Genomic DNA, 51108 nt, shown 5'->3' on the forward strand with positions numbered 1-51108 from the left:
GATTGGTATAATAATTCGCGACGCCAACCAACACTAAACGGCATGACCCCAGTAGAATACCGGAATCATGCCGTTAAAAATACTGCATAATGATTTTAATTATTTAGCTGTCTACTTGACAAGGAGCCGCGCCCAACTGGTAAAAATACCGGTTGGCTTCTTTGTTACCTCTTTAGACAGGGCCGGAATCCGTGTTGGAATCGGTGCCTTCCTTTAGTTTGCTAGCCTTGACCAGCATGTCAAAATTGGTACTTCCCGGATTAAACGGCTTAAGATTGCCAGCAGCAATCAAGTTGCCAACTTTATCAATAAAAGTTTCGATGTCGTCATCGGGCGCGACACCATGGAAATCGCCAAAGCCATACTGCCACCACTGGAGGGCCATTAATTTTTCAACGACGTCACTGGGGAAGCGAAACTTGATAATGTGTGCTGGAACGCCACCAACGACCGCGTAGGGGGGGACGTCCTTGGTGACTAGCGCGCCACCAGCAATAATGGCACCATCCCCGACAGTAATGCCCGTGGGCGCAAAACGAACGTCCTGGCCGATCCAAACGTCGTTACCAATCACGATAGGGCCACCGTTGGGAATGGGGTTAGCGACGCGCTCAAAGGTATTGTCAGTGATCTTAAGGTAGTCATTGAAAGCACTGACCCGAGAATCGTAAGTCAACATGGACGTGGTAAAGCGATTGGTCGGGTGACTCCCCTGCATGCGGCTAACATTGCTGGCAATAGATGAGTAGCGCCCAACGATACTGTTAACGGGCAAGGAACTATTAGAGGAGCTAAAGGCCCCCATGCTAAAGAACTGATGACCGACTAAAAACATACTGTAAGCTTCCATTTGGAGGTTGAGTGGGGCTCGAACGAGTGAGCCAAATGGAATTCGGTTGTCAGCTTTTTTTCGGGCTAACGTGTAAATATGACGAGCTGTTAGTAAGTCATCAAAATTTTTATTAAAGGTCAATAAACGGTTACGGTGTGAAGGGGTTGCCACTAAATTATCCTGGAGGAAGGTAACCCCGTTGATGGTAGTAGACATATTTTCACTCCTCTTTTTCCTATATCATACTATACATCAACGGTATAAATCACCTACTTGATATTAGATGTTGTCATTTAATCTTTTTGAGAGACGATCATCGGCCGTGTTTTAGCAGTAATTAAGGCTGAGTTCTAGTCGACTAGAAGCAGTAGCGTCAGAGGAGGGTACCATTGATCTGGTTCGCAGTTTTAGTGACAGGAAAACGATTTAAAATGAGAAGATTTTTCCGGCGCGTCACATAAGTTATTGTGAGTATGAGAGTGACCAGTCAGTAAAGAAAACGTAGCCAATACTAATTGGCTAGGGTAGCAACAGAACTATTTGAAAATCAAGGCTTTATTTAGCCCGGCCTTTGCCGGATAATGGGGAAGTTCAGCGTTTCCAATTTCACGGTTGCTAACTGCTGTAATTGTGGTAATGTTTAACTAGTTGTAGTAGAATTACGTCTGCACTTAAACTTGAATTAAATCAAGCAACTTTCACGGCGGGCCTCGACCCGTCTTCATTATTTATGGAGATAAGGAGTAACTAGTCATGTGGCATTATTTAAAGCGGGTTTTAATTGGGAAGCCCCTCAAGACCATGGACGAAGGCGGTCAAGCAATCACGAAGTTTAAGGCATTAGCCTTACTTTCATCTGACGCGCTATCTTCCGTGGCTTATGGTACTGAGCAAATTACCACAGTCTTAATCACCTTATCCGCCGCTGCCCTGTTGTATCAATTGTGGGTAGCCGCGCTGGTCTTAATTCTGTTATTTGCGATCACGCTTTCTTACCAGCAGATCATCCACGCCTATCCTTCAGGTGGGGGCGCCTACGTGGTGGCCAGCACCAATTGGGGCCAATCGGCTGGATTAGTCGCTGGGGGCTCTCTACTGGTTGATTACATGCTGACCGTGGCGGTATCAACGACATCTGGGACCGAAGCAATCACGTCGGCGATTCCAGCGTTGTATCCGTACTCGGTTTTGGTGTCTGTCGTCATCGTTATTGGTATTATGCTCTTGAACCTGCGGGGGATGCGCGAATCAGCGGCATTTCTGACGGTACCGGTCTATCTGTTTATCGGCATCATGGTCGTGATGATTGGTATTGGTTTGTATAACATCATGAGCGGACAGATTACGTATCACGCTGCAGCACCTTTAGGCGGTCCCGTACAGGGGATGACGCTGGTCCTGTTTCTCCGGGCGTTCTCGTCTGGTTCATCTTCACTAACTGGGGTCGAAGCCATCAGTAATGCGGTGCCAAACTTCAAGGAACCAAAGCGGCACAATGCTGCGGCAACGCTGGCCATTATGGCTGGTATCCTGGCAGTCTTCTTCGCTGGGATTACGTTCTTGAGTTACTACATGGGAATTCGGCCACAGAGTAGTCAAACTGTACTGTCCCAAATTGGAACGGGCGTCTTCGGCCACGGCATTATGTATTATATTTTCCAACTGTCGACGGCGATGATTTTGGCGGTGGCTGCGAACACGGGATTTTCAGCCTTTCCAATCTTGGCGTACAACTTGGCGAAGGATAAATTCCTGCCACACGCGTACCTTGACCGGGGGGACCGATTAGGGTACTCCAACGGTATCATTTCGTTAGCCGTTGGGGCCATCGTGTTGATCATTATCTTCCATGGTCAAACGACACTCTTAATTCCACTATATGCGATTGGGGTTTTCGTGCCATTTACGCTGTCCCAATCGGGAATGATTATTCACTGGTTCAGAACTCGTGAAGGTTGGTGGATCGGTAAGTCGCTGATCAACTTTTTAGGAGCCCTGATTTCACTGGTGTTGGTCGTTGTCTTACTGTGGCAACACTTTGGTAACGTTTGGCCATACCTGATCATCATGCCATTGATTCTGTTGCTGTTTTACCGGATCAATGGTCACTACCATAACGTAGCCAAGCAGCTGCGGGTAGCGGAAAAGGAACGGGCGGACATCCACGAGTATGACGGCGCAACGGTTATCGTCCTGGTCAGCAACATTACGCGAGTGACATCCGGTGCCATCAACTATGCGCGGTCCATTGGGGATTACGTTATTGCGATGCATGTGTCCTTCGATGAAAATCCAGAGAAGGAGCATAAGACGGCGCAAGAGTTCAAAGAGGAATTTCCGGACATTCGGTTCGTGGATATTCACTCATCTTACCGCTCAATTGCGACACCGACGTTGCGGTTCTGTGACGTTATTGCGAAGCGTGCGGTAGAACGGAACTTCACGACGACCGTCTTAGTGCCGCAATTCGTGCCACGGCATCCTTGGCAAAATGTTCTGCATAACCAAACGGCGTTACGCTTACGGACCATCCTGAACTCACGGGAAAACATCATTGTTTCGACTTATAATTATCATTTGAAAGAGTAGTTGCACAAGCCTCCTTGTCGGTTGACGAGGGGGCTTTTTGATTTCGTTCAGGGATAAATAGGACAGAGTGATGGATAGGTGTCACACTATAGCGGCCAGAATCAATATGGCGCTTGCTGTAGGAGGCGGTTTAACCTGTATTTGTGGCGCATAATCTGCGACGGAGCGTGGTTGTTTTAATCAAGCCATACGTTCTTGATACGACCCCAGATACGAATAAAAAGGACCACATTCCAAGCGAATGTGGTCCTTAAAGTAGTCAATTATGTGGTAAAGCCTGTAAGTGATCTGAAGCTATGTTCGCGGCTGGCCGAGCCACAAAGCTGAAGGCCAGTAGTTAACTTACATGAGACCCATTAATTTCGCGAATGAAGGCACCACAATGTCGACAACGATGGAGATCACGACGACGGCAATGGAGGCCATGGATCCTTGAATCGATCCAAGTTGAACGGCCTTAGCAGAACCAACCGTGTGCCCGGCAGTCCCTAGACCAAGTCCGGCTCCGACGGGATCGTGGTTGATTCGGAAGAACTTAACCAGCCAGTCACCCAATGCGTAGATAATAACGGCATTCAGGATGCAGGCCATAGCAGTAACGGCGGAGTTCCCACCGATAGCCGTGGCAATTGGCATGGCTATCGCGGTTGTGGCAGCCTGTGGTAACATGGAGGCAATTCCGACTTTGTCCAAACCAATCAGTTTAGCGGCAAAGTAGATGACGAAGAGGGAAACGAACAAACCAACGATTAACGACAGTACGATTTCCAGCCAGAACTTTTTAACCACATCGTTCCGACGATATAGTGGAATAGCAAACGCAATCGTTGCTGGGTTCAAGAACCAGAAGATAATATTTCCTCCGGGCAGATAAGCTGATTTGTAGAAGGTCGCAGTGTCCGTGCCGAAGGCCTTAGCCATGAGATAGAGAATGAAGATTCCCAAGACCATCCCAACGAAGAGGGGTTGAAATAAGAAGAAGCCCTTTCCAATCTTAAACAGCCATTGACCGATCAAGTAAACCAGCAGTGAAAGAAAGATACCAAACAAAGCGTTACCGGCAGAAGCCCCAGCGGCGTTGGTGCCTAAAGCATCACCAAGCCATTTGCCCCAAACTGCCATATGGGGGGTGGTTTCAGTTAGAATAATCATAAATTTTCATCCTTTTCTGTGAAAGTAGCGCGCAGTTGCGCGAATCTAATCGTCGATGTTGACGTCTCGATGGAAGACGTTCTTTCGGATCCAGATGAAGCCAGCAGTCGTGTAAGCCACGACAACCAGTAAGACGATCGTTGCAATCAGCACAACGATAACGATTTGAACCCCTTGAGCCTTTAAGATATCCAAACTTGCTGCCAACTGGATCCCAGATGGAACGAACAAGAAGGCAATCAAGCTGATCATGAAGTCACCGAACTTTTCGACGTTCCGTAGCTTAACGATGTGCGTTGCGAGTAAAACATACAATAGAATCAGACCGATAACGGGCGTCGGTACTGGGAAACTAGCAGGGAACAACGGCGAAATCAAGCTTGAAACAAACAGAATCGCAGCGAAAATTCCCATTTGAATTAGGATTGGTGACGCTGGTTCTTCTTTAGCTGTTTCTGCTTTATTAACCTTATCATTAGCAGCCAATAGAAAAATCTCCTTTCAAAAAACAAGCGCTGAGTGACCATCAACTAGAAAAATTTCACAAGGAATCGGGATAGATAGCAGGTGCAAAAATAAATGTGAAACCCTTCTCAATAGCACAATATGATTATATGGCTTTTAGTTGATTTGCACAAGTTAAATCTCCTATATTTGGGCATTTGCATGTATGATTGTGCACGTAAACTAATCTGAAAAGGTGCTGAAAGCGGTTGCTTTAAAGGTTAGAAATAACTTTTAATTCACAATGTTAACCAGGCCGACTTTGTGAACTTGAAAAGGTCAATGAACTAACAATTAAGTTTTAAATCAAAAATTAAATCGCGGTTGTGTTTGAATTAGGAGATTTGTATAATTAGCAAAAGAACCAATAGAAAAGAAAGAGGACTCTTTAATGAAATTTGAGATTATTGTTAGCTTGTTTGCTACCATGATTATCTCCGCAGTCCTAACCCCGTTTGTGCGCCGCTTTGCGTTTCAAATTGGTGCGGTGGATAAACCTAATCAGCGGCGGGTCAATAAAATACCTATGCCGACTATTGGTGGCCTAGCCATCTTCATTGCCTTTACATTTTCAACCATGTTCCTTTTAAGAGATCAAATGCCGACACAACAGCTGTGGGGACTGTTTGGCGGCGAATGTATCATCGTGGCTGAAGGGATGATCGATGATATTTTTGAATTGAAACCTAGACAAAAAGTTTTAGGGCAATTACTAGCGGCCCTAGAAGTTTACTTTGTGGCGGGAGTTCGCATGCGTTATTTGACGCTACCATTCTTTGGCGTCTGGCACTTTGGTTGGCTATCGTTGCCGATCACATTGCTGTGGATCGTTGCTATCGTCAATGCCATTAACCTGATTGATGGGTTGGATGGTTTGGCAACAGGGGTGTCGATCATTGCCCTGACCACGACTGGGATTACTGGATTGTTTTTCTTAAACGTTGCCAATACTTGGGTCGCCATCATGATTTTTGCGTTGGTTGCCGCAATGGTTGGTTTCTTACCCTATAACTTTTTTCCAGCACGAATCTATTTGGGAGATACTGGGGCGCAATTCATTGGGTTTATGATTGCCTGTTTCTCACTGTATGGTTTGAAGAATGTTACGTTCATTTCCGTTATCATTCCTGTCATCATCTTAGGAGTGCCAATCACGGATACCGTCTACGCTATGATTCGGCGGATTCTAAATAAACAGCCGATTTCCCACGCCGACAAGCACCATTTGCATCATCGGTTAATGCAGTTAGGCTTGACTCACCGGCAAACGGTACTGGTCATTTATGGCATCGCGTTGATCTTTTCGTTCATTTCACTGTTATATCCGTTGTCCACGATTTGGGGTTCGGTTCTCCTGACGATTGCTATCCTGATTGGTCTTGAACTCTTCGTTGAAGCTATCGGGTTAGTCGGATCGGACCGCCAGCCACTGCTCCATTGGATCAACCACATTGTCAAAAAATTAACATCGAAGAATTCAGATTAAATTAGCTAATGAAAGAGAGGGAAACGAAAAACGGTTTGCTACTGAGTCTTAAGATTGATGGTCGAACGATTCTGGGTTTGGATGGTTGGGGTATCAGTTTTAAGCGGGGTAGGCTAGCTGTTGTTGCCCGTTTCAGCAATATAGATTTGGCGATACTAAAAGAGCCTGGGGGCATCCCAGACTCTTTTTTGGTACAAACTAAGGTGAAAGTCAAAATGTTTACGTTACGCTTGCGACAGTAGAAATTATCACGGCTAATTAGTGAAAACAGCCGCACTCTGACCGCCAGGGATTCCGCTTGCTGTGAGAAATTAAACCTAATCTTCACGGGTGCTGGCATGAATCTCGACGGGAACCTCATGGTAGTCGATGTTGCCGGATTTTACAGTTAGCTGGTTGCTTAACAAATCAACGATGGCTTGCTGCGTGTCGTCCACGGCGTCGAGATCCACCGCGATTGTGACGACTACGACCGTGGCGTAGGAAGTGTCCAGCACGCTGATTTCATTTTCCGTGAGGTAGTGGGTGAGCTTGTCGTAGTTGGCGTAGTCAACAGTCAGTTCAAGGGCCCGCTGTCGCACGCGTTTGACGACGCCGACCGTTTCGATTCCTGTCGAGGTTGCGTTGCTGTATGCCCGAATCAGCCCGCCGGCCCCTAACTTGATGCCGCCAAAATAGCGCGTCACGACGGCAATCGTGTTGTGCAGTTGATTACGCTGGAGAACGGTCAAAATGGGAACGCCGGCCGTACCCGAAGGTTCACCGTTGTCACTTTCTCGTTGAATTTCATCGTGCTCGCCTAGAACGTACGCCCAGCAGTGGTGATTAGCCTTGGGTTCTCGTGCAGTAACGGTGGCGATAAAGGCTTTGGCCTCATCTTCAGTTGTAACACGGCCAAGGTCGGCAATAAAACGGGATTTTTTGATTTCCAGTGCGTGGTTACCGGTTTGCTGAATAGTAAGATAATCTGTTTCCATAAAAAACACCTTTCCCACAAAATTTTCGTTAGTTTTTACGGAGTTAAGCTGTATAGGGGGACGTGAAATGAGTGATGAACAGAATCTATTTGGTCGCCAGCTCCCATTAACAAGGGGTCCAGCCAACAGCAGCTCGCGGCCAGCCATTGTACTGAATGGCCAGCGGCGACAGTGCCAACGGTGTCATCAGTGGCTTTTACCGACGGACCAGCTGCCCAATCAAGCGTGGTATTGTCGGCAATGTTTACAGCTGGGCCGTTTAACATCTCAGGATAAATTATACACTATTCCCGAACCGAATCGGTTTGATCCAGTGGGAGTGCCCATTTTGACCTGGCCCGGCAAGCTAAGCCCTATGCAAGGAACGGCAGCAACCGCTATTCTGAATCTGACCCGACGAAAGCGAGATCAGTTACTTTGGGCGGTTACTGGTGCAGGAAAAACGGAGATTGTATATCCGGCACTAGCGTGGGCGTTGGCGCAGAATTGGCGGGTGGCTTGGGTCTCACCCCGTGTCGATGTTTGCCTGGAGTTAGCACCACGCTTACAAGCAGCATTTCATCATGTGCCACAGACGCTACGACATGGCAAACAGACGACACCGTATCGGTACTGTCAGTTGACACTCTGCACGACGCACCAGTTACTACGATTTCACGCGGCATTTGACTGGATAATTGTGGACGAGGTCGACGCCTTCCCGCTGGCAACCAGTCCGTTGTTGCAAACAGCAATTATGACGGCGCAAAAGCCCACGGGCAGTCATCTTTATCTGACTGCGACACCGGGAGAGCAGATGCAACGGCAGGTTCACCAAAAGAAATTGGCGGTGACTTACTTGCCACTGCGTTATCATGGCGTTTTGTTGCCGCAGATTGCGGTGTGCCTGATTTGGCGGTGGCGGGAACGCTTAGCTAAAGGAAAGTTGGCCGCAAAATTAGTTCGTCAACTGCAAGCTTACCAGCAACGCGGTCAACGCTTCTTGTTGTTTGTCCCGCACGTGGTCGATTTGAAGCCAATTGCCCAGGCTTTACAACAGGCCGGGGTGACAGGGGGGATGACCGTTCATGCCGGCGATAATGACCGGGCAGCGAAGGTTCAAGCAATGCGTGACCATACGATTCCATTCTTGATCACAACAACGATCCTGGAGCGCGGTGTGACCTTCCCGGATATTGCTGTGGTTGTCTTGGGCGGGGATGATCCAGTCTTCTCGACGGCCGCGCTGGTCCAGATTGCCGGTCGGGTCGGTCGGCATCAAAACTTTCCTACGGGTGAGGTGACGGTCTATTGTCATAGTCAAAGTCGCCGGATTCGACTAGCGCAGGGGATGATTAGTCAATTGAACCGACAAGGAAAACGGTTAGGGGGGCGATACAAATGACCCACTGTTTACTGTGTCACCAGGTGCTTCATCCACAAATGACTCTGACTCAATTTTGGCGGTGGCAACCGCTGCCCGTGCCGGTCGTGTGTCAGCGTTGCGAGCAACAGTTTGAGCGGATTACCGAGATGCACTGTCCCCAGTGTGGCCGGCAGCAAACGAATATGACGGTGTGCCATGATTGTGAGCGGTGGGGGGAACAGAACTTGCGGAATCATGCCGTGTATACCTACAATGACGCCATGAAGGCCTATATGCAGCAGTACAAGTTTCAGGGAGACTATGCATTGCGGCAGGTTATGAGGGAACCGCTGAGACAAGCGTTGGCACAGCAAACTTACGATGTGCTGGTACCAATCCCGGTAAACCAGGAGACGTGGCAAACGCGCGGGTTCAACCAAGTGACCGGGTGGTTGCAGAATCAACCGTTTCATCAGGCATTACTGGTGACGATTGATCATAAGGACCAACCGCAATCGGCGAAGACCCGGCAACAGCGATTGCGCACACAACAGCCTTTTTCCTTAGCCCCTAATGCCGCAACAGTTTTAAAAAACAAACGTGTTTTACTCCTCGATGATGTCTATACGACCGGACGAACCCTCCGCCATGCAACTGCCCAAATTTATTTAGGAGGTGCGAAAGCGGTTACTAGCCTGACTTTAGCGCGTTAAGAACCGTTTAAAATCACGTAGAATAATTGTTTATGACAGGGCTTTCTATTATAATATTAGTAAGCAAAGCATATTAGAAGAGTGGTCCTTCTAATGCTAAGCAAGCCAAGCAATTTCTTGGTTGAAGGGAGAGAAGTTTTATGCTCACATTTAATATTCGTGGTGAAAACATCGAAGTTACTGACGCAATACGGGATTACGTTGAAAAGCGTATCAGCAAGTTGGAGAAATATTTCGACAACAAAGTTGAGGCAATTGCGCATATCAACCTGAAGGTCTACCAAAACAAGACGTCGAAGGTTGAAGTAACAATCCCACTCCCATACTTGACATTACGGGCAGAGGAAACCTCTCCAGACTTATATGCAAGTGTTGACTTAGTTACGGACAAGCTGGAGCGTCAAATTCGCAAGTACAAGACTAAGGTCAACCGTAAGTCACGGGAGAAGGGTTACAAAAATCTCGACTTCGCACCTGAATCAGCGGAACCAGAGTCGAGTGAAGGTAGCGAATTAGAGGTTGTCCGGACTAAGCGGGTTTCATTAAAACCAATGGATAACGAAGAGGCCGTTCTGCAAATGGACATGTTAGGTCATGACTTCTTTATCTACGAAGATTCTGAGACTAACGGTATCAGTATCGTCTATCGCCGGAATGACGGTCGGTATGGTTTGATTGAAGCCAACGAAGACTAATGTTAATTAAGCTAATAAAGCACTGCGATGCCGTGGTGCTTTTTAGTTTGGCCACAGGTTTGAAAGCTAGAATGGTCGCGTCCCTCTTGTGACAGTGAGAACTGTCGGGGGGGCACACCGGCTGTCAGGGATGGAAAATGGGAACGTCTCCAGCCAAAGGACGGGCTTCTGGCTCGGTCTGACAGCCGCCAAAATCGTACGTTTCTAGACCGACTAACGATGCAAACGTCCCACGGCCAGGGACATCCTTGATCGATTGGGCATGTCAATTTTACCCCCAAGGTAAGACACATCGGATTGTTGGGCCGTTATGTCTCAAGTTGGTCAATCTAACAGGCTTGGTATCCCGTGTTTAGAAAATAAATTCAATCCTGAACCGATTAACCATTAAGTCATCCTGATAGTAGTTGCGATAATTTTCTAATCGTTGCGTAGGTATGGTATAATGACGAATCACGTCTGTTAAGTTAACTTAACAACGATTCACCCGAAATGATGGTTTAACGTCTGGCACGGGGCCTGAAAGTGGCGGATTCAAATTTTGCCATTTAAAATAAATATGGCGGCGCGAGATTAGGTGTCCGTGTGTCAGGTTACAGGCGGATTACTTTTAGAACTAGAAAACGCTTTAAAATGACCGAACCGCGGGTAAAAGTTTCATCTTAACCTGGATAGTGGTAAAATGTAGGTTGATTTATCGCAAATAAATGGGTAACTTTAAATAGACTTATTAAATGTACTGAAGGGAATTCTCACATGGCAAATATTTTGAAACGATGGGTCGAAAGTGATCGAAGAACTTTACGACGCCTCAGTAAATTAGCGGATGAAGTTGGCGCTTACGCTGATGAATACGGACAACTTTCAGATGAAGACCTGAAGGCTAAAACGCCAGAATTTAAGCAACGTTATCAAGACGGCGAAACCCTGGACGATTTATTGCCAGAAGCTTTCGCCGCTATTCGTGAAGGCGCTAAGCGGGTTCTCGGCCTCTATCCATTCCATGTTCAAATCATGGGGGGAATTGTGCTTCATGAAGGTAACATTGCCGAAATGAAGACTGGTGAAGGGAAAACCTTGACCGCAACGATGCCGGTTTATTTGAATGCCCTCTCCGGCGAAGGGGTGCACGTGGTTACGGTCAACGAATACTTGTCCGCACGTGACGCCACTGAAATGGGTGAGCTTTACAATTGGATGGGCCTGACAGTTGGCTTGAATTCGGCTGCTAAGTCTCCTGAAGAAAAGCGGGAAGCTTACCAAGCCGATATCACGTACTCAACTAACGGGGAAATCGGGTTCGATTACCTGCGTGACAACATGGTTGTGTACAAAGAAGACATGGTTCAACGTCCCCTGAACTTCGCGATTGTCGATGAAGTGGACTCCATCTTAATTGATGAGGCCCGGACGCCACTGATCATTTCTGGTCAGTCTGAAGGAACGAGCGCCCTCTACCAACGGGTGGACCGGTTCGCAAAGACTTTACATGAAAAAGAAGATTTTAAGATCGACTTGGAATCCAAGACGGTTGCTTTGACCGATACTGGGATTGAAAAGGCCGAAAAGTACTTCAATTTGAAGAACTTGTATGACACCGACAACACGGCTTTGACCCACCATATGGATCAAGCGTTGCGCGCAAACTTCATTATGCTGCGTGATAAAGATTATGTGGTTCAAGATGGTGAAGTCTTGATCGTTGATTCCTTTACTGGACGGGTTATGGATGGTCGTCGGTACTCCGACGGTTTGCACCAAGCCATTGAAGCCAAGGAAGGCGTTGAGATTCAAGAAGAAACGAAGACGATGGCCAACATCACCTACCAAAACTTATTCCGGATGTATGCTAAGTTAGCCGGGATGACTGGGACGGCGAAGACCGAAGCCGAAGAATTCCGAGAAATTTACAACATGGAAGTTATCTCCGTGCCAACCAACAAACCGGTTGTCCGGGTCGATGAACCTGACCTGTTGTACCCGACTCTGGAATCCAAGTTTAATGCCGTTGTTAAGGAAATTAAGATGTTACACGAAAAGGGCCAACCGATGTTAATCGGGACCGTTGCCGTGGAAACCTCTGAATACCTATCGCAACGTTTGGATGATGAAAAGATTCCGCACGTAGTCTTGAACGCCAAGAACCATGCGAAGGAAGCCGATATCATTCAAAACGCTGGTCAACGGGGCGCTGTTACCATTGCCACCAACATGGCTGGGCGGGGGACTGATATTAAATTGGGACCCGGCGTGGTTGAGATTGGCGGATTAGCCGTTATCGGGACTGAACGTCACGAATCACGGCGGATTGATAACCAACTTCGTGGACGTTCCGGTCGTCAAGGGGATCCTGGTATGACGCAGTTCTACCTTTCCCTGGAAGATGATTTGATGCGGCGATTCGGTTCCGACCGTGTTAAAGCTTTCTTGGAACGGATGAACGTTGACGGTGAAGATGCCGTTATCCGTAGTCGAATGATTACGAAGCAAGTGGAATCTGCCCAAAAGCGGGTTGAAGGGAACAACTACGATTCTCGGAAAAACGTGCTGCAATACGATGACGTTATGCGTCAACAACGGGACGTTATCTATGGCGAACGTAATCAAATCATTAACCAAGACAAGTCTTTGAAGTGGGTCTTAATGCCAATGATCAAACGGACCGTCGACCGAGTGGTTAACTTACACACACAGGGCGATCAGGCCGATTGGGATTTGGATACGTTACTCGACTTTGGGATTTCCGCAATGGTTTCACCAGACAAAATTAGTCTGAGTGACCTGAAGGATAAGAGTGGCGATGAGATTAAGGCTTACTTCATGGATTTGGCAACTAACGTCTACGAAGAGAAGCAAAAACAACTCTACGATCCAGCACAAATGTTGGAATTCGAAAAGGTTGTGCTCCTGCGGGTCGTGGACTCACACTGGACCGATCATATCGATACCATGGACCAATTACGTCAATCCATTGGGTTGCGGGGCTATGGTCAATTGAACCCACTGGTTGAATATCAACAGGATGGGTTCCGGATGTTTGAAGAAATGATTTCTGACATCGACTATGACACCACGCGGTTGTTCATGAAGTCTGAAATTCGACAAAACATTACCCGTTAATGGGTGAGTGGACGAGGCGGGAGATAATTCCAGCCTCGTTTTTGCTTAAGCGGCTAACCGTGGCAGACTGTCGAAAAATTGTACGTGGGGTGCTGAAGCTAGTCGTGACGTGAGCCTTGGTTTGCTAATTGTCATGATTAGCAAATGGTTTTGTAGAAGTGTATGGGCCTAGCTGAATACTCATGCGGGTTGACATGTAGGCTCTGCTGCGGAAGAGCTCAGTCATCGCCGCAGCGTGGCCAACTAAACTAGACGTAAATGATAAAATAACTTAAAAGGAGCCAAACAACATGGAATTAAGTGATGCGAAACGTGAAATTGCGACCATGCGTGAACAACTAACCGGCTTTAGGGGGTCGCTTTGACTTTGATGCACTGAACGAAAGCATCAGTGTTAACGAAGCACAAATGGCCCAGCCGGATTTTTGGGACAACGCGCAGACGGCACAGAAGTTAATTGATGAAACTAACGAAATGAAAAAAAAGGTGGATGAATTTCAACACCTCGCTGACCAGGTCGACGATCTTGAAGTTGCCGTTGAGTTGCTACAAGAGGAACCTGATGCAGACATGCAAGCAGAATTTGAGCAAAACTTTGCGACGGTCCAGTCGGCTTTACGTCAGTATAGTCTGAATATGTTGCTGAATCAGCGGTATGATCATAACAACGCTATCTTAGAAATTCATCCCGGTGCTGGGGGCACGGAATCCCAAGACTGGGGTGATATGCTGATGCGAATGTACACGCGCTGGGCCGAACAGCACGATTTTAAAGTTACCGTATTGGACTATCAACCTGGCGATGTTGCTGGGCTAAGTAGTGCAACGTTACTGATTGCCGGGCATAATGCGTACGGGTATTTGCGCTCGGAAAAAGGGGTTCACCGGTTGGTTCGAATTTCACCATTTGATTCGGCTGGACGACGCCACACGTCATTTGCATCGGTCGACGTCTTACCCGAACTGGACGATTCCGTTGATGTTGAGATCAATCCAGCAGATTTAAAGGTGGACGTTTATCGGGCATCTGGTGCCGGTGGCCAACATGTTAACAAGACATCTTCGGCTGTTCGGATCACCCACTTACCAACTGGTATTGTGACGCAAAGTCAAGCACAACGGTCGCAACTTCAAAACCGACAGACGGCCATGGCGATGTTGCGGGCGAAGTTATACGAACGTGAAGAGGAAAAGAAGGCCGCTGAAAAGGCTAAACTCGAGGGTGACCAGATGGACATTGGTTGGGGCTCACAGATTCGCTCCTATGTTTTCCATCCCTACACAATGGTTAAGGATCACCGAACAAACTATGAAACTGGGAATGGGCAAGCTGTGATGGATGGGGATCTTGATCCCTTTATCGATGCTTACTTGCAATGGCAACTCAGTCAAAAGAATCCAGATTAAAAAGTGACCGGTTTAACAGTCAAATGATTGCAAGGGTAACACGAATGTCGTGTTGCCCTTTTTTGTTTCATGCTATACTGGGGATAACTATCTTTTCAGGAAAGGTGTCGATGACATGCGGACTTTTATTGCTTGTGGTAGTTTCTTACTACAACCATTAGTTTGGCTAGCTATTTTGCGAATCTGGCTAACCAGTCGTTCTCGAATTAAAGGAGAACGACATGATTTTGGTAGTGCGGTCTTTAGCGACCATTTTGAATTACGGCATTTACTGACACAAGGAATTGTTTTGGGATTAGGTCTATCCGTGATCAACTTGGTGATGGGGTTTAGCCTACCCTTGCTGTGGATCATGGTTTATGAGGCATTAGCGTTTGCGACGCTTCTCTTAATTCCAACCACCGTGTTACCTGTGCTCTTGATTGTGGTCACGACATTGATTACGGTTCTAGGCGGTTCTTACATAACGGATAAGCCGGATTTAACGGCGGTGGGGCTCCATTGGGGGAGTGTCCCGGTTCAAAACTATTTCTGGTTAGCAGCGATGTTCTTCCTTCTGTTGGGTCATTGGCTGGCCAATTACGGTGGCCGGTTCGTTAGTCCTAAAATTTATGCAAAACAACGCGGCAAACGGATCGCGGGCTATCCGTGGCGAGAATTCTTAGTCTTGCCGATGGTGACGTTAGTTCCTGGAGACTGGTTTACCAGCCACTTGGCATTTTGGCCCGTCTTTCACATTCAGGGGCAATCCTTTGCCGTGTTGGTGATTCCATTACTTGTGGGACTGCGATTTACGGTCTTTCGGCAAGTGCCACACGAAGTTTACCAACGGTTGGGTAAGCGGATGATTTGGTTAGCCGTGATTGCCATGGCCTTCTTAGGCTGGTCAACGGCCCAACCAGAAATTTTATCGGTCGGATTAATCGTCCTGTTAGTTGGTTATGGGTTTATCCTTTGGCGAGCAAAACGTTATGATGATCGGCAACAATTCTGGTATTCTCAGGTAGATGACGGGGTTCGTGTTTTGGGGATTCGGCCCCGGACGCCAGCAGTTAAATTAGATTTGAACGCTGGTGATATTATTTTAGAGTGCAATCATCAATCTGTGAATAGTGAAACGGCCTTCTATGAAGCCTTATTGACCAATCCCACGTATTGTCATTTGCGGGTGCGGAACATGGTTGGTGAGTTGAAAGTCACCGAAACCGCCATTTATTCTGGGGCACCACACGAGATTGGTATCGTTCTATTCAGAGATCAGGAGGGGTAAACCTATGAGTAGAGTCCTAGTCGTCGACGATGAACCGGCCATCGTCACCTTACTGCAGTACAATCTGGAACAAGCGGATTATCAAGTTGTGACGGCAATCGATGGTGAGCAGGCACTGAATCTAGCCCTGCATGAGAAATTCGACGTTATTTTATTAGATTTAATGTTGCCCAAAATGGATGGCGTTGAAGTGACAAAAAGGCTGCGCCAGGAGAAAATCAGTACGCCAATTATTATGATTACTGCGAAAACGAGTGAGTTTGATACAGTTTTTGGACTTGAGCTTGGTGCGGATGACTACATCACGAAGCCATTCAGTCCGCGAGAGGTCATTGCGCGGATGAAGGCCGTGATGCGACGATACCATGACGATGATGGGCCGACGAGTATGGCGGCTAAGATGGATCATCGCTTACAGGTGGCCGATTTGACGATCGATCAGGACAAGTTCCAAGTAAAGCGTGGCAATCAGTCAATTGATTTAACGCCTAAGGAATTTGAGCTGTTGCTCTTTTTTGCTAAACGGCCTGGAAAGGTATGGAGTCGTGAACAGTTGCTGGAGGGTGTCTGGGGATTCGATTACAGTGGTCAGACCCGTATGGTGGATATTCATGTGTCCCATTTACGAGAAAAAATTGAACTGGATCCGAAACATCCGGTATTATTGAAAACGGTGCGGGGCTTTGGCTACACGTTTGAGGGCCAACCATGATTGCGGCACTCAGACGCGTGGCGGTTGCCTGGACCGTAATTGGGTTGAGTAATACGGTGCTTGTGTGGGTCGTCCGGCCGCAACATTTGGGCTTGGCGACCCTTATCGCATGGTCGTGGGCGCTGGTCGAGGTGGCCGGTGTCAGTTTGCTCTTTCACTGGGCAGATCAACGCATTAGCATTTTAACCAAAAAGGTTGAGGGCATTCGTCATGAAGAAACGCCAGCACATGTCTTGTTATCGCCACATGATCCATTTTACCAGCTGGCGCTACAGATCAATTACCTTCAGACCCATCAACGTAAAGTTCAACGGCAAATAGCCGGGCAAAACCAAGAATTTGCGACGTTACTGGACTACTTACCGATTGGCGTCATGGTAATCGATCGCTATCGTAAAGTGGAATTAGCAAATCCAGCAATGGAACAGTTCTTACAACATCGCATCTCACCGCGTCGCCATCCATTTACGCAGGATGTCCGGCAATTCGAGTTGGCTAGTCTGATCAACTCGGCGTTAAATGAACGGCAGACACAACACCACACGTTGAAGTTGCCGGGCGCGCCTAACGAGCGAACGGTCGACGCACGAGCCATTTATACGGCGACCTCTCAGGATTACTTTCAAGTGCTGGTCTTACTCTATGACGTGACTGAGGTCTACGCGGTCGAGCAGATGCAGATGGACTTTGTGTCCAACGCTTCACACGAGTTGAAGACACCGGTGACGGCCATTTCTGGTTTTGCGAAGACCCTGTTAGGCGGTGCCAAAAATGATCCAGAAAAGTTGGTTGAGTTTTTGGAAATCATTGATCAGCAGAGTGAACGACTTGTTGAACTGATCAATGATGTGCTGACAATTTCACACATCGAGTCGGGTAATTCAGTTGAGGTCAGTGAGGTTCCGGTGGGGCAAGTGATTGCGAACCAGGTTCACTTGCTGACACCACTAGCGTCCGTTAACCAGGTGACTTTGGATAACCAGGTACCTGCAGATCTGATGGCCGTGACTGACCAACGGAAATTTGATCAGGTATTGAAGAATGTCTTGAGTAACGCTATTAAATACAATCGACCACAGGGCAGTGTGACTCTGACGACTCGGAAAATGGGTCGTGAATGGTCACTGACCATTGCGGATACGGGCGTGGGAATCTCGCCGCAGGACCAAATGAGGGTCTTCGAACGCTTTTACCGCGCGGAAATTTCGCACTCCAATCAATTGGTGAGCGGAAGTGGCTTAGGTTTGGCTATTGTCCGGGAGCTCGTCCAGTCACTTAACGGCAAGATTGACCTGCAAAGCACGCTAGACGTGGGAACACGGGTCACCATGACCTTTCCAAAGGACTTTCCAGAAAGTTAAGTGAAGACACTAGCCTGAGGGACAATGATTGCGCTGTGGCTGTCAGGGGACGTGTTTTCCCTCTACCGAGAGGTAATATGAACTGAACGAGAAGTTCTATCAGCTTGGTAGTAAGCTCAAGAGAATGGCTTTAGCCGCTTTGTCCCCGCTAATTATGATTGGAAAACCTTATTTTTAAATTTGTCGTGAAGGGTCTGAGCAGCTGATGCTCAGAGCCTTTTTTTGCATAGAACTGAAGGTTGAAAGTCCCAAAACACTTATTATAACCGGATACTGGGTCTAAAATTAGGCAACGTTGTCCAACCATCGCCTTACCGGCCAGCAAGTAGAAATTCCGGTAGTCACATTTTGTTCAGTGATCACAATGGCCGCCTCTCAGCATATATTTAACGATTAAATTGTCTGTATCGGGTTATATTTACACAACCTTTACAATACGTCTACGTGATGTTTACATTCGTTCGCTATACTAACTTTTGAAAAGGTCGGGCGTGACGCGCGACCATTAGGAGGTTAGCGGTATGTCGAAGAAACGCTGGTGGCAAGGTCTAGGCTTGCTGATTGTGGTGGTACTGGGCGTGTATGCCTACCAGACACGGCAGGTCAGTCATGCTGGCGAATCAATCACAGCGGTTGGTTCAACGGCGTTACAACCCTTAGTTGAAGCAGCTGGGGAACAGTATACCGGAGAGCATCTGGGAACGTTTATCAACGTCCAGGGTGGGGGAACCGGAACGGGCCTCAGCCAAATTCAAGAGGGTGCCGTACAAATCGGTAACTCCGACTTATTTGCTAGTGAGCAAAAAGGCATTCATGCTGCTGATTTAGTTGATCACCGGGTTGCAGTCGTGGGAATTACCCCAATCGTTAACCGTAAGGTCGGGGTGACAAATTTATCAACGGCCCAATTGATTCGGGTATTCACGGGTAAGGTCACCAACTGGAAACAGGTGGGTGGTGCAGACCTGCCAGTTGTTTTGATCAACCGTGCTCAGGGAAGTGGTACCCGGGCGACCTTTGAACAATTTGGTCTTGCCAAGCATCGTTCCAAGACGGCGCAAGAACAGGATTCCTCTGGGATGGTCCGCTCCATCGTTGCCACGACACCGGGAGCAATTAGCTACGTGGCGTTTTCCTACGTGGATAAAACGGTACAGGACCTTTCTCTAGACAACGTGTCGCCAACCGAGGACAATGTGACCACGAACCGTTGGAAAATTTGGTCATACGAGCATTTGTACACGAAAGGCCAACCAACAGGCTTAACTAAGAAATTTATTGCGTACGTTGAATCACCAGCAGTCCAAAAAACGTTAGTCCGGCAGTTGGGTTATCTATCTCCCAGCCAAATGATGGTCGAACGGGATGCAGCTGGTAAAATTACCGTATTGGGAGGCGCCTAGATGAAGACCAAGACCACGCAGCAACTTGAACAACAATTAAAGCGTCATTCTAAGGCTGCTAAATTAGAAATCTGGGGGCGGACTGTCAGTTTGACGGCCCTACTCTTAATCGTGGCCGTTGTTGTCGCCATTATTGGTTTTGTGGCCTCAAAGGGAATCGCCACGTTTACCAGTAACCACGTGAACTTATGGGATTTCTTGACCGGAAAAAGTTGGAATCCTAACATTACTGATGCCAATGGTAAGCCGGAGGTTGGGGCGTTACCCATGATTGTGGGGTCCTTTCTAATTACCATCCTGTCGGCCATTGTGGCAACGCCATTTGCGATTGGGACGGCGGTCTTCATGAATGAAATCTCACCGAACAAGGGAGCGAAAATCCTTCAACCCGTGACGGAACTCTTAGTTGGGATTCCGTCCGTGGTTTATGGGTTTATCGGGCTCTCAGTGGTGGTTCCTACTACGCGTGCTATCTTTGGCGGCAGTGGGTTTGGGATTCTATCCGGAACCTGTGTGCTGTTCGTGATGATTTTACCCACGGTCACTTCGATGAGTGCGGATGCCTTGAAGTCCGTACCACGTTACTACCGTGAAGCCTCATTGGCCTTGGGAGCGACTCAGTGGCAAACGATTTACAAAGTGGTGCTTCGAGCAGCGACACCGGGCTTAATGACGGCGGTCGTTTTCGGTATGGCCCGGGCGTTTGGTGAGGCATTAGCCGTTCAAATGGTGATTGGGAACGCCGCCTTAATGCCAAATAGTCTGGTGTCACCATCTTCAACGTTAACATCCGTCCTGACTACGGGTATCGGGAACACTGTGATGGGATCGTTGCAAAATAACGCGCTCTGGTCATTGGCATTGGTCTTACTGTTGATGTCACTGGTCTTTAACTTGATTATCCGGTTGATTGGTCGAAAGGGGCGCCTACAGTAATGAATTCTAAAAGACAAAATAAAATTGCCATTGGCGCGCTATACGGCATTGCTGGGTTAGTCGTCCTTATCTTACTCGCATTGCTTGGCTATATTCTTGCGAGTGGGGTACCTCAACTTAGCTGGCATTTTTTAACAGCCCCGGCTAAAGCCTTTCTCAAAGGTGGCGGTGTCGGCGTTCAACTCTTCAACTCGTTTTACTTGTTGATTTTGGCAATGGCGATTTCCTTTCCGATTGCATTGGGCGCGGCCATTTATTTGTACGAATATGCGCGAGATAACTGGGTCACCACGACGATTCGAACGGCGATTGAAATTCTTAGTTCGTTGCCTTCCGTGGTTGTTGGGTTATTCGGGTTCCTGTTCTTTGTGGTCAAGTTACGATTAGGCTTTTCCATTCTGTCTGGGGCATTTGCGTTGACCTTTTTCAACCTCCCCTTATTGACGCGCAGCATTGAAGACTCGCTACGCACAATCAACCTTGAACAGCGTGAAGGGGGCCTGGCATTAGGCTTATCACGTTGGGAAACGGTCACGCGGGTCATTTTACCGGCAGCCGTTCCAAGTATCTTAACCGGGGTCATTTTGAGCGCCGGCCGGGTCTTCGGGGAAGCCGCAGCCTTGATCTATACGGCTGGCCAGAGTGCACCAGCGTTGAATTTTGCGGACTGGAATCCGTTTAATATCTCCAGCCCGTTGAACCCGATGCGCCCAGCGGAAACATTGGCGGTTCACATTTGGAAAATCAATTCTGAAGGTATCATGCCGGATGCTAAGGCCATTTCTTCTGGGTCCTCTGCGGTCCTGATTATTGCCATTTTACTATTTAACTTTACTGCTCGTTATGTGGGTAAACGACTATATAAACGCCTAACGTCGGCGTAAAGGAGGGGTGCTATGTTTATCAATAACGATGTGACTAAGGCAACAACTATGCAAGAACGCCACGTGGTGCAACCCCATGAGGCGGGTCATCCTATCATTTTGTCGACGGAGGACCTTCACGTCTTCTATGGAAAAAAAGAAGCGTTGTTCGAAGGTGATTTGCAATTTGGTAGCAACCAGATTACCGCGTTGATTGGCCCCTCTGGTTCGGGAAAATCCACGTACTTGCGGTCGTTGAATCGAATGAATGACCGAATTGCTACCGTGACTGGAAAAATCATGTACCGGGGCGTTGATATTAATCAACCTGGTATTGATGTTTACGAGATGCGGCGGCGCGTGGGGATGGTCTTTCAACGACCGAATCCGTTTGCTAAATCGATCTACGACAACATTGCGTTTGCACTGCGGTTACGGGGAACCACGGACAAATACGCGTTAGATGAAGTTGTAGAGACGTCGCTCAAACAAGCGGCGCTTTGGGATCAAGTCAAAGACGATTTGAACAAGAGCGCATTAGCCTTGTCTGGGGGACAGGCGCAACGGTTGTGTATTGCTAGGGCTATTGCCGTGAAACCTGACATTTTATTGTTGGATGAACCGGCGAGTGCCTTAGACCCCGTGTCAACCAGTCAGCTGGAAGATACTTTGTTGGATCTTAAGCAGCATTATACAATTATCATTGTGACCCACAACATGCAACAAGCTGCGCGAATCAGTGAGTATACGGCATTTTTTAATCAGGGACGGGTGCTAGAGTATGACACCACGAGCCAAATATTTACGAATCCGCAGGTTCAGGTTACAAGTGATTATGTTTCGGGGAACTTCGGCTAAGAGGAGGAAGAAAAAAATGAGTAAGGAAATTTTAACGACCCAGGATCTTCATCTGTATTATGGGGAAAAGGAAGCTTTAAAGGGCATCAACCTGAATTTTGACGCTAAGGGAATTACGGCACTGATTGGGCCATCTGGTTGTGGAAAATCCACGTATTTACGGACATTGAATCGGATGAACGATTTAATTCCAAATGTAACGATTACCGGGACCATTACCTTTAAAGGGGAAAATTTGTACGCCCCTAACGCGGACACCGTGGAGATTCGTAAGGAAATCGGGATGGTTTTCCAACAACCTAATCCATTTCCCTTCTCCATTTACGACAACGTAATCTACGGTCTACGAATTGCCGGTGAAAAGGACAAGGAGAAATTGGATGCGGTCGTTGAAAAATCGTTGCGGCAAGCGGCTGTATGGGATGAAGTCAAAGATCATTTGCACGAAAGCGCGCTAGCCTTGTCTGGTGGGCAACAACAGCGGGTCTGCATTGCACGGGTATTGGCAGTTTCGCCAGAGATTATCCTGTTAGATGAACCAACTAGTGCTTTGGATCCAGTGTCCAGTAGCCAAATTGAAGCAACTCTCTTGAATTTACGTCACGATTATACGATTATTATTGTAACCCATAACCTCCAGCAGGCTTCACGGATTGCGGATCGGACCGCGTTCTTCATGAACGGTGAGTTGGTGGAAGTGGACCAAACTAAGAACATTTTCATGAATCCAGCGAAGAAACAGACGGAAGACTACATTAGTGGTCGTTTTGGGTAAGGAGGCAGGCTATGAGAAGATTATTTGATGATGAATTAGCAGAATTAGACGCAGATTTCACTGAAATGGGGATGTTGGTTAGCGAGGTCATTCAACAGGCCGCAGATTCTTTTACGAATCGTGATGCGGTGGCCGCACAACGGATCATTGACCAGGATCACCAAATTAACGAGCGGGAAATTGCGTTAGAGAAAAAAACGTTTGAAATGATTGCGTTATACCAACCAGTGACGACTGACCTGCGAGAAATTGTTACGATTTTAAAGGCAGTTTCGGAATTAGAGCGTGCGGGAGATCACGCCCGTAACATTGCGCACGCGACAATCAAGTTTGGTAGCAAGCAAAAGATTCCGGTGTTGGAACAATTGTTGGGCCAGATGGGTCAGCTGACGACGCAGATGGTCAAGGATGTTTTGACAGCGTACGTAAATAAGGACGAAGAAGAAGCACGCAAACTGGCAGCGGTCGACCGGAAGCTAGATCAATTGAACCATCAAGTCCGCGCCGATAGCTACGAACAGATGCGCTTAGATCCGGCTTTTGAAACGGGGGCGTCCATTTATCTCAACGTTGCTCAGGATCTCAGTCGTATCGGTGATTACGTGACGAACGTCTGTGAATGGATCGTTTACCTGAAGTCGGGGCAAATCATCGAATTGAACTCGGCTAGTCAAGACGGCGAGGGCTAAACGTTAATCTAAATTGAAGATTTTCCAAGACGGCCATTGAAGACTTGCTTTCAGTGGCCGTCTTCGTTATTCTTGCCATAAGCCGGTCAAGTATGGGCTCAGTAAGAAACCCGGGATATTAAATGACAAGCTTAATTAGTATCGTATATAATAACTGATACAAGGTTGGTAACTTTTCCTTAACGGGTCCGCAACACAGCGGCGGTGGCTTTCGCCTTCCACGAGTGTTCTCTGGAAATTTGGCGTAACAAGTATTCATCATGTCGTTACATGGTAATTCGCAGGTGTCATATGGTAATTGCGGACGACCTTAACGTTGTTATAGCCAGGATCAACCTGATCCGTAGTGCGATCCGGTGACGCCAACCTTGTTTCCAAACTTGTCTTAAAAACTGTCTTAAAAAAGGAGTGTCCGCTGATGGCAGGTAACAAAAAACGCTTTGTTCGTTCCCGCACTAACCGTTTAGTCGGTGGGGTGTTGGGCGGTATTGCTGAATATTTTGGTTGGAACGCCAATCTTTTACGAATTATCTATGTTTTGATTTCTCTAGCATTGCCAACGCACGGGGTATTAGGCCTCTTACTCTATGTGATTGTGATGTCCTTTATGCCGTTAGATGATTCTCGACCAGTTGGTCCAAACCTCGGCAATCTTTTCCGTAACGGGTCATCTGAGCCTCAGAATTCGGGTCGTAAGGTGATTCACGACGTCACGGAACAAGACGTAAAGAACCAACATAAGGACGGTGAGTAGGATGCGCTTTTGGAGTCGAATTTTAGTAAACGCAGTGATTTTTCTGGCGTTGGCTGGGTTCTTCCAGAGCTCATTGGCGGGGACATTTCAACATTCATTTTACGTGTCGAGTATTGGCATTGCCTTACTGGCCAGTTTCGTACTGGCACTGCTAAATGCAGTGGTCAAGCCAATTCTGTTTGTGCTCTCACTGCCGATTACCATTCTGACTCTGGGTTTATTCAGCGTCGTGATCAACGCGATTATGCTGGAATTGACATCTTGGTTTGTGGGAAGTAGCTTCACGTTTACCTCATTTGGAACCACGCTGATTATTGCTATCGTGATGTCAATTTTCAACGCAATTATCAGTGATCATTATGCGCACGATTAACTGACGAACTCAAAGAAATTTGATAGGAGTTCCCCCGTTAAAGTGCTAAAATTAAAGGTAGTTTTACGATGCAGTAAGGAGGAGCGCCCAATGCCAGAAAGCGTCACAGTGGCCGAACTTGTCAAAGCTAACCGGTTAGATGTCTACTCCGGCGAAGATGACTTGGAACGCAAGATTACAACTAGCGATATTTCACGACCTGGTTTGGAATTAACCGGGTATTTTAACTATTATCCAGCAAAACGGATTCAACTCTTAGGAATCACGGAAACATCCTTTGCTAAGGGCATGTCCCATGAACAATTGCTCGACGTTATGCGCAAAATGTGTCAGCCAGAAACGCCGGCTTTTGTGGTGTCTACACAACTTGATCCACCAGAGGAATTGAAGCAGTCCGCGCAGGAGGCTGGTATTCCCATTTTAGGGACGAAGCTGACCACCTCGCGAGTTCTCAGTAATATGACCAATTTTCTCGAAGGTAAATTGGCTGAACGCCAGTCTGTTCATGGTGTTTTAGTCGATATCTACGGGGTGGGGGTCATGATTACTGGGGACTCTGGTGTGGGTAAAAGTGAAACCGCTCTAGAATTGGTTAAACGGGGGCACCGGCTGATTGCTGATGACCGCGTGGAAGTTTACCAACAAGACGAACAAACTCTAGTAGGTGCAGCGCCAGCTATTCTGAGTCACTTGCTAGAAATTCGTGGAATCGGTATTATTGATGTTATGAACTTGTTTGGGGCTGGTGCGGTCCGAAGCGAAACGGACATCGATCTCATTGTTCACCTTGAACTTTGGCACGATGATAACCACTTCGATCGTCTCGGTAACGACACAGAGTCTCAACGGTTCTTTGATGTGGTGGTTCCAAAGATTACGATTCCGGTAAAAACGGGTCGTAACTTGGCAATTATCATTGAAGCCGCTGCCATGAACTTCCGGGCCCGTTCAATGGGATACGATGCGACGAAGGTCTTTGATGATAATTTGAACCGATTGATCAAGCAAAACTCGAAAAAGGAATAGGAGATGGGCGTTATCTTCTCACCAATCATTGCGGCGTTGAATCCCATCGCCTTTCGTTTAGGACCCATCGCGGTTCACTGGTACGGGATCATTATTGCTTCCGGCGTTGTTTTGGCGGTCACTTTGGCCGTTCGCGAGGGTCGTCTACGGGGAATCGACCCCGACGACATTTACGACATGATTTTGTGGGCGTTGCCAGCAGCTTTGATTGCGGCACGACTCTATTATGTGGTCTTTCAATGGTCATATTATCAGCACCACCCAGGCGAAATTATCGCCATCTGGGACGGGGGGATTGCGATATATGGTTCGTTGATTGGTGCCGGACTGGTCGTCTTCTTCTTTTGTCGGTCAAGGTTTATTCCAGTTTGGTTAATGCTCGACGTGGCAGCACCCACGGTAATTCTGGGGCAAGCTATTGGCCGCTGGGGAAACTTTATGAATCAGGAAGCCTTTGGGCGAATTACCAGTTTGCCCTTTCTACAGGGCCTGCATTTACCACAGTTTGTCCTCAATCAGATGTTCATCGATGGGGCTTACCGTCAGCCGACGTTCCTGTATGAATCGACTTGGGATCTGTTGGGTTTCATCGTTCTGATGAGTTTACGACACTACCCAGGCCTCTTTAAACAGGGTGAGGTCTTCTTGAGTTATGTGCTTTGGTATTCACTGGGACGTTTCTTTATCGAAGGTATGCGGACGGATAGCTTGATGCTATTCGGGATCATCCGCATCTCACAGTTACTTTCGGTCGTCTTGTTTATCGGGGCGTTGATTATCTGGATCTATCGGCGGCGGGAAAATGTTACACCACCGGATTACCTGGATGGTACCCCGTTTCGTGAACGAACTAATCTTTCTAAATAAGGAGAATCCATTACTATGTCAGAGAAAATTGCAGTACTCGGTGCCGGTTCATGGGGATCAATCTTAGCGAATGTCTTGGATGGAAATGGTCACGATGTTCGTCTGTGGTCGTACAATCCTAAGCAAGTTGAGGAGCTCAACACGCAGCACACGAATTCGCATTACATTAAGGATTTTACCTTTTCTCCCTCGTTAGTGGCCTACTCCGATTTAGCGAGTGCGTTGGTTGACGTTGACGCTATTTTGTTCGTCGTGCCAACTAAGGCGGTTCGTGCCGTTGCCGGACAAGTCAGTGAGATTTTGCAAAAGACGGGCTTACAGCCCCAACTGATTCATGCTAGCAAAGGGATCGAACAAAAAACTTACAAACGGATCTCACAGATTTTAGCGGAAGAGATTCCAGCAACTAATCGGAAATCCGTGACTGTCTTGTCTGGCCCAAGCCATGCAGAGGACGTTGCCCGTAAGGATATTACGTTGATCACGGCGGCTAGTGAAAGTCCAGATGCTGCCAAGTACACGCAAAAGTTGTTCATGACATCTTACTTCCGGGTTTACACCAACTCGGACGTCATCGGGGTCGAAATTGGCGCCGCACTGAAGAATATTATTGCTTTAGGTGCCGGTGCGTTACATGGTTTAGGCTATGGCGATAATGCCAAGGCCGCCCTGATGACACGAGGCCTAGCTGAAATTTCTCGGCTAGGAACCTCGTTTGGTGCCGACCCAATGACTTTTATTGGGTTGTCTGGGGTTGGGGACGTCATTGTGACGGCAACCAGCTCCAACTCACGTAATTGGCGGGCTGGTGACGAATTAGGCCGGGGGGAGGCCTTGGATGACGTTATCAACCACATGGGAATGGTAATCGAAGGTTTGGCCACGACTAAGGCCGCTTACGAATTGTCCCAGGAACGGGGCGTTTCCATGCCAATTACGGAAGCCATTTACCAAGTGATTTATAAGGGTAAGGACATTCGTCAAGCAATCTCTGACCTCATGCAACGTGAAGGTCGGTCTGAATTCTAAAAAGTTCTGGGGATACGGGAAAGGATATTTTTATTATGAGAAAAGTCAGAAAAGCAGTCATTCCAGCCGCGGGTCTGGGTACCCGATTTTTACCAGCCACTAAGGCGTTAGCTAAGGAAATGTTACCGATTGTGGACAAGCCAACGATTCAATTTATCGTTGAAGAAGCCCGCAGATCCGGTATTGAAGACATTGTCATTGTTGATGGGAAGTCTAAGCGATCCATTGAAGACCACTTCGACTCTAACCCTGAACTGGAAGCTAACTTAGCGGCTAAGCACAAGGACGAAATGCTCCGTCAGGTTCAAGAGACGACAGGGATGAACTTGTACTTTATTCGGCAACCTTATCCACGTGGCTTGGGTGATGCCGTTTTGACGGCCAAGGCATTTATTGGTGATGAACCTTTCGTGGTGATGTTGGGTGACGACATGACCGATAGTAAGGTGCCCTTGACCAAGCAATTGATCGACCGGTACAACGAAACGGGGGCGTCAACGTTAGCCGTTATGCGGGTGCCACACAAGGATACTGCTAAGTATGGTGTGATTAATCCCTCTGAAGAGACGGCACCAGGTCTGTACAACGTCACGAACTTCGTTGAAAAGCCACAACCTGATGAAGCACCTAGTGACCTGGCCATTATTGGTCGGTACTTATTTACCCCAGAAATCTTTGAAGCTTTGGAAAATACACCAATTGGATTGGGCAATGAGCTTCAACTGACCGATGCCATTGACAACTTAAACAAGACACAACGAGTCTTTGCCCACGAGTATACAGGGAAGCGGTTTGATGTTGGAAATAAGTTTGGTTGGCTCAAGACAAACATTGAATATGGATTGAACCATCCAGAAACAAAGGACCAACTGCGCGCTTATATTAAGGAACTGAACACGCGTTTAACTAAAGACGAAGAGAAAGCGAAGTCAGTCAAGTCAAAGTAGGTGACAAACTTACTTTTTAATAGTAGAGTAGCACCATGGCTTAAGAGCAGAAGGGAGCGTTAACGTTGAAAAACTATGATGTCATTGTGATTGGTGCGGGTCCCGGCGGTATGACCGGGGCACTGTACGCCTCACGGGCCAACTTATCTGTCTTGATGTTGGACCGTGGAATCTATGGCGGTCAAATGAACAACACAGCAGCAATCGAAAACTATCCGGGGTTCAAGTCGGTCTTAGGACCAGACTTGGCAAAGGATATGTACGATGGCTCGACGCAATTTGGCGCCGAATTTGCTTATGGTAGTGTAGAATCTATCGAAGATCAGGGCGATCATAAAGTCGTGAAGACCGACGATGGTGACTATTCTGCGAAGGCAGTCATCGTGGCCACGGGTTCCGAATATAAGAAGCTGGGGGTTCCCGGTGAAGATCAATTTGGTGGCCGAGGTGTCTCTTACTGCGCAGTCTGCGATGGTGCGTTCTTTAAGAATCGCGAAGTTGCCGTCATTGGTGGTGGCGATTCCGCTGTTGAAGAGAGTATCTACCTGGCTGGTCTAGCATCCAAAGTAACTGTTTTTGTTCGTCGTGATAAGCTACGGGCACAAAAGGTTATCCAGGATCGGGCTTTTGCCAATGAGAAGATCGAATTTGTTTGGAACACGAGTGTTACTGAAGTGTTGGGTGACGACATGAAGGTAACCGGCGTGGCAACTAAGAACAACCAGACCGGCGAAACTGGTGAAAAAGCTGTTAGTGGGGTCTTCATTTACGTGGGGAACTTACCAATGACTGCCGCCTTCAAGGGCCTGGGCATCACAAACGATGCCGGTTGGATCACAACGAATGAGTTGATGCAGACAGCTGTTCCTGGTATCTTTGCTATTGGCGATGTGCGTGAAAAGACGCTCCGACAGATCACAACGGCTGTTGGTGACGGCGGGATTGCTGGCCAAGAAGCTTTCAGTTACCTGGAAACTTTAAAGTCACAAGCAGCTGCAACAAAATAAATGTTAAACTTAGCGGAGACAACCATTCAGGGATGTTTCCGCTTTTTTGTTACGCGAAAAGGGACTACAATGTTTGGTATTAAAATGAATTTTGGCGAAGTCGATTTTTGTTTTAAGTACGAATTCTGCCGGTTGAAGAATAATTGAGACGTGTTACTTGATTAGGGAGAATGGTGACAATTAAATTGTTGGAGGTTGGCCGCACGGCGGTTGGCTCCGTGGTGATACGCATCAAGAAATCTACAATCGAAAGGGAATTCAAAAAAATCAAGGGAGTTGGCAGCAGTATGGGGATGAATCAGTTTTTACAAAGTTTGAGTGACCTGGAAACAATCAATCGAGCACCGGGTTACTTTAAGTTTGAGCAGCATTCTGTGGCGGCGCATTCATTTAAGGTCGCTGAAGTTGCCCAGTTTCTAGGCGACGTTGAGGAACAAGCCGGTCATGCCGTTAACTGGCGGTTGGTCTACGAAAAGGCGTTGAACCACGACTATACGGAGCGGTTTATCGGTGATATCAAGACGCCAGTTAAGTACGCCACGCCGCAACTACGTCATATGTTGGCCGACGTCGAAACGTCGTTGACTGCGAACTTCATTGAAAATGAAATTCCTAAGCAATTTCAAGCGGCATATACGCGGCGATTAGGTGAGGGCAAGGATGATACCCTGGAAGGTCAAATTCTTTCCGTGGCTGACAAGGTCGACTTACTCTATGAGTCATTTGGTGAAATCCAAAAGGGCAATCCGGAACCCGTTTACACAGAAATTTACCGGGAAAGCTTGAGCACGATTTTAACGTTTAAGCGGTTGGATTGCGTGAAGTACTTCTTAGCCGAAGTGCTACCAGAAATGTTGGCAGCAGACTTCAGCGATCGACAAAAATTGGCACAGTTGACGGATGAACTTTTACAGCAACAGGAGGAGCAGGCATGAAGCTAGCCGAAGTGTGGAACCAGAACCTATCAGGAGCAACGGTTCGACCGTTGACTCACGCGGATGACGACCTGATTTATCATTTTCAGGCGGCCCATCCGGATTATTTTGACCATTTTCAAGATCATCCCGTGACCCGCCAAGAGGCCATTCAAGACGTGACGGATATCCCTTTGAATGCACAGGTAGACCAGAAGGCTTACTTAGGCGTTTTTGAGGACGATGAACTCGTCGTCTTGGTCGACTTGATTATTGACTACCCACTGCCTAGTCTGGTTTGGTTGGGCATGTGGCTACCGGCTAAGCAGCTGAGTACGGCCAAGTCAGCCGATTATTACTGGAGCCTAGTCAAGACGTTACGGGCAGCGGATGCCGTTCAATTACAGCTCAGTGTCTTCATGGGTGATCGTCAAATGAAACGGTTCTGGGACGACCTTGGGTTGACGGCCGTTCAAACGACCTCGGTTGTTCGGGGCGAACGGGTTGCCAACGTGACCATTTACCAAGACAAGTTTGATCGATAGGACGCCAAACTAGCGAAAGTATGTTCGGTATGGTAGAATAATTTAGCGTGATGGGAAACGATCCGTTTCCCATCTTTTCTGCTGAAATTAAAAGTTAATTTACCGGACGAAGGTTGAAAGTTCTAAAACACTCAGTATGACTGTCGTAACAGCTAGACTGAGACTAAAATTAAGCAACATTGGCTAGTCATCGCCTTACCGACCGGCAAATATGGGCTCAGGCGTTAGCCACAGCAAGTGGAATCCCTGGCCGCCAAAGTGCGACTGCTTCAACTCATTTAGTGGCGAAACTCTTACTGTCGCAGTAACATGAACATTTGAATTTTCAACCTGCAGACAATAAACGGTAAAATAAATAGTAATTAAAACGGGTAAGGAGGTTATCCATTTATGATTGATCGGCAAACAGACCGTAAATTTGACCTTGTGTCGGATTATCAGCCAACGGGGGACCAACCGAACGCCATTGCACAGCTGACAAAGGGGCTAAACGATGGTGAGAAGGCACAGATTTTGTTAGGAGCAACTGGGACTGGGAAGACGTTTACCATTTCTAACGTCATTAAGAACGTCAATAAGCCCACATTGGTGCTTTCCCATAATAAGACTTTGGCTGGGCAGCTTTATGGGGAGTTTAAACAATTCTTTCCGAATAACGCGGTGGAATATTTTGTGAGTTACTATGATTATTACCAACCGGAAGCGTACGTGCCATCGAGTGATACTTATATTGAAAAGGACTCGTCAATCAACGATGAGATCGATAAGCTGCGGCACTCGGCAACGAGTTCATTGTTAGAAAGAAACGATGTCATTGTGGTCGCCTCTGTTTCCTCCATTTTTGGTTTAGGGGATCCAACTGAATATAAGAATCACGTGGTCTCCCTCCGTGTCGGTCAAGAACTCGAACGTGACGCACTGTTACGTAAATTGGTCAACATTCAATTTGAACGCAATGATTATGACTTTCAGCGGGGCCGGTTCCGAGTCCACGGTGACGTTGTCGAAATTTTCCCAGCCTCACGGGACGACCGGGCGTTACGGGTCGAGTTTTTTGGTGACGAAATCGATCGAATTCGTGAAGTAGATTCCTTGACTGGTGAAATTGTTGGCGATCGCGAACACGTGGCTATCTTTCCGGCGACCCACTTTATGACCAATGACGATGTTATGGCGAAGGCCACGACTGGCATCGAGGGTGAGCTGAAGGACCGGGTTGCTGAATTAGAAGGCGGGGGGAAGTTACTGGAAGCCCAACGTCTCAAGCAACGGACCACCTATGACTTGGAAATGATGCGTGAAATGGGTTACACCAGCGGTATTGAAAACTACTCGCGGTGGATGGACGGCCGTAAAGCCGGTGAACCGCCTTACACGTTGCTAGACTTCTTCCCGAAGGATTTTTTAATGGTCGTCGATGAATCTCACGTGACCATGCCCCAAGTTCGGGGGATGTACAATGGCGACCGTGCCCGCAAGCAACAGTTGGTCGACTATGGTTTCCGGTTGCCCAGTGCACTGGATAACCGTCCATTGAAACTCAATGAGGTCGAGCAGCATATTAATCAAGTTATTTACATGTCTGCGACGCCTGGTCCATACGAGTCTGAACAGACAGATCACGTCGTTCAACAGATTATTCGGCCAACTGGGTTGTTGGATCCCACGATTGAGGTTCGACCAATTATGGGACAAATGGATGACTTAGTTGGTGAAATCAACGCCCGGGTCGATAAGAATGAGCGCACATTTGTGACAACGTTGACCAAAAAGATGGCGGAGGACTTAACGGACTATCTGAAAGACCTCGGCATTAAAGTGGCTTATCTACACTCAGATATCAAGACGCTTGAACGGACCGAGATCATGCGAGACTTACGGTTAGGGAAGTATGATGTCTTGGTCGGCATCAATCTGTTGCGTGAAGGAATCGATATTCCAGAAGTTTCCTTAGTGGCCATTTTGGATGCCGATAAGGAAGGCTTCCTGCGTAACGAGCGCTCTCTGATTCAAACTATTGGTCGGGCAGCACGGAATTCTCATGGGTCGGTTATCATGTATGCCGATTCTGTGACGGCCTCCATGCAAGCCGCCATTGATGAGACGGCACGGCGGCGTCAGGTACAGATCGACTACAACAAGAAGCATGGAATTACCCCAACAACGATTATTAAACCAATTCGTGATTTGATTGCCGTTACGAAGAAAAACGATAATAGTGACGAAAAAGATGATTTCGTTGCGAGTGATTTTGAAGATATGACTAAGGCAGACCAAGAGAAATTAATTTCCCGATTGGAAGACGAAATGCGCGCAGCAGCTAAGAAGCTTGACTTCGAACAAGCGGCGTCCTTACGGGATACGATCATGGATATGAAGACTGAAATCGGGGACTAGGTTAGTTAGGAGAATGCCAATTGGTAAACGATAAGATTGTGATTCACGGGGCGCGGGCCCACAATTTAAAAGATATCGACGTGACGATTCCCAAAAATAAACTGGTGGTCATTAGTGGCCTATCCGGTTCTGGGAAGAGCTCGCTAGCCTTCGACACGCTTTATGCAGAAGGGCAACGACGTTACGTGGAAAGCCTGTCGTCCTATGCACGACAATTTTTGGGGCAAATGGATAAGCCGGATGTTGATTCCATCGACGGCCTAAGTCCTGCTATCTCCATTGACCAGAAAACGACCTCGAAGAACCCCCGTTCCACGGTAGGAACCGTAACGGAGATTAACGACTACTTGCGTCTGTTGTGGGCGCGGGTGGGGACGCCTATCTGTCCTAATGACGGGACCGAAATCACTAGTCAGAGTGTTGAACAGATGGTCGACCAGGTGCTGGCTCTGCCAGAACGGACAAAGTTACAGGTCCTATCACCCATTGTCCGGGCCAAAAAGGGACAGCATAAGAAGATCTTTGAAAAAATTCAGCGCGAAGGATTCGTGCGGGTCCGGGTTGATGGTGAAATCTTAGATATCGACAGTGTTCCCGAATTGAACAAAAATCAGAGCCATGATATTGCTATCGTCATTGACCGGGTGGTTGTGAAAAAGGGCATTCGTTCTCGGCTCTTTGATTCCTTTGAAGCAGCTTTACGCCTAAGTGGCGGCTACGCCATTGCTGATCTGATTGACGGCGAGCCAATGATTTTCTCTGAGCATTATGCTTGCCCCGTCTGTGGTTTTACTGTGGGTGAACTGGAACCCCGGCTTTTCTCCTTTAACGCCCCATTTGGCGCTTGCCCAGACTGTGATGGCTTAGGGGTCAAGCTGGAAGTCGATATGGATCTAGTCGTCCCTGACCCAACGAAAACATTGCGCGAAGGCGCCTTAGAGCCCTGGAATCCAATCAGTTCACAATATTACCCAGCCTTGCTAGAACAAGCCTGTGCGGCCTTTGATATTGATATGGATACACCGTTTAAAGAGCTATCCAAAAGCGACCAGGCAGTGGTGCTATACGGTTCGCAGGGTAAGGAGTTTCATTTCCACTATGAAAATGATTTTGGTGGCGTGCGGGATGTCGACGTGGCCTTTGAAGGGGTCATTCCAAACGTTGACCGGCGTTACCATGAAACCAACAGTGACTTTACCCGCGACGTGATGCGGAAGTACATGACCGAACTGACTTGTCAGACGTGCCATGGGTTCCGCTTGAACCGCCAAGCGTTAAGTGTGAAGATCAATCATCAACACATTGGTGAGGTTTCCAACTTGCCCGTTGATAAGGAACTGGGTTTCTTCAAAGACTTAAGTTTTGGCGAACAGGATCAAGTCATTGCGCAACCAATCCTAAAGGAAATCGGCGACCGGTTAACCTTCTTACGAAACGTTGGGCTAGATTACCTGACGCTGAGCCGTTCGGCACGGACTCTATCCGGTGGGGAAGCACAACGGATTCGGTTGGCGACGCAGATTGGGTCTAACCTGTCTGGGGTGCTCTACATCTTAGATGAACCTTCAATTGGGCTCCATCAACGGGACAACGACCGGTTGATCGCGTCTCTGAAGCAGATGCGTGATTTGGGCAATACCTTAATCGTTGTGGAACACGATGAGGACACCATGCGGGCTGCAGACTACATTGTAGATATTGGCCCGGGGGCCGGTGAAAATGGGGGCCGCGTGATGGCTGCCGGAACGCCTAAACAGGTTATGCGCTCACGGAAATCACTGACGGGGCAATACTTGTCTGGAAAAAAGTACATTCCAGTACCATTGGAACGGCGACAAGGGAACGGTAAGGAAATTCGGGTGACCGGTGCGGCCGAAAACAACTTGAAGGACATTACGGTCGATTTCCCGCTAGGTGAATTTGTCGTGGTCACTGGGGTCTCAGGTTCTGGAAAGTCGACCCTGGTCAATACGATTTTGAAGCGGGCATTGGCACAAAAACTGAATCACAACTCGGAAAAACCCGGGAAATATAAGAGCATCGCTGGTGTAAAAAATATTGAGCGCCTAGTTGATATTGACCAGAGTCCAATTGGTCGGACGCCACGGAGCAATCCGGCAACGTATACCGGGGTCTTTGATGATGTCCGAACGTTATTTGCACAAACCAATGATGCCAAGCTACGCGGGTATCAAAAGGGCCGCTTTAGTTTCAATACCAAGGGTGGTCGTTGTGAGGCTTGCCACGGGGATGGTATCTTAAAGATCGAAATGAACTTTTTACCCGATGTTTACGTACCCTGTGAGGTTTGTCATGGGACCCGGTACAACTCCGAAACGCTTGAAGTAGAATATAAGGGAAAAAACATTGCTGACGTGCTGGACATGACTGTGAGTGAAGCCTTGAAGTTCTTCGAGGCCATTCCTAAGATCACGCGAAAGCTCCAAACGATTCAAGATGTCGGTTTGGGTTACGTGAAGTTGGGGCAACCCGCTACGACATTGTCTGGTGGGGAAGCACAACGGATGAAGTTGGCTTCTGAACTACACAAGCAGCAGAACGGTAAGAACTTCTACATCCTTGACGAACCAACCACGGGGCTTCACGCGGACGACATCAAGCGACTACTGGTCGTTTTGCACCGACTGGTCGATAAGGGGAATACGGTCTTGGTTATCGAACACAATTTGGACGTCATCAAGACGGCGGACCATTTAATTGACCTCGGGCCAGAAGGTGGGGAAGCCGGCGGAAACGTTGTGGCGACCGGAACGCCGGAAGAACTGGCCGAAGTGAAGGGGAGTTATACCGGGAAGTACCTAAAACCGGTCTTAGAACGCGATCGTGCGCGCACGGAAGCGGACCAAAAGAGTAACTGACGGGTAGTCATAAAAACGTCATAATTGGGGCATCAGACTGCTATCATGCGGTTTGAGGCCCTTTTTGTTTGAAGTTAACTTGTGAGAAATGGTGAAAACCAGTACAATAGTTGAAAAGCCGGTCGGCACTTGGCCGGGGTTGTGAGGAGATGTAAGTTTATGTTTAATATGAATCGTACCCGTTGGGGATTTGACTGGGGTGAGTTCATCCTCGGTATTTTATTCATCGTCGCTGCGGTGGGCTTACTACGGTCACCAAAAATCGGTCTGACGGGTTTAGCTATTATCTTTGCTTTCATGGCTTTACTAAGTGGGCTGACCACCATTGCGGGCTACAAAAAGTTACATGATGTTACCGGACTACGCGCAAACTTTGCGTTAGCCTTTGGGATTTTAGACATTCTGATTGCCGTTGTCTTCTTCTTTGACATGAACAGTGCCATTGTGACCTTAGGCTATCTATTTGCACTCTGGTTTATCTTTGATTCGGTTGAGCGATTATTGGTCGCTAGCCATTTACGTGATTTTGGTGGGGCCTTCTTCTGGCTGTCACTGGTCTTAGATGTCATCGGTTTGGCCTTAGGAATCATGTTGTTTATTCATCCAATTGCGGCCGCACTGTCGTTGAACTGGTTGATCGCTATGTTCTTCATCGTCTTCGGAGTCAATGCCATCTGGATTGCGATTGCTCGGAGCCGGTCGTAAGCGTTTGAAGTGACGCGAGCCAGAGTGTGACCATTAGAACTAATTTAATGGTGACAGTTCTTAATGTCGTAAGCGCCATGTGAACAAATCGACCTTCACTCCAGTGAAAATTTTAAAAGTAAAATGAGGTTTCTCCTCAGAATTTGCGGAGAAACTTTTTTTGTCTCACCCGTGATAGCAGATGATGTCATGATTGCCGACGATGTAACCTGTAATGGCAATTATTAACGGTTAGTCAGGCAGTCACTTCCGGTACGTTGTCGGGAGTTGCACAATATCCAGAGTTAACCGCGTGTTTCTGGTGGGGGTTATCAAAATTGTTATGATTTTCGGTGATATTTGTTGAGAATTTAAGATAATCGTTAGGAAAAGACACACCCGGTGTGTTATACTGCTTAAAGATTGTTTTTGAAAAGGAAGTTGGAGGAAAAGCCATGACTGAAGATATTCGCCTGGTTATTATTACCGGGATGAGTGGTGCCGGCAAAACGGTTGCCATGCAAAGCTTTGAAGATTTAGGCTATTTCTGTATCGACAACATGCCACCATCGTTATTACCGAAGTTCTGGGATCTCGTGCGCGAATCGGGAAAGTTGTCTAAGATTGCATTGGTCATCGATTTACGGTCCCGTGCTTTTTACGACGAAATTGTCCGAATGTTGAACGATGTCGCTGTGCATGGAACGATGAACGCACAGGTACTGTTTCTAGATGCTTCCGATGAAGAGTTAGTTTCTCGCTATAAGGAGACCCGGCGTTCCCATCCACTGGCGCGGAATGGTCGGGTGATCGAGGGAATTCAGCGTGAACGTGATCTGCTAGCACCAATTCGTCAGGCTGCCCAGCTGGTCATTGATACAACGAAACTAAGCCCGCGTAAATTGCGGGAAGAAATTTTTCATAATTATGAGACGACGAATGTTCAATTATTTCATATCGAAGTGGTGTCCTTTGGCTTCAAATATGGGTTACCCATCGATGCCGATATCGTGATGGACGTTCGCTTTCTCCCCAACCCTTACTATTTGCCCGCATTACGCGAACAGACAGGATTGGACGAGCCCGTTTATGATTATGTGATGCAGCAGCCTCAGACTGAAGAGTTCTATCAACGGTTCTTGAGTTTACTGACGGCCATCGTGCCGGGGTATCAAAAGGAAGGTAAATCTAATCTCACTATCGCCATTGGATGTACTGGCGGGCAACACCGCTCCGTCGCTTTGGCCCAACGAATTGGTCAGGCACTGGGAGATGCTTACCCCGTGCACGTGACTCACCGGGATATTGAGAAGCGAAAGGAGTCCGCTAATCGCTCATGAAAGATCCAATGCGAACCCGACGGCCTAAAATTGTGGTCATCGGCGGAGGGACGGGCTTACCCGTTATCCTCAGTAATTTACGCGATCAAGACGTCGACATCACTGCGGTGGTGACGGTCGCCGATGATGGCGGTTCTTCTGGTATCATTCGCCACTATGTGAACGTGGTGCCACCTGGAGATATTCGGAACGTCATGGTGGCGTTGGCAGAAGTCCCAGATATTTATAAGGATTTGTTCCAGTATCGGTTCGAAACGAGCGATGATTTCTTCGCTGGCCACGCCATTGGAAACTTGATCATTGCCGCCTTGTCGGAAATGAAGGGCGGTATTTTTGATGCGGTACAGGAGCTCTCACAGCTAATGCGGGTCAATGGCCACATTTATCCGGCCGCCAATGAACCTTTGGAGTTACACGCGCAGTTTGCGGATGGCAGCAAGCTCAGTGGGGAAGCCGAAATTACGGCAGCCCATAAACTGATCAAACGGGTGTGGGTCGAAACCAGTAATCATCATCAACAGCCACAAGCTGTACAACCTGTGATTGATGCAATTATGAATGCGGATCAGATTGTCTTGGGACCCGGGAGCTTATTTACCAGCATTTTGCCCAACCTAATGATTGACAGCGTGGGCCAGGCCGTACGGGATAGTTCGGCCGAGGTGGTCTACATCTGCAATATCATGACGCAGAAAGGCGAAACGGAAAACTTTACCGACGCCGATCACGTCCGTGTTTTGAATGCACATTTAAAAGCTAACTTTATCGATACCGTCTTGGTCAACACCCGCAAGGTGCCCGACCGGTACATCGACTATCAACGGTGGGATGAAATGTCTCAGCCGGTTCGTCATGATTTCCAGGGACTCCGTGATCAGGGGTGCCGGGTTATCTCCACGGATTTTTTAATGCTACGGGATAACGGGGCCTTTCATAATGGGCAAGAGGTCGTGCGCGAACTTTTGAACTTGATTGGTCAACCGCGAGCCCCCAAAGAACGGAGGTCTTAACGATGTCTTATGCCAGTGAAGTCAAAAAGGAATTAACCACGCTCGATGTTCATCGGGAAAATGCGAAGGCCGAGCTGGTTGCGTTGATTCGAATGAACGGTGCATTAGGTTTAGCAAATCACCGTTTCGTGTTGAATGTCCAAACTGAGAATCCTGCTATTGCGCGGCGGATGTACCAGTTGCTCAAACAATTCTACGATTTGGAAAGTGAATTGTTGGTGCGGCGTAAAATGAAGTTAAAGAAAAATAATCTGTACATTGTGCGGGTCAAGTCGGGTGCTACCGAAGTGTTGTCTGACCTTGGGATTTTTGACGGCATGCAACTCTCGGAGTCTGTTCCAGATGAGATTTTGAACGATGATATGCGGGTACGGTCTTACTTACGCGGAGCATTTTTAGCTGGCGGATCGGTCAACAATCCTGAAACTAGTCGTTACCATCTGGAAATCTACTCTTTGTATGAGGAGCACAACCTGATGATTGCGGACATGATGAACCGCTACGACTTGAATGCGCGAACCATCGAACGGCGTAGCGGCTATATCACCTACCTGAAAGGTGCTGAAAAGATTGCTGACTTTCTGTCATTGATCGGTGCGACGACGGCCATGCTGCGGTTTGAAGACGTGCGAATCATGCGCGACATGCGAAATTCGGTCAACCGGTTAGTCAATTGCGAAAATGCCAACTTAGATAAGGTTGCCAACGCCTCAACTCGGCAGATCGACAACATTCAGTTTATCGATTCAACCGTTGGCCTAGGCCAATTGCCAACGAAGTTACGTGAAGTTGCGGAGACACGGTTGGCGCACCAAGAGGTCAGCCTAAAGGAACTGGGAGATCTCGTTCCTGGTGGGCCAATTTCGAAGTCAGGAATCAATCACCGACTACGTAAAATTAATGACTACGCTAAGCAGTTACGCGAAGAAGCGACGGCATAACGGGGTAAGCGTAACAAACTGTCTTATGTCTCACGTTTTGGTATCATAGTGGTGTAAATAAAAGTTGCGTCTTTCAGGATCTAATACTTCTGAAAGGCGCAACTTTTGGCTAATCTTAGTATGGTTACGTAGACGTAAAATTTGACGGTGTGAGGTGTTATCTGTTAAGGTGATTGGTAAATTGCGTGAATGCAATATGATTTCGGGACCAAGCAAAGTGGATTTGTTACATTGTTGCGTGATTTCTAAGCTAGGAGGCTGGTTTTACATGCAAATTCGGCAAGCACAACCGCAAGATGGTGCGCAGATTGCTCCGTTGATCGCCATGATCTATCGTGATATGGAAATGCCCGTATTGAAAAATGTGACGGAAACGGCATTGATTTCGATGCTAACGACGTTATATTCCATGCCAGAAAATCTGAGTGGGCTAGCCCAGACGTTGGTTGCTGGTGAAAAGGATCGTGTTTTGGGCGTGGCCTTTGGGCATCCGGCCGAAAATGAAGTGGCCGTGAATCAAATTTTGAAAAAGGTATCGGCAAGTCAGGCCGGTTTTACGGCACCCCTGGCATTGGGGGGAGAGAGTCGACCAGGCGAGTGGTATTTGAGCATGTTGGCGGTTGCACCGCAAGCTCAAGGTCAGGGAATCGGCAGTCAATTGTTGAACGCCTTGCCTGAATTTGTCGAAAAGCTGGGTAAGTCTAAAATCAGTCTGAACGTCGATGATGGTAATCCCGGCGCAGCCAAGCTTTATCATCGGCAAGGATTTCGGCCAGACGGTCGTTTGATGATCGGTGTCCATCCCTATCAGCACATGGGATTAGCGCTTTAAAAATAAACAATCTAAATATTGAAAATTAATCATCTGCCGGCCGGTAAGGCGACAACTGGTCCGTTTAGCCGTAATAGCACGTTTTAGAACCACAAACAATCAAGAGAACGGCCTCGGTAAGTGTCAGGCTACGCTTAAGTCATTATGGGGCAAAGGCTGACGGCTTAGCATGGTCAACTATGCTAGGAAAATCGCAATAAAAAACATCGACCAAGCGGTCGATGTTTTTTAGAATGTGATTACTTCTTTTGTTCGCTACTGTTCGTCATGATGTGGTCGATTAAACCATAGTCGACGGCGTCTTGCGCACTTAAGTAGTTATCCCGTTCAGTATCCTGATTGATTCGTTCGATAGGTTGACCAGAGTTATCAGCCAAGATCTGGTTGATTAACTTACGGGTCTTCAAAATCTCACGCGCGGCAATTTCAATTTCCGTTTGTTGACCTTGAGCACCACCAGAAGGTTGGTGAATCATCACTTGGGCATGAGGTAAAGCAAAACGCTTACCCTTAGTCCCGGATGAAGCCAAGACACTGGCCATGGAAGCCGCCATCCCCAACGTAATGGTTTGTACGTCGGACTGGATGAAGTTCATGGTATCGTAAATGGCTAAGCCAGAAGATACGACCCCACCTGGTGAGTTGATGTAGAGCGAAATGTCCTTAGTGGAGTCTTGGGCGTCCAAGAAGAGCAATTGCGCAATGATGGCATTTGCCATGTCATCTTCGATTGGGCCAGACAACATAATGATCCGGTCCTTTAATAGTCGTGAATAGATATCATAAGCCCGTTCGCCACGGGATGATTGTTCAATAACTGTTGGTACTAAATTCATGACAAGATAGCCTCCCTTATTAACAATTGTATGGCTAGCGATTAGCTAACATGATGTTAGTGTACCGCTAAGGTCAAAACAGGTCAAACAATTAGACTCTGTTAATTCCCGCAACCATTTGACTAGAACTATCATACCAGAGTTTGACCAAACGTCACGTATTCTGTTACAGCCTTTATCCGGCTGATTAGGAACACGGACTACATAAAAGAGACGAGGATCCTAGTCATGGGCCAATGCGAGCATCTCTCAAAATTTAACGGGTATGTTTGACTAGTGGTCAAGCTTAAATTGACCGCTTACGGGACTAACGTGACCGGTTACGGGGAAGTTATTTTATTTCAACCTACAATATGGTTTACTAGGATTAACGAAAGGGGGTGAGCGCTTGAAGATTCGCGTGGAAGTTGACAACCAGTTGAAAGAACCGGAAGTGACGATTCGGACACCGAATGATGTGGATGTTGACCAGATTGTCAAAGCTATCGAGGGGGCGGAAGCGACGGCCACTCGGATGACGTTTAGTCAACGTGGACAGAACTACCAGGTTGCCCTGCATGACGTCTTGTTTTTTGAGGCAGCGGACCACCAGGTGATGGTGCATACTGCGACCGACGTGTTCTTGACCCATCAGCGGTTATATGAGCTGGAGTCAGTCTTGCCAATCAACTTTTTACGAGTCTCCAAGTCAGCCATCCTGAACTGTGACCAAGTCTTTTCGCTAACGAAGTCCGTCACTGGTAATCTCGTTAAATTTCAAAATTCACACAACCAGCTCTACGTGTCGCGGCGCTTCTACAAGGGCCTAAAAGAAACATTGGAGCGAAAGGGGTAAGTATCATGCATAGAAATTGGTTTCTAGGGATATTCTTCGTCTTAGGTGCGGGTATTCTCATCACAAGTCGGCTCGGAATTTTGAGCTATCACATTGGGTTTTGGGCGTTACTTGTAGCCATGTTTTTAGTAGCCGCCTTCGTGGAAAGTCTGATTCAGGTCAGCGTGACTGGCATGATCTTCTCCCTGGCCTTCCTGGCGATTATTTTCGCTAAGCCGTTGGGAATCGTGGCCTTGGCGCCTTGGACGATTCTAGGGGCCGCGTTGCTACTGTCGATTGGTCTGTCGCTAATCATCAAGCCGCGTTGGCGCTGGCGGCGCAATATGACGATTATCAACGGTTATCACCATGGGCACGGATGGGGAAAAAGTTTTCGCCATGGTTACGACGACATTAAGAACGTCAACGAATCGGAAACCATCGTGGACGTTAACATGAGTAGTAGCATTCGGTACTTACAGTCAAATGACTTCAAACAGGCAGTCGTTAAGGTTTCTATGGGAAGTGCCAAAGTCTACTTTGATAATGTCATTCTAAATGAAGCAGGGGCAACCATCGTGGTTGATGGGTCCTTTGGTGGTGTTGAGTTATACGTGCCACGTACTTGGAACGTTAAGTTAAACGTGAATACTAGCTTTGGCATCGTTGAAGAGAAGGGGGCCCAAGAAATCAACGAAAATGGCCCGGTGGTGGCCATTCAGGGCGATATTTCCTTTGGTAACTTGAGTGTAATTTATATTTGAGCCATTTAGAGCGCGAGTAATCGTGCTTTTTTGGCGAAAAAAAGTCACGTTCGACAACTGAACGTGACTAACCGATTGTTTGTGATGCGCCCGGAGGGAATCGAACCCCCATTTCAAGAACCGGAATCTTACGTGCGATCCATTACACTACGGGCGCATAAAACGTTAAGAAACAACACCAATTATGATAACTGATTTTGGATAAAAATACAAGGGACTTTCTATTTTTCAGGCGCAAAACCATGCTATAATAACGGCACTAACTTTAAGTGGAGGTTCGGTTAAATGACGCGACACAAGACTTTTCGCCTGGTTGTGGATTCACTACTCATGGCAATTGTTCTACTACAAAATATCTTACCATTTCTGGGGTACATTCCGTTGGGGCCCTTTAGCATGACGTTGATTGGCTTAACGGTCATCGTTGCTGGAACCGCATTGGGACCCAAAGATGGGATGCTAATCGGTGGTTTCTGGGGGCTGATCACCTTCATTCGTGCGTTCACTTGGCCATCCAGTCCGGTAGCACCGTTGATTTTTACTAATCCTTTGATCTCTATTCTGCCACGTTTTCTCATGGGGCTGGCAGCTGGTGGACTCTATCTGTGGGGACGTAAGCGACAGTGGTCCATGCATCGTTCAATGGCTGTTGCGGCAGGTTGTGCGGCATTAGTGAACACATTTTTAGTTCTCGGTTTGGTCTTTCTCTTCTATCAGAACCCAACCGTTGCAGCCGCTTTTGGTGCGAAAGGCAATCAGACACTCGGGTATGTCCTGATGATTTCACTCGTCACAAATGGAGTTCCGGAATTTATTCTGGATATCTTAGTGGCGCCACTGATTGCCCGGCCGTTGCGGAGACGTTGGGACCAATTGAACCAGCACTAAACTTAAGGCACGTCTCATTTCTCCAGTTATCTGGGGAATTAAGACGCGTCTTTTTTTGAAATTTTGCCTAACCAGCTGATGGATATGGGATGAAACGGTGCAAAGCTGATGGGGGCTTGTCCACAGCAGGCGAAATTTCTGGTAGCCATGGTGGGGGCAGAGATGTTAACGCATCAATGGCAATAAAAAAGCCACATTCGTAATTGAACGTGGCTAACCGATTATTTGTGATGCGCCCGGAGGGAATCGAACCCCCATTTCAAGAACCGGAATCTTACGTGCGATCCATTACACTACGGGCGCATAAAGCGTTGTACTTCAAGAGCACTTAACTACTATACCCGAAGCTGAATATAAATTCAAGTAGTGGTTACGGCTTTTTCAAAAACAATTTATGTAAGGGCTTTCATTATTTAACGGTATGAATGACTTGCTAATGTTGGGGTAGGGGCTTATACTTATACAGTAAAGGTTAGCTCTGGTTGGCCTTCAATTTTTTGACCAGGGTGGGCGGTAATTAGCCACCGCTGGTCGGTTGTTGTCCCACTAGGAGGTAATCGAATGCGTGAGGATTGGCAATGGGTGGAAGCAATTATGCCCCAAATGGTTACGAAATTAACCAGCCGGTTTCGAATGCTACAAGGTATCGCGAGCCTCCAACCCGTTGGTCGTCGGACCTTGGCGACTAGCCTAGACTGTTCCGAACGGACCGTGCGCACCACGACGGATGCTTTAGCCGACTTGGGTTTCATTCAAATGTCGGTTAAGGGGATGCAGATGACGGCGGTTGGACAGCGTGTCCTGCAGGGATTGATTCCCATTATGGATGAACTCGCCGGCCGACAACAACGAGAACTAGAATTGGCAGAACGCTTGCATATTGCACACTGCACCATTGTTCCAGGCGATAGTACGGCGGCGACCGGTAATCTGGCTGGCTTAGCGCAAGCGGCTGGTCAGGTGCTGACCGATCAATTGCCGGCTGGAAAAAGCATCGTTGCAGTTATGGGTGGTCATACTCTAGCGAACGTGGCTGAAAATTTGACGCCAACGTTAGCGATGAACCGCGATTTGCTTTTCGTTCCCGCTCGTGGCGGGGTTGGCGAGTCACCAGCAATTCAAGCGAATGCTGTCAGTGCACGTATGGCCCAACGGACCAATAGTGATTTTCGGTCATTGTACGTTCCCGAACAGTTAACCACCGCAACTTATAAGCCGCTCTTTGCAGAGCCTGCCATTCACGAGGTCCTGCAGCTGATTGCGCAGAGTAATGTCGTCATTCACGGCATTGGTCAGGCACTGGTCATGGCCGAGCGGCGGAAAATGACGCCACACGTCATCGCCGATTTGACCGCTGCCCATGCCGTGGGTGAAGCCTTTGGCTATTTCTTTGATGCCGAGGGTCGGGTGGTTAGTAAATTTCCCCGCATTGGGTTAGACATTGCGGATTTAGCCGCTAAACAACTTGTGATCGCCGTTGCCGGTGGTGCCGAGAAGGGCGCTGCAATCGCGGCATACATGCATTTAGCGCCAGCACAGACTTGGTTAATAACCGATGAAGGTGCTGCTGACTTTGTTTTAAAAAAGTGATACACTTAACATGTACTGCTTTTTAAAAAAATTATCTTTGTTTGCTTCCTGAAGGAGGAAATCACAGTATGACTGTAAAGATTGGTATTAATGGTTTCGGACGTATCGGCCGTTTGGCTTTCAAGCGGATTCACGAACTCCACTCAAGTGACATCGAAGTAGTTGCCATCAACGATTTGACGACACCTTCAATGTTGGCTTACTTGTTGAAGTATGACTCAACTCATGGCCGTTTCCCTGGCGAAGTTTCCGCTACGGACACTGGCATCGTGGTTGACGGTAAGGAATACCCTGTTTATGCTGAACCAAAGGCACAAAACATTCCTTGGGTTAAGAATGACGGTGTTGACTTCGTTCTCGAATGTACCGGTTTCTACACTTCCGAAGAAAAGGCTCACGCCCACATCGAAGCTGGTGTTAAGCGGGTATTAGTATCTGCTCCAGCCGGTGCCGTTACGACTGTTGTACCTGGTGTTAACTTGGACGTCTTAAGCAAGGACGATATCATCGTTTCTGCTGGTTCTTGCACGACCAACTGTTTAGCACCAATGGCTTACTACCTGAATGAAGAATTCGGTATCAAGGCTGGTACTATGACAACTATTCATGCCTTCACTGCTACCCAACAAATCTTGGATGGCCCTCGTGGCAAGAAGATGCGTAACAACCGTACTGCAAGCATTAACACTATTCCTCACTCAACTGGTGCTGCTAAGGCTATTGGCTTAGTTATCCCAGAATTGAAGGGTAAGTTACAAGGCCATGCACAACGTGTTGGTGTTGTTGACGGTTCATTGACTGAATTGGTTACTGTTCTGGACAAGAACGTTACTGCTGACGAAATCAACGAAGCTATCAAGAAGCACACGGTTAACAACGACGCCTTTGGTTACAACGCTGATGAAATCGTTTCTACTGATATCATCGATGATGACCATGGTTCTGTCTTTGACCCAACCCAAACGGAAGTTACTACCGCTGGTGACACGCAATTAGTTAAGACTGTTGCTTGGTACGACAACGAATGGGGCTTCACTTGCAACATGGTTCGGACGTTATTGCACTTCGCAACGCTCTAATCCGACCGTTGTAAATTAGCTTAAAATAGACTCACAGACGTGGCGGGGGGTGGAATTTCCTCGCTGCGTTTTTTGTAAGTCACTAAAAAAATGCATAAGTCCTTTGAAATTCAAAGGTAAGTGCTGTATATTGTGAAAGTAATCTTTTAAAAGATATTACTCAAGGAGGGTTTTCTAAATTGGCTAAATTAACAGTTTCTGATTTAGACTTAGAGGGCAAAAAAGTCCTGATGCGGGTCGACTTTAACGTCCCAATCAAAGACGGCGTCATTGGTAACGATAACCGTATCGTTGCTGCATTACCAACGATTAAGTACGTTATTGAACATGGTGGCAAGGCCATCCTCTTATCTCACTTAGGTCGGATCAAGAAGGAAGAAGACAAGCCAGGTTTGTCCATGCGTCCAGTTGCAGAACGTCTGTCCAACCTGTTAAACAAGCCAGTTACCTTTGTCCCAACCACTGAAGGTAAGCAGCTTGAAGACGCCATTGATGGCTTGAACAACGGCGACATTTTAGTTATGGAAAATACCCGTTACGAAGATGTTAAAGACGGCGAATACGTTAAACGTGAATCCGGTAACGACCCTGAACTGGGTAAGTACTGGGCTTCATTGGGTGACGTCTTCGTTAACGATGCTTTTGGGACGGCTCACCGTTCACACGCTTCTAACGTGGGCATTGCTTCCAATATGGCCCAAACGGCTGCTGGTTTCTTAATGGAAAAGGAAATCACCTTCATTGGTGGCGCCGTAGATAATCCTGAGCACCCATTCGTTGCTATCTTGGGTGGTGCCAAGGTTTCTGACAAGATCGGTGTTATCGATAACTTGTTAGCTAAGGCTGATAAGATTCTTATCGGTGGTGGGATGACTTACACATTCTACGCTGCTAAGGGAATGAAGATTGGGAACTCATTGGTTGAAACTGACAAGATCGACTTAGCCAAGGAAATCTTGGACAAGGCCGGTGACAAGTTGGTTCTTCCAATTGACTCCGTAGTCGCTGAAAAGTTCGATAACGATGCTGCCCACAAGACTGTTGATGGCGACGTTCCTGATGGCTACATGGCTCTTGATATTGGCCCTAAGTCCGTTGCTGAATTCAAAGATGTTTTGAAGGATGCTAAGACTGTTGTTTGGAACGGCCCAATGGGTGTCTTCGAAATGAGTAATTATGCAGAAGGTACTTTGGAAATCGGCAAGTTCTTGGGAACTTTGACGAATGCCAAGACGATTGTTGGTGGTGGTGACTCAACGGCCGCTGTTCAACAACTTGGTGTTGCTGACAAGCTTTCTCACATCTCCACTGGTGGTGGTGCTTCCCTTGAATACCTTGAAGGTAAGACCTTACCAGGAATCGCTGCAATTTCTGAAAAATAAATAAATATAAAGGGCTGTGGTGGCATCATCATGGCTCTTTGTTATGATGATTGCTCGCGGTGAAGGGTCTTCGCTGGCTAATCTGACCTGAATTGGGTAAGATGATGAGCGTAGTCAATTTATTTTTAGGAAAGGGTGGATAAGGTTGCGGATACCACTCATTGCAGGAAACTGGAAAATGAATAAATCGGTGGCTTCGGCGAAGCAGTTCATGACGGCTGTTCAGGGCAAACTACCCGCCGCAGACCAAGTTGAAACGGCCGTTGCAGCGCCAGCATTATTTTTGCAGACGATGTTGGAAGCTAATACGGATAACGTCTTACGGGTTGCGGCAGAGGCTTGCTACTACGAGGATGAAGGTGCCTACACGGGTGAAACTAGTCCCAAGGCACTGCACGAGATGGGAATCCCGTACACCATCGTTGGGCATTCTGAACGTCGCCGGTACTTTAACGAGACAGACGATGTCATCAACCGAAAAGTTCAAGCCGTCTTTCGTAACGGCATGACGCCAATTGTTTGTTGTGACGAAACCATGGGGCGGCGTGAATCCGGTGAAAAAATTCACTGGGTCGTTAACCAAGTTTCGGCGGCGTTAAAAGGCGTTAGTGCTGAAGACGCAGCGAAGATCGTAGTTGCTTACGAACCGAGCTGGGCAATTGGTAGTGGCGCGACGGCGTCCACTGAGCAAGCTGAAGAAGGCTGCTACCTCATTCGTCAAACATTAGCTGATATTTATTCTGATGATTTGGCAAATGGCGTTCGCGTTTTATACGGTGGGAGTGTCAAACCAGACAATATTGCGGGCATTATGGGTCGTGATAATGTCGATGGTGTTCTCGCGGGCGGCTCTAGTTTGGATGAAAGCTCTTTCATTAAGCTAGCAAACTACCAAAATTTGTAAAACGGTCAAAATGTGATTGAAAGTTCAAAGTTAAACTTATAGAATGAAACATGGGATTGTTATCTTGTTCCCGTGAAGCCAAACTTTCTTAAGGAGAGAATACAAAAATGTCTATTATTTCTGATATTTACGCACGCGAAGTCTTAGATTCACGTGGTAACCCAACTGTTGAAGTTGAACTCTACACTGAAGCCGGTGCTATGGGCCGTGGAATCGTTCCTTCTGGTGCATCTACTGGTGAACACGAAGCCGTTGAACTTCGTGATGGCGACAAGAGTCGTTTCATGGGTAAGGGTGTTACGAAGGCTGTTGATAATGTTAACAACATCATCGCCAAAGAAATCGTGGGCTACGATGTTACTGACCAACGTGCCATTGACCAAGCTATGATCGATCTTGATGGTACGCCAAACAAGGGTAAGTTAGGTGCTAACGCTATCCTTGGTGTCTCCTTAGCCGCTGCACGGGCTGCTGCTGACGAATTGGGCCAACCTCTGTACAACTACTTAGGCGGGTTCAATGGTCACGTCTTACCTACGCCAATGATGAACGTTATCAACGGTGGGAAGCACGCCAACAACAAGGTTGACTTCCAAGAATTCATGATTATGCCTGTTGGTGCCAAGACTGTTAAGGAAGCCATCCGGATGGGTTCTGAAACGTTCCACAACTTGAAGAACTTGTTGAACGAAAAGGGTTACTCTACTGCCGTTGGTGACGAAGGTGGTTTTGCTCCTGACTTGAAGAACAACGAAGAACCATTCGAAATCTTAGTTGAAGCTATCAAGAATGCCGGTTACGTACCTGGTAAGGACGTTGCGATTGCCTTTGACTGTGCTTCATCAGAATTCTACAATGCTGACACCAAGAAGTACGAACTTAAGGGTGACGGTAAGGAATACACTGCTGAAGAATTTGTTAGCTTGCTTGAAAGCATTGTTGACAAATACCCAGTTGTTTCCATCGAAGATCCTTTGGATGAAAACGAATGGGAAGACTGGCAGATGGCTACTGAACGCCTTGGCAAGAAAGTCCAAATCGTTGGTGACGACTTATTCGTTACGAACACGGACTACTTGGCAAAGGGTATCAAGATGGGCGTTGCCAACTCTATCTTAATCAAACTAAACCAAATCGGTACTTTGACTGAAACCGTTGAAGCCGTTGAAATGGCTAAGGAAGCTGGTTACACGGCCGTTATCTCCCACCGTTCTGGTGAAACTGAAGACACGACTATCGCTGACTTAGTTGTTGCTTTGAATGCTGGTCAAATCAAGACTGGTTCTATGAGCCGTGGCGAACGGATCGCGAAGTACAACCAATTGATGCGGATCGAAGATCAATTAGGTAAGACTTCCAACTACAAGGGGATTCACTCCTTCTACAACTTGAGCGAAGACGCACGTTTGGCCATCGTCAACAAGTAATTTAAAGTGAATAAAATGTGAGGTAGGCCCAGAAATGGACTTGCCTCATTTTTTTTTGGAAAAAATTTGCGAAATAAAAAAATATTCAGCCTATTTTTTCGGAGTTAACTATAACGGCTCTTTGTCAACCGGTGTTGATGGAGGGAATTTCGGAGGTTCAATTCATTTACGAATTGGGCCTCTTTTTTGTAC

Annotated in this window: 46 protein-coding genes and 2 tRNA genes; 41 read left to right on the plus strand and 7 right to left on the minus strand. The window is 47.4% G+C overall.

Annotated elements, in window-relative coordinates; translation table 11 throughout:
* Positions 1–90 (plus strand): IS3 family transposase (locus tag EKM89_RS09390; RefSeq protein ID WP_164510537.1); only part of this gene is annotated, 90 nt, incomplete at its 5' end.
* Between the two features lie 82 nt (positions 91–172).
* On the opposite strand, the gene EKM89_RS14365 is transcribed toward EKM89_RS09390, so the two are convergent.
* Positions 173–1048 carry a CatB-related O-acetyltransferase gene (locus EKM89_RS14365; RefSeq protein WP_125687949.1) on the minus strand — a complete coding sequence of 292 codons (876 nt, stop codon included), beginning with the start codon at positions 1046–1048 and terminating at the stop codon, positions 173–175.
* Positions 1049–1585: 537 nt separating this feature from the next.
* On the opposite strand from EKM89_RS14365, the gene EKM89_RS09400 reads away from it, so the two are divergent.
* Positions 1586–3421 (plus strand): APC family permease, encoded by a 1836-nt coding sequence (locus tag EKM89_RS09400; protein WP_125687951.1) that lies wholly within the window; start codon positions 1586–1588, stop codon positions 3419–3421.
* Positions 3422–3763: 342 nt separating this feature from the next.
* Here EKM89_RS09400 and lrgB read toward each other — a convergent pair whose 3' ends face one another.
* On the minus strand, positions 3764–4573 hold the full coding sequence (gene lrgB / locus EKM89_RS09405; protein WP_125687953.1) for an antiholin-like protein LrgB: 810 nt from the start codon (positions 4571–4573) through the stop codon (positions 3764–3766).
* Positions 4574–4618: 45 nt separating this feature from the next.
* Positions 4619–5059 carry a CidA/LrgA family protein gene (locus tag EKM89_RS09410; protein ID WP_382333226.1) on the minus strand — a complete coding sequence of 147 codons (441 nt, stop codon included), beginning with the start codon at positions 5057–5059 and terminating at the stop codon, positions 4619–4621.
* Positions 5060–5468: 409 nt separating this feature from the next.
* Here EKM89_RS09410 and EKM89_RS09415 point away from each other — a divergent pair, with 409 nt between their 5' ends.
* On the plus strand, positions 5469–6563 hold the full coding sequence (locus EKM89_RS09415) for a glycosyltransferase family 4 protein (protein WP_125687955.1): 1095 nt from the start codon (positions 5469–5471) through the stop codon (positions 6561–6563).
* A 317-nt stretch (positions 6564–6880) separates the two neighbouring features.
* Here EKM89_RS09415 and EKM89_RS09420 read toward each other — a convergent pair whose 3' ends face one another.
* On the minus strand, positions 6881–7540 hold the full coding sequence (locus EKM89_RS09420) for a YigZ family protein (RefSeq protein ID WP_125687957.1): 660 nt from the start codon (positions 7538–7540) through the stop codon (positions 6881–6883).
* A gap of 67 nt (positions 7541–7607) precedes the next feature.
* On the opposite strand from EKM89_RS09420, the gene EKM89_RS09425 reads away from it, so the two are divergent.
* From EKM89_RS09425 to EKM89_RS09570, 30 genes are all read left to right on the plus strand, one after another.
* The gene (locus EKM89_RS09425; protein WP_125687959.1) at positions 7608–8924 is read left to right on the plus strand and encodes a DEAD/DEAH box helicase; all 1317 of its coding nucleotides are present in this window, start codon (positions 7608–7610) and stop codon (positions 8922–8924) included.
* Positions 8925–8962: 38 nt separating this feature from the next.
* On the plus strand, positions 8963–9598 hold the full coding sequence (locus tag EKM89_RS09430) for a ComF family protein (RefSeq protein WP_225421863.1): 636 nt from the start codon (positions 8963–8965) through the stop codon (positions 9596–9598).
* A 140-nt stretch (positions 9599–9738) separates the two neighbouring features.
* On the plus strand, positions 9739–10293 hold the full coding sequence (hpf, locus tag EKM89_RS09435; protein WP_125687963.1) for a ribosome hibernation-promoting factor, HPF/YfiA family: 555 nt from the start codon (positions 9739–9741) through the stop codon (positions 10291–10293).
* 756 nt (positions 10294–11049) lie between these two features.
* Positions 11050–13413, plus strand: a complete 2364-nt coding sequence (gene secA / locus EKM89_RS09440) for a preprotein translocase subunit SecA (protein WP_125687965.1) — start codon at positions 11050–11052, stop codon at positions 13411–13413.
* Between the two features lie 290 nt (positions 13414–13703).
* Positions 13704–14820, plus strand: a protein-coding gene (gene prfB / locus EKM89_RS09445; RefSeq protein ID WP_125687968.1) for a peptide chain release factor 2 whose coding sequence is annotated in 2 segments (ribosomal slippage) — positions 13704–13775 and positions 13777–14820 — 1116 coding nt in all. Because the reading frame shifts where the segments join, the coding sequence is not laid out codon by codon here.
* A gap of 115 nt (positions 14821–14935) precedes the next feature.
* On the plus strand, positions 14936–16090 hold the full coding sequence (locus tag EKM89_RS09450) for a PDZ domain-containing protein (RefSeq protein WP_125687970.1): 1155 nt from the start codon (positions 14936–14938) through the stop codon (positions 16088–16090).
* A 4-nt stretch (positions 16091–16094) separates the two neighbouring features.
* Positions 16095–16802, plus strand: a complete 708-nt coding sequence (locus EKM89_RS09455) for a response regulator transcription factor (RefSeq protein WP_125687971.1) — start codon at positions 16095–16097, stop codon at positions 16800–16802.
* Complete coding sequence (locus tag EKM89_RS09460; RefSeq protein ID WP_125687973.1) at positions 16799–18163, plus strand: sensor histidine kinase; 1365 nt, start codon at positions 16799–16801, stop codon at positions 18161–18163. The genes EKM89_RS09455 and EKM89_RS09460 overlap by 4 nt, the downstream gene beginning before the upstream one ends.
* Positions 18164–18684: 521 nt before the next feature.
* Positions 18685–19566: a phosphate ABC transporter substrate-binding protein gene (locus tag EKM89_RS09465; protein ID WP_125687975.1), complete on the plus strand. Its 882-nt coding sequence runs from the start codon at positions 18685–18687 to the stop codon at positions 19564–19566.
* Positions 19567–20502, plus strand: a complete 936-nt coding sequence (gene pstC, locus EKM89_RS09470) for a phosphate ABC transporter permease subunit PstC (protein ID WP_125687977.1) — start codon at positions 19567–19569, stop codon at positions 20500–20502.
* Positions 20502–21386, plus strand: a complete 885-nt coding sequence (gene pstA, locus EKM89_RS09475; protein WP_125687978.1) for a phosphate ABC transporter permease PstA — start codon at positions 20502–20504, stop codon at positions 21384–21386. Before pstC ends, pstA begins: the two co-directional genes overlap by 1 nt.
* A 48-nt stretch (positions 21387–21434) precedes the next feature.
* Positions 21435–22223 carry a phosphate ABC transporter ATP-binding protein PstB gene (gene pstB / locus EKM89_RS09480; protein ID WP_191988761.1) on the plus strand — a complete coding sequence of 263 codons (789 nt, stop codon included), beginning with the start codon at positions 21435–21437 and terminating at the stop codon, positions 22221–22223.
* Positions 22224–22239: 16 nt separating this feature from the next.
* Complete coding sequence (pstB, locus tag EKM89_RS09485) at positions 22240–22998, plus strand: phosphate ABC transporter ATP-binding protein PstB (protein ID WP_125687986.1); 759 nt, start codon at positions 22240–22242, stop codon at positions 22996–22998.
* 11 nt (positions 22999–23009) lie between these two features.
* Complete coding sequence (gene phoU / locus EKM89_RS09490) at positions 23010–23687, plus strand: phosphate signaling complex protein PhoU (protein ID WP_125687988.1); 678 nt, start codon at positions 23010–23012, stop codon at positions 23685–23687.
* 418 nt (positions 23688–24105) lie between these two features.
* Positions 24106–24441, plus strand: a complete 336-nt coding sequence (locus tag EKM89_RS09495) for a PspC domain-containing protein (RefSeq protein WP_125687990.1) — start codon at positions 24106–24108, stop codon at positions 24439–24441.
* Between the two features lies 1 nt (position 24442).
* The gene (locus tag EKM89_RS09500) at positions 24443–24814 is read left to right on the plus strand and encodes a phage holin family protein (protein ID WP_125687992.1); all 372 of its coding nucleotides are present in this window, start codon (positions 24443–24445) and stop codon (positions 24812–24814) included.
* Positions 24815–24904: 90 nt separating this feature from the next.
* Complete coding sequence (gene hprK / locus EKM89_RS09505) at positions 24905–25840, plus strand: HPr(Ser) kinase/phosphatase (protein WP_125687994.1); 936 nt, start codon at positions 24905–24907, stop codon at positions 25838–25840.
* Between the two features lie 3 nt (positions 25841–25843).
* Positions 25844–26707 (plus strand): prolipoprotein diacylglyceryl transferase, encoded by an 864-nt coding sequence (lgt, locus tag EKM89_RS09510; RefSeq protein ID WP_125687996.1) that lies wholly within the window; start codon positions 25844–25846, stop codon positions 26705–26707.
* A gap of 15 nt (positions 26708–26722) precedes the next feature.
* Positions 26723–27736, plus strand: a complete 1014-nt coding sequence (locus tag EKM89_RS09515; protein ID WP_125687998.1) for an NAD(P)H-dependent glycerol-3-phosphate dehydrogenase — start codon at positions 26723–26725, stop codon at positions 27734–27736.
* A 35-nt stretch (positions 27737–27771) separates the two neighbouring features.
* A complete protein-coding gene (gene galU / locus EKM89_RS09520; protein WP_125688000.1) occupies positions 27772–28683 on the plus strand; it encodes a UTP--glucose-1-phosphate uridylyltransferase GalU in 912 nt (303 codons plus the stop codon).
* 65 nt (positions 28684–28748) lie between these two features.
* Positions 28749–29690, plus strand: coding sequence for a thioredoxin-disulfide reductase (gene trxB / locus EKM89_RS09525; RefSeq protein WP_125688002.1), 942 nt, complete (start codon positions 28749–28751; stop codon positions 29688–29690).
* A gap of 287 nt (positions 29691–29977) precedes the next feature.
* The gene (locus tag EKM89_RS09530; RefSeq protein ID WP_125688038.1) at positions 29978–30625 is read left to right on the plus strand and encodes a YfbR-like 5'-deoxynucleotidase; all 648 of its coding nucleotides are present in this window, start codon (positions 29978–29980) and stop codon (positions 30623–30625) included.
* Positions 30622–31149, plus strand: coding sequence for an acetyltransferase (locus tag EKM89_RS09535; RefSeq protein WP_125688004.1), 528 nt, complete (start codon positions 30622–30624; stop codon positions 31147–31149). Before EKM89_RS09530 ends, EKM89_RS09535 begins: the two co-directional genes overlap by 4 nt.
* A 390-nt stretch (positions 31150–31539) precedes the next feature.
* On the plus strand, positions 31540–33546 hold the full coding sequence (gene uvrB, locus EKM89_RS09540; protein ID WP_125688006.1) for an excinuclease ABC subunit UvrB: 2007 nt from the start codon (positions 31540–31542) through the stop codon (positions 33544–33546).
* A 20-nt stretch (positions 33547–33566) separates the two neighbouring features.
* Positions 33567–36425, plus strand: a complete 2859-nt coding sequence (uvrA, locus tag EKM89_RS09545) for an excinuclease ABC subunit UvrA (protein ID WP_125688008.1) — start codon at positions 33567–33569, stop codon at positions 36423–36425.
* Between the two features lie 159 nt (positions 36426–36584).
* A complete protein-coding gene (locus tag EKM89_RS09550; RefSeq protein WP_125688010.1) occupies positions 36585–37130 on the plus strand; it encodes an HdeD family acid-resistance protein in 546 nt (181 codons plus the stop codon).
* Between the two features lie 434 nt (positions 37131–37564).
* A complete protein-coding gene (gene rapZ / locus EKM89_RS09555) occupies positions 37565–38449 on the plus strand; it encodes an RNase adapter RapZ (protein ID WP_125688012.1) in 885 nt (294 codons plus the stop codon).
* Entirely contained in the window at positions 38446–39459 is a 1014-nt protein-coding gene (locus tag EKM89_RS09560) for a gluconeogenesis factor YvcK family protein (protein ID WP_125688014.1), read from the plus strand. The genes rapZ and EKM89_RS09560 overlap by 4 nt, the downstream gene beginning before the upstream one ends.
* A 2-nt stretch (positions 39460–39461) precedes the next feature.
* Positions 39462–40400 carry a DNA-binding protein WhiA gene (whiA, locus tag EKM89_RS09565; protein WP_125688016.1) on the plus strand — a complete coding sequence of 313 codons (939 nt, stop codon included), beginning with the start codon at positions 39462–39464 and terminating at the stop codon, positions 40398–40400.
* 268 nt (positions 40401–40668) lie between these two features.
* Positions 40669–41232 (plus strand): GNAT family N-acetyltransferase, encoded by a 564-nt coding sequence (locus tag EKM89_RS09570; protein ID WP_125688018.1) that lies wholly within the window; start codon positions 40669–40671, stop codon positions 41230–41232.
* 239 nt (positions 41233–41471) lie between these two features.
* Here EKM89_RS09570 and clpP read toward each other — a convergent pair whose 3' ends face one another.
* Positions 41472–42068, minus strand: a complete 597-nt coding sequence (gene clpP / locus EKM89_RS09575; RefSeq protein ID WP_057800759.1) for an ATP-dependent Clp endopeptidase proteolytic subunit ClpP — start codon at positions 42066–42068, stop codon at positions 41472–41474.
* Positions 42069–42456: 388 nt separating this feature from the next.
* On the opposite strand from clpP, the gene EKM89_RS09580 reads away from it, so the two are divergent.
* A complete protein-coding gene (locus EKM89_RS09580) occupies positions 42457–42903 on the plus strand; it encodes a LytTR family DNA-binding domain-containing protein (protein ID WP_125688020.1) in 447 nt (148 codons plus the stop codon).
* A 5-nt stretch (positions 42904–42908) separates the two neighbouring features.
* A complete protein-coding gene (locus EKM89_RS09585) occupies positions 42909–43646 on the plus strand; it encodes a LiaF transmembrane domain-containing protein (RefSeq protein ID WP_125688022.1) in 738 nt (245 codons plus the stop codon).
* Positions 43647–43731: 85 nt separating this feature from the next.
* Here EKM89_RS09585 and EKM89_RS09590 read toward each other — a convergent pair.
* Positions 43732–43803 (minus strand) — tRNA-Arg (locus EKM89_RS09590).
* A gap of 128 nt (positions 43804–43931) precedes the next feature.
* On the opposite strand from EKM89_RS09590, the gene EKM89_RS09595 reads away from it, so the two are divergent.
* A complete protein-coding gene (locus EKM89_RS09595; protein WP_125688024.1) occupies positions 43932–44534 on the plus strand; it encodes an ECF transporter S component in 603 nt (200 codons plus the stop codon).
* A 231-nt stretch (positions 44535–44765) separates the two neighbouring features.
* On the opposite strand, the gene EKM89_RS09600 is transcribed toward EKM89_RS09595, so the two are convergent.
* Positions 44766–44837 (minus strand) — tRNA-Arg (locus tag EKM89_RS09600).
* A gap of 258 nt (positions 44838–45095) precedes the next feature.
* Between EKM89_RS09600 and EKM89_RS09605 the strand changes: the two genes are divergently transcribed.
* From EKM89_RS09605 to eno, 5 genes are all read left to right on the plus strand, one after another.
* Positions 45096–46124: a sugar-binding transcriptional regulator gene (locus EKM89_RS09605; protein WP_125688026.1), complete on the plus strand. Its 1029-nt coding sequence runs from the start codon at positions 45096–45098 to the stop codon at positions 46122–46124.
* A gap of 68 nt (positions 46125–46192) precedes the next feature.
* On the plus strand, positions 46193–47203 hold the full coding sequence (gene gap / locus EKM89_RS09610) for a type I glyceraldehyde-3-phosphate dehydrogenase (RefSeq protein WP_125688028.1): 1011 nt from the start codon (positions 46193–46195) through the stop codon (positions 47201–47203).
* Between the two features lie 179 nt (positions 47204–47382).
* The gene (locus tag EKM89_RS09615; protein ID WP_125688030.1) at positions 47383–48585 is read left to right on the plus strand and encodes a phosphoglycerate kinase; all 1203 of its coding nucleotides are present in this window, start codon (positions 47383–47385) and stop codon (positions 48583–48585) included.
* Between the two features lie 145 nt (positions 48586–48730).
* Positions 48731–49489 (plus strand): triose-phosphate isomerase, encoded by a 759-nt coding sequence (gene tpiA / locus EKM89_RS09620; RefSeq protein WP_125688032.1) that lies wholly within the window; start codon positions 48731–48733, stop codon positions 49487–49489.
* A 107-nt stretch (positions 49490–49596) separates the two neighbouring features.
* Positions 49597–50916, plus strand: coding sequence for a phosphopyruvate hydratase (gene eno / locus EKM89_RS09625; protein ID WP_125688034.1), 1320 nt, complete (start codon positions 49597–49599; stop codon positions 50914–50916).
* The last annotated feature ends 192 nt before the right edge of the window (positions 50917–51108 follow it).

It is taken from the genome of Levilactobacillus fujinensis, assembly GCF_003946335.1.
Lineage (GTDB): Bacteria > Bacillota > Bacilli > Lactobacillales > Lactobacillaceae > Levilactobacillus > Levilactobacillus fujinensis.

Excerpts from the sequence above, each read along its gene's own strand:
- EKM89_RS14365 (WP_125687949.1), bottom strand. The coding sequence starts at position 1,048 with ATGTCTACTACCATCAACGGGGTTACCTTCCTCCAGGATAATTTAGTG.
- EKM89_RS09400 (WP_125687951.1), top strand. The coding sequence starts at position 1,586 with ATGTGGCATTATTTAAAGCGGGTTTTAATTGGGAAGCCCCTCAAGACC.
- lrgB (WP_125687953.1), bottom strand. The coding sequence starts at position 4,573 with ATGATTATTCTAACTGAAACCACCCCCCATATGGCAGTTTGGGGCAAA.
- EKM89_RS09415 (WP_125687955.1), top strand. The coding sequence starts at position 5,469 with ATGAAATTTGAGATTATTGTTAGCTTGTTTGCTACCATGATTATCTCC.
- EKM89_RS09420 (WP_125687957.1), bottom strand. The coding sequence starts at position 7,540 with ATGGAAACAGATTATCTTACTATTCAGCAAACCGGTAACCACGCACTG.
- EKM89_RS09425 (WP_125687959.1), top strand. The coding sequence starts at position 7,608 with ATGAGTGATGAACAGAATCTATTTGGTCGCCAGCTCCCATTAACAAGG.
- EKM89_RS09430 (WP_225421863.1), top strand. The coding sequence starts at position 8,963 with ATGACTCTGACTCAATTTTGGCGGTGGCAACCGCTGCCCGTGCCGGTC.
- hpf (WP_125687963.1), top strand. The coding sequence starts at position 9,739 with ATGCTCACATTTAATATTCGTGGTGAAAACATCGAAGTTACTGACGCA.
- secA (WP_125687965.1), top strand. The coding sequence starts at position 11,050 with ATGGCAAATATTTTGAAACGATGGGTCGAAAGTGATCGAAGAACTTTA.
- EKM89_RS09450 (WP_125687970.1), top strand. The coding sequence starts at position 14,936 with ATGCGGACTTTTATTGCTTGTGGTAGTTTCTTACTACAACCATTAGTT.
- EKM89_RS09455 (WP_125687971.1), top strand. The coding sequence starts at position 16,095 with ATGAGTAGAGTCCTAGTCGTCGACGATGAACCGGCCATCGTCACCTTA.
- EKM89_RS09460 (WP_125687973.1), top strand. The coding sequence starts at position 16,799 with ATGATTGCGGCACTCAGACGCGTGGCGGTTGCCTGGACCGTAATTGGG.
- EKM89_RS09465 (WP_125687975.1), top strand. The coding sequence starts at position 18,685 with ATGTCGAAGAAACGCTGGTGGCAAGGTCTAGGCTTGCTGATTGTGGTG.
- pstC (WP_125687977.1), top strand. The coding sequence starts at position 19,567 with ATGAAGACCAAGACCACGCAGCAACTTGAACAACAATTAAAGCGTCAT.
- pstA (WP_125687978.1), top strand. The coding sequence starts at position 20,502 with ATGAATTCTAAAAGACAAAATAAAATTGCCATTGGCGCGCTATACGGC.
- pstB (WP_191988761.1), top strand. The coding sequence starts at position 21,435 with ATGCAAGAACGCCACGTGGTGCAACCCCATGAGGCGGGTCATCCTATC.
- pstB (WP_125687986.1), top strand. The coding sequence starts at position 22,240 with ATGAGTAAGGAAATTTTAACGACCCAGGATCTTCATCTGTATTATGGG.
- phoU (WP_125687988.1), top strand. The coding sequence starts at position 23,010 with ATGAGAAGATTATTTGATGATGAATTAGCAGAATTAGACGCAGATTTC.
- EKM89_RS09495 (WP_125687990.1), top strand. The coding sequence starts at position 24,106 with ATGGCAGGTAACAAAAAACGCTTTGTTCGTTCCCGCACTAACCGTTTA.
- EKM89_RS09500 (WP_125687992.1), top strand. The coding sequence starts at position 24,443 with ATGCGCTTTTGGAGTCGAATTTTAGTAAACGCAGTGATTTTTCTGGCG.
- hprK (WP_125687994.1), top strand. The coding sequence starts at position 24,905 with ATGCCAGAAAGCGTCACAGTGGCCGAACTTGTCAAAGCTAACCGGTTA.
- lgt (WP_125687996.1), top strand. The coding sequence starts at position 25,844 with ATGGGCGTTATCTTCTCACCAATCATTGCGGCGTTGAATCCCATCGCC.
- EKM89_RS09515 (WP_125687998.1), top strand. The coding sequence starts at position 26,723 with ATGTCAGAGAAAATTGCAGTACTCGGTGCCGGTTCATGGGGATCAATC.
- galU (WP_125688000.1), top strand. The coding sequence starts at position 27,772 with ATGAGAAAAGTCAGAAAAGCAGTCATTCCAGCCGCGGGTCTGGGTACC.
- EKM89_RS09530 (WP_125688038.1), top strand. The coding sequence starts at position 29,978 with ATGGGGATGAATCAGTTTTTACAAAGTTTGAGTGACCTGGAAACAATC.
- EKM89_RS09535 (WP_125688004.1), top strand. The coding sequence starts at position 30,622 with ATGAAGCTAGCCGAAGTGTGGAACCAGAACCTATCAGGAGCAACGGTT.
- uvrB (WP_125688006.1), top strand. The coding sequence starts at position 31,540 with ATGATTGATCGGCAAACAGACCGTAAATTTGACCTTGTGTCGGATTAT.
- EKM89_RS09550 (WP_125688010.1), top strand. The coding sequence starts at position 36,585 with ATGTTTAATATGAATCGTACCCGTTGGGGATTTGACTGGGGTGAGTTC.
- rapZ (WP_125688012.1), top strand. The coding sequence starts at position 37,565 with ATGACTGAAGATATTCGCCTGGTTATTATTACCGGGATGAGTGGTGCC.
- EKM89_RS09560 (WP_125688014.1), top strand. The coding sequence starts at position 38,446 with ATGAAAGATCCAATGCGAACCCGACGGCCTAAAATTGTGGTCATCGGC.
- whiA (WP_125688016.1), top strand. The coding sequence starts at position 39,462 with ATGTCTTATGCCAGTGAAGTCAAAAAGGAATTAACCACGCTCGATGTT.
- EKM89_RS09570 (WP_125688018.1), top strand. The coding sequence starts at position 40,669 with ATGCAAATTCGGCAAGCACAACCGCAAGATGGTGCGCAGATTGCTCCG.
- clpP (WP_057800759.1), bottom strand. The coding sequence starts at position 42,068 with ATGAATTTAGTACCAACAGTTATTGAACAATCATCCCGTGGCGAACGG.
- EKM89_RS09585 (WP_125688022.1), top strand. The coding sequence starts at position 42,909 with ATGCATAGAAATTGGTTTCTAGGGATATTCTTCGTCTTAGGTGCGGGT.
- EKM89_RS09595 (WP_125688024.1), top strand. The coding sequence starts at position 43,932 with ATGACGCGACACAAGACTTTTCGCCTGGTTGTGGATTCACTACTCATG.
- EKM89_RS09605 (WP_125688026.1), top strand. The coding sequence starts at position 45,096 with ATGCGTGAGGATTGGCAATGGGTGGAAGCAATTATGCCCCAAATGGTT.
- gap (WP_125688028.1), top strand. The coding sequence starts at position 46,193 with ATGACTGTAAAGATTGGTATTAATGGTTTCGGACGTATCGGCCGTTTG.
- eno (WP_125688034.1), top strand. The coding sequence starts at position 49,597 with ATGTCTATTATTTCTGATATTTACGCACGCGAAGTCTTAGATTCACGT.